Annotated in this window: 45 protein-coding genes and 1 pseudogene (2 of these 46 only partly in view); 29 read left to right on the forward strand and 17 right to left on the reverse strand. The window is 54.2% G+C overall.

Annotated elements, in window-relative coordinates; genetic code table 11:
• From EMQ_RS14310 to EMQ_RS14325, 4 genes are all read left to right on the forward strand, one after another.
• Positions 1-1,527: the 3' portion of a GumC family protein gene (locus EMQ_RS14310; protein ID WP_231367914.1), read on the forward strand. 681 nt of this gene lie to the left of the window's left edge; 1,527 of the gene's 2,208 nt are visible here — the last part of the coding sequence; its start codon lies beyond the left edge, outside the window; the stop codon is at positions 1,525-1,527.
• 13 nt (positions 1,528-1,540) lie between these two features.
• Positions 1,541-2,674, forward strand: a complete 1,134-nt coding sequence (locus EMQ_RS14315; protein ID WP_026199994.1) for a glycosyltransferase family 4 protein — start codon at positions 1,541-1,543, stop codon at positions 2,672-2,674.
• 2 nt (positions 2,675-2,676) lie between these two features.
• The gene (locus tag EMQ_RS14320) at positions 2,677-4,041 is read left to right on the forward strand and encodes an outer membrane beta-barrel protein (protein WP_081617489.1); all 1,365 of its coding nucleotides are present in this window, start codon (positions 2,677-2,679) and stop codon (positions 4,039-4,041) included.
• A gap of 62 nt (positions 4,042-4,103) precedes the next feature.
• Complete coding sequence (locus EMQ_RS14325; protein WP_031941639.1) at positions 4,104-4,679, forward strand: polysaccharide biosynthesis/export family protein; 576 nt, start codon at positions 4,104-4,106, stop codon at positions 4,677-4,679.
• Positions 4,680-5,937: 1,258 nt separating this feature from the next.
• On the opposite strand, the gene EMQ_RS14330 is transcribed toward EMQ_RS14325, so the two are convergent.
• A complete protein-coding gene (locus EMQ_RS14330; protein ID WP_018307807.1) occupies positions 5,938-6,249 on the reverse strand; it encodes a DUF2312 domain-containing protein in 312 nt (103 codons plus the stop codon).
• A gap of 396 nt (positions 6,250-6,645) precedes the next feature.
• On the opposite strand from EMQ_RS14330, the gene zwf reads away from it, so the two are divergent.
• From zwf to EMQ_RS14350, 4 genes are all read left to right on the forward strand, one after another.
• Complete coding sequence (zwf, locus tag EMQ_RS14335; protein ID WP_010669061.1) at positions 6,646-8,154, forward strand: glucose-6-phosphate dehydrogenase; 1,509 nt, start codon at positions 6,646-6,648, stop codon at positions 8,152-8,154.
• Complete coding sequence (locus EMQ_RS14340; RefSeq protein ID WP_018307806.1) at positions 8,154-8,621, forward strand: hypothetical protein; 468 nt, start codon at positions 8,154-8,156, stop codon at positions 8,619-8,621. The genes zwf and EMQ_RS14340 overlap by 1 nt, the downstream gene beginning before the upstream one ends.
• A 317-nt stretch (positions 8,622-8,938) precedes the next feature.
• Positions 8,939-9,340 (forward strand): hypothetical protein, encoded by a 402-nt coding sequence (locus EMQ_RS14345; protein WP_010665791.1) that lies wholly within the window; start codon positions 8,939-8,941, stop codon positions 9,338-9,340.
• A 22-nt stretch (positions 9,341-9,362) separates the two neighbouring features.
• Positions 9,363-9,890, forward strand: coding sequence for a histidine phosphatase family protein (locus EMQ_RS14350; RefSeq protein WP_010665792.1), 528 nt, complete (start codon positions 9,363-9,365; stop codon positions 9,888-9,890).
• 99 nt (positions 9,891-9,989) lie between these two features.
• On the opposite strand, the gene cobS is transcribed toward EMQ_RS14350, so the two are convergent.
• A complete protein-coding gene (gene cobS / locus EMQ_RS14355; RefSeq protein ID WP_010665793.1) occupies positions 9,990-10,775 on the reverse strand; it encodes an adenosylcobinamide-GDP ribazoletransferase in 786 nt (261 codons plus the stop codon).
• The gene (cobT, locus tag EMQ_RS14360; protein WP_010665794.1) at positions 10,765-11,781 is read right to left on the reverse strand and encodes a nicotinate-nucleotide--dimethylbenzimidazole phosphoribosyltransferase; all 1,017 of its coding nucleotides are present in this window, start codon (positions 11,779-11,781) and stop codon (positions 10,765-10,767) included. The genes cobS and cobT overlap by 11 nt, the downstream gene beginning before the upstream one ends.
• A gap of 35 nt (positions 11,782-11,816) precedes the next feature.
• On the opposite strand from cobT, the gene cobU reads away from it, so the two are divergent.
• The 14 genes from cobU (at position 11,817) to glpK (ending at position 29,872) form a co-directional block, all read left to right on the forward strand.
• The gene (gene cobU, locus EMQ_RS14365) at positions 11,817-12,338 is read left to right on the forward strand and encodes a bifunctional adenosylcobinamide kinase/adenosylcobinamide-phosphate guanylyltransferase (RefSeq protein ID WP_010665795.1); all 522 of its coding nucleotides are present in this window, start codon (positions 11,817-11,819) and stop codon (positions 12,336-12,338) included.
• A gap of 201 nt (positions 12,339-12,539) precedes the next feature.
• Entirely contained in the window at positions 12,540-14,153 is a 1,614-nt protein-coding gene (locus EMQ_RS14370; protein ID WP_035347742.1) for an ISL3 family transposase, read from the forward strand.
• A 338-nt stretch (positions 14,154-14,491) separates the two neighbouring features.
• A complete protein-coding gene (locus tag EMQ_RS14375; RefSeq protein WP_010668320.1) occupies positions 14,492-16,054 on the forward strand; it encodes a carbohydrate porin in 1,563 nt (520 codons plus the stop codon).
• Positions 16,055-16,241: 187 nt separating this feature from the next.
• The gene (locus tag EMQ_RS14380; protein ID WP_010668319.1) at positions 16,242-16,832 is read left to right on the forward strand and encodes a sigma-70 family RNA polymerase sigma factor; all 591 of its coding nucleotides are present in this window, start codon (positions 16,242-16,244) and stop codon (positions 16,830-16,832) included.
• Positions 16,833-16,951: 119 nt separating this feature from the next.
• On the forward strand, positions 16,952-17,125 hold the full coding sequence (locus tag EMQ_RS14385) for a NepR family anti-sigma factor (RefSeq protein ID WP_010668318.1): 174 nt from the start codon (positions 16,952-16,954) through the stop codon (positions 17,123-17,125).
• 147 nt (positions 17,126-17,272) lie between these two features.
• Positions 17,273-19,081 carry a sensor histidine kinase gene (locus EMQ_RS14390; protein WP_018307804.1) on the forward strand — a complete coding sequence of 603 codons (1,809 nt, stop codon included), beginning with the start codon at positions 17,273-17,275 and terminating at the stop codon, positions 19,079-19,081.
• Between the two features lie 51 nt (positions 19,082-19,132).
• Positions 19,133-20,869: a thiol reductant ABC exporter subunit CydD gene (gene cydD / locus EMQ_RS14395; RefSeq protein ID WP_018307803.1), complete on the forward strand. Its 1,737-nt coding sequence runs from the start codon at positions 19,133-19,135 to the stop codon at positions 20,867-20,869.
• A gap of 43 nt (positions 20,870-20,912) precedes the next feature.
• Positions 20,913-22,604, forward strand: a complete 1,692-nt coding sequence (cydC, locus tag EMQ_RS14400) for a thiol reductant ABC exporter subunit CydC (RefSeq protein ID WP_010666714.1) — start codon at positions 20,913-20,915, stop codon at positions 22,602-22,604.
• A gap of 139 nt (positions 22,605-22,743) precedes the next feature.
• Positions 22,744-23,121 (forward strand): OmpA family protein, encoded by a 378-nt coding sequence (locus EMQ_RS14405; RefSeq protein ID WP_010666713.1) that lies wholly within the window; start codon positions 22,744-22,746, stop codon positions 23,119-23,121.
• 8 nt (positions 23,122-23,129) lie between these two features.
• Positions 23,130-25,043, forward strand: coding sequence for a DNA helicase RecQ (gene recQ, locus EMQ_RS14410; RefSeq protein ID WP_010666712.1), 1,914 nt, complete (start codon positions 23,130-23,132; stop codon positions 25,041-25,043).
• Positions 25,040-25,870 carry a DeoR family transcriptional regulator gene (locus EMQ_RS14415; RefSeq protein ID WP_010666711.1) on the forward strand — a complete coding sequence of 277 codons (831 nt, stop codon included), beginning with the start codon at positions 25,040-25,042 and terminating at the stop codon, positions 25,868-25,870. Before recQ ends, EMQ_RS14415 begins: the two co-directional genes overlap by 4 nt.
• Before the next feature lie 136 nt (positions 25,871-26,006).
• Positions 26,007-27,524 carry a glycerol-3-phosphate dehydrogenase gene (gene glpD / locus EMQ_RS14420; RefSeq protein ID WP_026199990.1) on the forward strand — a complete coding sequence of 506 codons (1,518 nt, stop codon included), beginning with the start codon at positions 26,007-26,009 and terminating at the stop codon, positions 27,522-27,524.
• Positions 27,525-27,540: 16 nt separating this feature from the next.
• The gene (locus EMQ_RS14425; protein ID WP_010666709.1) at positions 27,541-28,362 is read left to right on the forward strand and encodes an MIP/aquaporin family protein; all 822 of its coding nucleotides are present in this window, start codon (positions 27,541-27,543) and stop codon (positions 28,360-28,362) included.
• Between the two features lie 19 nt (positions 28,363-28,381).
• A complete protein-coding gene (glpK, locus tag EMQ_RS14430; RefSeq protein WP_018307801.1) occupies positions 28,382-29,872 on the forward strand; it encodes a glycerol kinase GlpK in 1,491 nt (496 codons plus the stop codon).
• 404 nt (positions 29,873-30,276) lie between these two features.
• On the opposite strand, the gene EMQ_RS14435 is transcribed toward glpK, so the two are convergent.
• The 3 genes from EMQ_RS14435 to EMQ_RS14445 form a co-directional block, all read right to left on the reverse strand.
• Positions 30,277-31,239 carry a sulfite exporter TauE/SafE family protein gene (locus EMQ_RS14435; RefSeq protein WP_010666286.1) on the reverse strand — a complete coding sequence of 321 codons (963 nt, stop codon included), beginning with the start codon at positions 31,237-31,239 and terminating at the stop codon, positions 30,277-30,279.
• A gap of 257 nt (positions 31,240-31,496) precedes the next feature.
• Positions 31,497-32,663, reverse strand: coding sequence for a glycosyltransferase (locus tag EMQ_RS14440; protein WP_010666285.1), 1,167 nt, complete (start codon positions 32,661-32,663; stop codon positions 31,497-31,499).
• A 2-nt stretch (positions 32,664-32,665) separates the two neighbouring features.
• Positions 32,666-33,889, reverse strand: a complete 1,224-nt coding sequence (locus EMQ_RS14445) for a glycosyltransferase family 4 protein (RefSeq protein WP_018307800.1) — start codon at positions 33,887-33,889, stop codon at positions 32,666-32,668.
• Positions 33,890-34,309: 420 nt separating this feature from the next.
• Between EMQ_RS14445 and EMQ_RS14450 the strand changes: the two genes are divergently transcribed.
• Entirely contained in the window at positions 34,310-35,173 is an 864-nt protein-coding gene (locus tag EMQ_RS14450; protein WP_132012080.1) for a hypothetical protein, read from the forward strand.
• On the opposite strand, the gene EMQ_RS14455 is transcribed toward EMQ_RS14450, so the two are convergent.
• Genes EMQ_RS14455 through EMQ_RS14470 form a run of 4 tightly spaced genes read right to left on the reverse strand, consistent with a single transcriptional unit; the run spans position 35,088 to position 39,594 of the window.
• The gene (locus tag EMQ_RS14455) at positions 35,088-36,200 is read right to left on the reverse strand and encodes a glycosyltransferase family 4 protein (RefSeq protein WP_010666602.1); all 1,113 of its coding nucleotides are present in this window, start codon (positions 36,198-36,200) and stop codon (positions 35,088-35,090) included. The two genes, EMQ_RS14450 and EMQ_RS14455, sit on opposite strands and share 86 nt — an antisense overlap.
• Complete coding sequence (locus tag EMQ_RS14460; protein ID WP_010666601.1) at positions 36,197-37,483, reverse strand: glycosyltransferase; 1,287 nt, start codon at positions 37,481-37,483, stop codon at positions 36,197-36,199. The genes EMQ_RS14455 and EMQ_RS14460 overlap by 4 nt, the downstream gene beginning before the upstream one ends.
• 8 nt (positions 37,484-37,491) lie before the next feature.
• Entirely contained in the window at positions 37,492-38,865 is a 1,374-nt protein-coding gene (locus EMQ_RS14465) for a sensor histidine kinase (RefSeq protein WP_010666600.1), read from the reverse strand.
• A 6-nt stretch (positions 38,866-38,871) separates the two neighbouring features.
• Positions 38,872-39,594, reverse strand: a complete 723-nt coding sequence (locus tag EMQ_RS14470) for a response regulator transcription factor (RefSeq protein WP_231367913.1) — start codon at positions 39,592-39,594, stop codon at positions 38,872-38,874.
• A 177-nt stretch (positions 39,595-39,771) separates the two neighbouring features.
• On the opposite strand from EMQ_RS14470, the gene lptB reads away from it, so the two are divergent.
• The 3 genes from lptB to EMQ_RS14485 are packed head-to-tail and all read left to right on the forward strand — an operon-like array spanning position 39,772 to position 42,825.
• Positions 39,772-40,488 (forward strand): LPS export ABC transporter ATP-binding protein, encoded by a 717-nt coding sequence (gene lptB / locus EMQ_RS14475; RefSeq protein ID WP_010666598.1) that lies wholly within the window; start codon positions 39,772-39,774, stop codon positions 40,486-40,488.
• A gap of 17 nt (positions 40,489-40,505) precedes the next feature.
• The gene (locus EMQ_RS14480; RefSeq protein WP_132012081.1) at positions 40,506-41,666 is read left to right on the forward strand and encodes an LptF/LptG family permease; all 1,161 of its coding nucleotides are present in this window, start codon (positions 40,506-40,508) and stop codon (positions 41,664-41,666) included.
• A 4-nt stretch (positions 41,667-41,670) separates the two neighbouring features.
• Positions 41,671-42,825, forward strand: coding sequence for an LptF/LptG family permease (locus tag EMQ_RS14485; RefSeq protein ID WP_010665698.1), 1,155 nt, complete (start codon positions 41,671-41,673; stop codon positions 42,823-42,825).
• A gap of 490 nt (positions 42,826-43,315) precedes the next feature.
• On the opposite strand, the gene EMQ_RS14490 is transcribed toward EMQ_RS14485, so the two are convergent.
• Together EMQ_RS14490 and tauD are read right to left on the reverse strand one after the other, a co-directional pair.
• Positions 43,316-44,689 (reverse strand): amino acid permease, encoded by a 1,374-nt coding sequence (locus EMQ_RS14490; RefSeq protein WP_231367912.1) that lies wholly within the window; start codon positions 44,687-44,689, stop codon positions 43,316-43,318.
• Positions 44,686-45,663, reverse strand: coding sequence for a taurine dioxygenase (gene tauD / locus EMQ_RS14495; protein ID WP_081470920.1), 978 nt, complete (start codon positions 45,661-45,663; stop codon positions 44,686-44,688). Before tauD ends, EMQ_RS14490 begins: the two co-directional genes overlap by 4 nt.
• A 290-nt stretch (positions 45,664-45,953) precedes the next feature.
• Between tauD and EMQ_RS14500 the strand changes: the two genes are divergently transcribed.
• Positions 45,954-48,392, forward strand: a complete 2,439-nt coding sequence (locus tag EMQ_RS14500) for a TonB-dependent receptor (RefSeq protein ID WP_010667601.1) — start codon at positions 45,954-45,956, stop codon at positions 48,390-48,392.
• Positions 48,393-48,535: 143 nt separating this feature from the next.
• A pseudogene (locus EMQ_RS14505) lies at positions 48,536-49,612 on the forward strand (IS5 family transposase).
• Positions 49,613-49,905: 293 nt separating this feature from the next.
• Here EMQ_RS14505 and EMQ_RS14510 read toward each other — a convergent pair.
• The 5 genes from EMQ_RS14510 to EMQ_RS14530 form a co-directional block, all read right to left on the reverse strand.
• Positions 49,906-50,883, reverse strand: coding sequence for an aliphatic sulfonate ABC transporter substrate-binding protein (locus EMQ_RS14510; RefSeq protein ID WP_081470937.1), 978 nt, complete (start codon positions 50,881-50,883; stop codon positions 49,906-49,908).
• A gap of 35 nt (positions 50,884-50,918) precedes the next feature.
• Positions 50,919-51,296 (reverse strand): 4Fe-4S dicluster domain-containing protein, encoded by a 378-nt coding sequence (locus EMQ_RS14515; protein WP_010666364.1) that lies wholly within the window; start codon positions 51,294-51,296, stop codon positions 50,919-50,921.
• On the reverse strand, positions 51,293-52,876 hold the full coding sequence (locus EMQ_RS14520) for an FAD-dependent oxidoreductase (protein ID WP_010666363.1): 1,584 nt from the start codon (positions 52,874-52,876) through the stop codon (positions 51,293-51,295). The genes EMQ_RS14515 and EMQ_RS14520 overlap by 4 nt, the downstream gene beginning before the upstream one ends.
• Positions 52,877-52,899: 23 nt before the next feature.
• On the reverse strand, positions 52,900-55,104 hold the full coding sequence (locus EMQ_RS14525) for a TonB-dependent siderophore receptor (protein ID WP_018307794.1): 2,205 nt from the start codon (positions 55,102-55,104) through the stop codon (positions 52,900-52,902).
• A 78-nt stretch (positions 55,105-55,182) separates the two neighbouring features.
• On the reverse strand, positions 55,183-56,478 hold the full coding sequence (locus EMQ_RS14530; RefSeq protein WP_018307793.1) for an NtaA/DmoA family FMN-dependent monooxygenase: 1,296 nt from the start codon (positions 56,476-56,478) through the stop codon (positions 55,183-55,185).
• Between the two features lie 205 nt (positions 56,479-56,683).
• On the opposite strand from EMQ_RS14530, the gene EMQ_RS14535 reads away from it, so the two are divergent.
• Positions 56,684-57,671: the 5' portion of an LLM class flavin-dependent oxidoreductase gene (locus tag EMQ_RS14535; RefSeq protein WP_010668510.1), read on the forward strand. 368 nt of this gene lie beyond the right edge of the window; the window shows 988 of its 1,356 coding nt (coding positions 1-988); its start codon is at positions 56,684-56,686; its stop codon lies beyond the right edge, outside the window.

The raw sequence follows: 57,671 nt of genomic DNA on the forward strand, positions 1-57,671 counted from the left end.
TGGCTGGAAGCAGAGGGGGCCGCCAGCGCCTATAATGTCCAGCATGCCCTGGTCAACACTACGGGCGGATCACCGCTTGTCGAACATCAGATCTCCGACATGGCGGTCAGTCTGGGGCAGGCGCAGACGCGTTACGCGGCTGCCCAAGCGCGGGTATCCACCTTGAAAGCTGCCATACAGAGCGGTGATCCGCAGACACTTCTGTCTCTGGGTGAACAGCCTCTTGTGGTGGCGGCGGCGACGGCGCTGATGCAGGAAGAAAGTCAGAGGGCGCAGAAGAGCGCTTCTTTCGGTCCCAACCACCCAGACGTTATCGCTTTTGACAGACAGATTGCCAGCAGTCGTGCGAATCTGGCCGCCGCCACCCATAGGGCTCTCCTTTCGATCAATGGAGAACTTGCTTCTGCGCGGGCCGATGTTGACCAATTGACGTCAGATCTTGATCGTCTTCGCGTCCAGTCAGGCAAGCAGAGTGGCGCGCAGGCGGAATACCGCACCCTCGATCAGGAATCACAAAGCGCACGCAGCATATATGAGGCTTTTCTTGAGCGGGCCAAGCAACTGACGGATCGCGTCGCTCTTCTTCAGCCACCCATCATGTTTGTCTCACATGCAGCGGTTCCGGCAACGGCTACTTTTCCCAATCGCAAGAAGCTGATGATGGGCGTGATTGTCCTTGCTCTTGTTGGTGGCGTGGGTGCGGTCGCGCTGCGGATTTTCTTTTCGTCAGGCTTCACTGATCTGGATGAATTCAGGGGCTTTGGCGGTATGCCTTTGCTGGCTGTTTTTCCTCGGATACAGGCGGGTCGGAAAAAATCTCCCGTCGATCTTATGCGGGACCATCCATTCTCTATGCCCGCGGAAGCTGTGAGGCAGCTGGGAGCTCAGCTTTCCATGGCCAGTGGTGGATCGCGTAGTGGCGATGCGAGGATTGTCGCGATAACCTCGGCACTCCCTGGCGATGGAAAGATGACGCTGGCTTCATGGCTCGCTGCAGCCACAGAGGAAGCTGGCGAAACGGCCTTGGTCATTGATACCGATTTCAGTCGCCGCGTTGGCCTTGATCGAAATAAGGCAGGTGGTTCTCTTGGGCTTTCAGATGTTCTGCAGGGAAAAGTCGCAGCCCGGAACGTCATTGTGCGGGATCAAGGCCGAGGCTGTGATGTCATGTCCGCCGGCACACCGCGTGGCTATATCTTCGACCGGGCCGAGATTTCACAATTGCAGGATCTGTTTCGTGATCTTTCCCGCTCTTATCGTGTAATCGTTCTTGTTACGCCGCCATTGGGTGTGACAGCTGGAGGTCTGTCGATGGCTTCTGTGGCGGATCAGACGCTTTTTGTCTGTCGCTGGGGACGCACGTCTCGAGAAACAACGGCTGCATGTATTGAGCGTCTAAGGCTTTATGGAGCCAGACTGTCAGGGTTTGTTGTGACAGGCACTGACAGTGGATCCTTCAATCTTCTTTGCGGCGCTCAGTTGACCCGACAGGAAACCCGCCTGATCGCCCATCGGCGTCAAGCGTGAAAGACGTTACTGCGTGAAAATTATTCATGTTGTGAGACAATTCAGTCCCTCAGTGGGAGGGCTGGAAGATTCTGTTCTGAGCGTTGCTTTTGAACAAAGGGCTATGGGCATTGACGCTCAGGTCATCACACTGAACACAGTGTTTAACAGGGAGGGGGTACTGCCGCCTCGTGAATCCATACAGGGTATTCCGGTCACGCGGATTCCTTGGTGTGGGTCCTCACGGTATCCGCTGGCTCCCAGCGTGATTGCGCATATCGGTGGGGCTGACCTCATTCATGTGCATGCAATTGATTTTTTCTTTGATTTCTTTGCACTGACAAAGTTTCTGGCCAGAAAGCCTCTTGTTGTTTCGACGCATGGTGGTTTTTTTCATAGTGGCGCTTATGCAAAGCTCAAGAAGCTATGGTTCGCAACGCTGACGCGGGCAAGCATCGCGGCATATGACAAAGTTGTGGCCTGCAGTCAGAATGATGCGGATATTTTTGCCAGCGTGGCAAAAGGTCGTCTGATTACCATTGAGAATGGGATCAATCAGTCGAAATTTTCTGATGCGGCTTCAAAGACACCTGTTCGCACACTGATAAGCTTCGGAAGGTTTTCGCCGCATAAACGTCTTGATCGTTTGTTTGATCTTCTGGCGGAATTGAAAAAACAGAATTCGGAATGGAAGCTGATTATCGCTGGAAGACCTGCGGAACAGTCTGTTTCAGATCTGGGAAAAATTGCGAAACGTGTCGGCGTGCAGGATGCTGTAGAGTTTATCGCAGAGCCTTCCGATGAAGAGTTGCGTGCTGCTCTTGCTTTCGCCAGTTGGTTTGCAAGCTTTTCAGATCATGAAGGATTTGGTCTGGCCGCAGTGGAAGCCATGTCGGCTGGTCTTATTCCGGTTCTCAGTGGGATAGCTCCGTTTCGTCGTCTTGTTGGGAAGACGGGTGCAGGGCTGTTGCTGGAAGAAAATGATATGGCAGGTCTGGCTGCTAAAATGGAAGCTCGGCAAACTGATTTTAAAACCATGGCGGATGCGAGAGCTTTTGCCATTGCAGGCGCTCGAAGCTACGACTGGAAGGATGTGGCTCGGCGGTACGTAGATGTGTATGCTGAGATTTTGCATGTGCCAATGATTTCGTCTGAACGTGTATCCTGAATATGATTTCCAAACTCCGATGCCGAAATGAAAATAAAAGGAAAATAAAGCTTTTATTTAATATACTGTTGTTTTTTATACTGGCATGGACGGTTCTATGTGTCCCGGTTGCACAGGCTCAGCTTGCTCAGCAATATTTTCCAAGTGAATTGCCAGGTTATTCTGCAGATTCGACAGGGAATGTTTCTCTGAGAGAAGTTGTACAGCATAGACACACTGGTATCCCTGTTGGAGCTTATATCCTGAAGCCTACGGCATCTCAACAGTTCGGTTATAGAACGAGTATTCTGGGTGCTCCTCATACTTCTAGTGCTTCGCTCGTTACGTCGGCCGGACTAGGCGTGAATTCGAACTGGTCAAGACATGCTATTGGAGCGTCCATGTCAGTAACGAATCAGGCTTATCCATCAATAAGCGCTGCTAATTACACAGACTGGTCTGCTGCTGCGGGAGGGATGCTTAATCTTCGGCGTGACATGCTGTCTCTAGGGTATACTCATTCTCTGAGACATTTATCCGCAACGGATTTAGGTAACTTCGGAGTTGGTTACCCTGTGCCTTACAGCACAGACGATGTAAGGATGAGCTATCACAAAAATTGGACACGCTTCGCCCTTATTCCAACTGCTTCATACGACAATTATTCTTTTGGGCAGAGTCAGGGGAATTTACCAGCAGCTTCACGAAATCTAGGTTCTTTGAGTCATCAGTTGGAAATGCAAGTGCTTCAAGGACGTTTCGAAATTTCTAAAAGTAATGCACTCGTAGCGGTCTTGCGGGGATCTGAAGCGCAATTCACTCCTCATGCTGGACAATTGTCAAATGATTATGTCAGTGGAGGCGGTTTTGTAGGTATTGATCTTCGTGCTGATCCTGTTTTGCAGTATCGTTTGTTGGCAGGAGGAGAAACGCGTCGTTTTACACGGGGAGGAGGTAACCCTGTTACGACGCCAACAGCAGAAGCGCAGATATTATGGATGCCGGATAAACTGAATACCTTGACATTTTCTGGTCAGAGGGGGTTGTTTGACCCGACTTCTCCTTTTTCACGTAATCAGGTGATGTCAAGTGCTCAAATTATTTGGGATCGTGAGTTGAGAAAGGATGTATTTTTCCATGGAGGCGTGTCGTATGCGCGCACAGATTCTCGGTCATCTACTGCGGGAACTAGATCACGACAACAAAATCAGATCGGCTTCCGAGCTGCGTTGGATTGGCAATTTACACGCGATATTAAATTCACTTTGAATTATAGTCATACTTCCAGTTACACAAAGCATGGCGTGCCGGCTGTGCTAGATAACGGTTTTTCTCATGCCACATTCACAAACAATTCCATAACGTTTGGTGTGGCTTTTGCGCGTTAATCGACTGCTACAGTCGGTTTGATTCTTTCCTTCTTCTCTCTGCAATGGAGTGCGATTACAGAATGTCGACAAGTCTCATACAGCGCTTTGTGTTGGTCGGCATATCTGGCCTGCTTTTGGCCGCATGTTCTCCAACACATGGATTGAAACCGATCCCTCCCGTGACTGGCTCCTATCATCTGGGAGCCGGAGATCAGATCCGGATTCTGACATATAATGACCCTCAATTAAGTAATTCATTTTCTGTCAGTGATGCAGGGACGATAGCGTTTCCTTTATTGGGAACTGTTACAGCAGCCGGCCAGACACCATCGGACTTTGCTACGTTTCTGGGCAATCAACTGGGAACACGTGGTCTATTGCACAAACCAAGTGTTTCAGTGGAGGTGATGCAATACAGGCCGGTATTTGTTCTTGGAGAGGTACAGAAACCCGGTCAATATAACTATCTTCCTGGAATGACCATGGAGACAGTGGTGGCACTTGCTGGGGGATATACCTATCGAGCCATAAAAAATCCGGCGAGTGTGGTTCGAACAGAAGGAACCCCAGATGGTCGTCCGATGAAGGGCAAGATTTCGGAAGAGACTTATCTCGCCCCGGGTGATGTTATTACAATCTATGAACGGTTTTTCTGACTATGAATGTTTTTCTGAAGCATTCATCATGAAATGAAGTTGCCGAATTGATAAACTGATGACTTCGTCTTGTGCGTTCTGCGGGCATACGGATTGATACCACGTTGTCCCTGTTGCCTATCGTCACACGGAGCATTCTGTTGCATGAAAATGAGCACACATGAATTTTGAAAGTGCAGCTTTTCGGGCCAGTAAATTTACTGACTTACCCTACAGTTAGATGCAGTCAGGCAGGTTAGCCTTGGCTATCGCATGTAATATGAAGTTTTGAATTTGGCTCTTCCATGTTCTGTCGACATGTTGGGGAAATGTCTTCTTTGAGAAGAGGCGCTGCGGTTCAGTATGCTTTGAGGTGTTATAAACTGTATAATTTTTATGCATTTATTTGAATTGGGAATGCTGATTTTTTTCTGATCCAGAAATGAAGGAGGTTGTGCTTTTTGTTTTAACCTCTCTTTTGTCACTAACGCTGCCATCCCTCTTATAATAACCTTTGTATATTACATACATATCAAATTGATATGTATGTAAATTTTGTATATATGTGGAATTATACAGTAATTCTTCATATTATGGGAGTTGTTGACCTGAAAAAAATACCAGCAATAGCTTTTTCGTGCTGGTCTTCAAACCGTACAGCGGATATTTAATAGATTGAAGCAATGCTGACATATTGTCACATGCTATAGCAGGCATGAAAAGCTCTATGGCTTTCTCGATTTCGTACCCATCAAGCTGTGACTACCATCTTTTGTCAATGGAACCTACTTACAAACCATACGACACCGACCCAGAATGGCATGGAGAAGGCAGCACCGACAGCGATGCCTTTAAAGGCTGACGCGTGCGAGATTTCTCTCTTTGAAGAGTTTGATTGCGTCAGAAACTCGACAGGTGTGTCCTGCCGACTTTGTGGTCCCCATATTGGTAGCGGGAGCGTGTTTTTGGACGAACTCATGCCTATGTCTCTGCGAAAAAAAGTGTGCTTTTGTCTAAATAACGAAACATTTGTTAATAACGAGTTAAGTGGCAGTCGAATTTAACGACACGTATTTATAGAGCCCCTGATTTCTGGAGAATTTTTTTAGAAATATTATCCTATATTCAGAGAGATTTTTTGTTTCTTTCAAAGTATTTTAAATGAAATACAAGAATATATTTATTGAAAAATGATAATTGTTTTTATATATTTAAATTCCTATGCCTGATATATTTTGAAATTACAAGCATAGGATTGTTTTTTTATTGAAAGGGAATATTACATTCCAAGGGCTCTTTTGTAGATATCAAGCAGTGTTTCCTGCTCTTCAATTTCAGAAGGCTCTTTTTTCCTCAATCGTAAAATCTGTTTGATGGTCGCCACATCAAATCCTGCAGATTTTGCCTCGCTGAAAATATCTTTAATATCCCCGGCCAGAGCTTTGCGCTCTTCTTCAAGACGTTCCACCCGCTCGATGATGCTTCTCAGCCGGTCTGCAGCAATACCACCTACGTTTGATTCCGGATCAGCAGCCTGGCGAGCGCGGCTGGCGGCAGCATCGTCATCAATATCAAAAGGGACGTCAGACATGGTTTCCTCTAGAGTTTCCGTGGATCGAAGCGGCTGAATAGCCGCAGATAGCGGCCCTTATATGGTCAGTCGGCAGGGGACGGTAGTCCGTAATTAGGGTGTTATAAGGGCTGGTATCGCATAACTTTATGTTTTAAAAAGAAAAAATAGTGATAAAGTCTTTCTCGGCGCCTGAAATTCCTCTCCATGAGCACAGGATAATGTTTCTTTAAGAATGATGTACAGGGACTGTTTGGAGCTTTCAGAGGATTGCTTTCGTTGTGATTTGCTGGTCAATCTGAGGCCAATAAACTCTCATGAATGAACCTGGGAGGGGCTGGCCTGTTGTCCTTGTTTGAGTGCGTAGGCGCACATCATGGATGATGGAATGTAATGGAGGTCGCTATGCCGCTACGGATGGATGCTACTGGCTCATCCAGCAAGATTCACGCCGGTGGAAAGCGGGACAATTCGGGTGCTGTTGCCTTCGATTTTGTTATCGTCGGAGCGACCGGCGATCTGACCATGCGTAAGCTCCTTCCCGCTTTTTATGAGTGTTTCCGGCGCAGGCAGATCGAGAAAAGCACAAAAATTATCGGAGTCGCCCGTTCCGGATTGAGCGTCGAAGACTATCGGGCGCGCGCCCATGAGGCTCTGAAGGGTTTCGTTGCGACCTCCTCCTATGATGACGCCACAATCCAGGATTTTCTGGGGCTGGTGGAATATGTCTCGCTCGACATGTCGGATAAGGACGCGGACTGGACCGGGCTGAGAGCCCAGCTTTCCACGGAAAGGGACCGTCCGCGGGTCTTTTATGTAGCGACAGCTCCGAAACTCTATGTTCCGACCGCAGATGCAATTGCTCATAACGAGCTGATCACAGAAAGCAGCCGGATCGTTCTGGAAAAGCCGATCGGTACGGATCAGGCCACGGCAGCTGAGATCAACGATGGTGTTGGTCAGCATTTCACGGAAGAGCAGATCTTTCGCATAGACCATTATCTCGGCAAGCAGACCGTGCAGAATATTCTGGCGCTGCGGTTCGCCAACCCGATCCTTGAACGTGTGTGGAACACAGATTCCATTGCTCATGTGCAGATTACCGCCGCCGAAACGGTGGGCGTGGGTAAGCGCGGACCATATTATGATAGTGCAGGCGCCCTGCGCGACATGGTGCAGAATCATCTGCTGCAGGTGCTGAGCCTTGTTGCCATGGAGCCGCCAACGGCTTTTTCAGCCATGGATCTCAGAGATGAAAAGCTGAAGATCCTGCGGGCCCTGAAGCCGATGTCGGATCATGATATTGCGACTGATACCGTGCGCGCTCAGTATGGCGAGGGCCATGTCAATGGCAAGCTGATTCCTGGATATCTGGATGATCTTGGCGCGCCGACGAGCACGACGGAAACCTATCTTGCCATAAGGGCGGAAATCCGGACTGCCCGCTGGGCCGGTGTGCCGTTCTATATCCGCACCGGCAAGCAGATGGCCCGCAAGGAAACGACGGTTGTCATCCAGTTCCGTCCGCAGCCGTGGGCTATTTTTACCGACAACCCCGAGCCCAGTCAGCTTGTGCTGCGCATCCAGCCGAATGAGGGTGTTTCCCTGTCCCTTGCCAGCAAGGATCCTGCATCGGAGCAATATCGACTCAGGGAAGCCGTGCTGGATGTGGATTATGTGAAGGCTTTCAACACCCGTTACCCGGATTCCTACGAGGATCTGCTGATGGCCGCCGTGCGTGGTGATCAGGTTCTGTTTATCCGACGGGATGAGGTCGAGGCATCTTGGCGCTGGATTGAGCCGATTCTTCATGGCTGGGAAGAGAACATCCGGCCTCTTGAAATCTATCCTGCCGGAACGCAGGGACCGGCCTCGTCAGATGAGTTGCTGGCGCGCGACGGATTTGTCTGGAAAGAAAATACTTGATGACGTCTCCAGTCACACCGGAATCAGGCAAAGGTCCGCGTCGCTTCACGAGTGGTCCTTTCAAGGGACGCTCCCTGAAGCAGCATATCCTGCGTCGCCTGATTCTGGTTCTGCCCCTCAGTCTCCTGATGATTGTTCTGGCCAAATCAGGCTTTATGGACCGCCTTGTCGATCAGTATACTTTCAAACCGGCGAGCTGGTTTGATGATACGGCTTTGGTCAGGCATCTGCGGCAGACCATTACGCACAATGGCATGACGGGGGATCGTCCGGACTGTCTGTTGTTCATTGTGAACGGCAACAGTCCTCCAACCGCCACGATGATCGACGTGATGGAAAAGCATTCCGGAAACTGTCCAAACCCCGATACATCCCTGCCAAAACTGTTCAGCCTGCGTGTGGACAGGGTGGCGGCCCGTGTGGAAACCGACCAGGGCACACCGGGAGAATTTCACCGTCTCCCATAATTTCCGGCGCTCTGAATCCGGGAGATTGCCCAGTTCGATAGGCCCGATGCCCCTCTGTGATGACAGATCACGAATTTTTTTTTTAGAGAACATGAAAAACAGGGCCGTCTGGAAGGATCCCGCGTCTGCGGGTGACTTTTTGTGATGTGGACCTCGTAATCCGCTGCTGTGCGTCTGTCTGGGGGATTGTCTGAACTGGATAGGGTGGACGTGGCGGGGGAGGTAAGGCACATCTCTTGCTGAGAACTGTTTCAGGTCGGGATGTCTGGAGAAACTTGTTTGTTTTTTGATGTCCGGACAAACAAGGATGTAACATCATGCGCTTACGCTTTGCCGCTGCCGGCTCGGTCATTGTCTGTGGTTTGTCTTTCGGGTTAAATGCACCGGCCCAGGCCGCCCCGAAAGCAGAAGCTACCGAAAAAGCTGTTCACTCAGCAGCATTTTTCTCAGGTGACTGGTCTTCCATGGGCACGGTCGTGACAATCGTTGCCAATCGGGCCGCCGGTCCGGCAAGCCGTCTCATTGTGCATCTGCCGCAGAACCTGCAGAAGTCCGGTCAGGATACTTTCTCCCTGTCGCAGAAAAGCGCTGATGAGTGGAGCGGCATTCAGAACAACGTAACGCTCTCCTTCAAGCTCGTGTCAGATAATTTTGGTATTCTGTCGATGGTGGGTGACAAACCAGACCATCACTTCGAAATGCCTTTGTCCCGGATGTAATAAGACCTCCCAGGCAGGTCTTATGGTTATTCGATGCCTTGCCCGGCATCCGCCTGTAGAGGCGCCGCAGGGCATCTGTTATGGTCAGGCAGATGTCGCGCTTGCTGTCGGTTGGGAGGATTTTGCCTCTCAATTGGCTGCTTCCCTGCGAAAAACAGGCATCCGAAAGCTGTTTGCTTCTCCCTTGGCGCGTTGTCGTATTCCCGCTCAATGGGTGGCTGCGCGTACGCAGTGTGAATTGCGTTTGGATGAGCGCCTGAGAGAAATCAGTTTTGGGGAGTGGGAAATGTATCCCTGGGACGCTATTCCGCGCAACGCCCTTGATGAATGGGCTGCGGATTTACTGGAGTTCGCTCCACCCGCAGGTGAAAGCGGTCAGGAACTGATCGCTCGGGTCACGAATTTTTGGAACGAGTGTGAGGCTGGTCCATCGTGCGCAATCCTCTCGCATGGCGGACCTTTGCGCGTTCTGGAGGCTCTTGTTGCCGGAAAGAATGTCGATCTGAGTGTGCCTGCGATGCCCTTGGGTATGGTGAAGTTAATCCCATAGATCGCTTTGTTCAGTTCAGGGTAAGGCCCGCAGAGTAGAATTTTAATAAGAGCTGTATTTTTCGGTTTTTTTGAAAATATTATAAATATTCATGGCGTTTTATCCGGCCTGCGCGGTCAGGGTGACAAGCACAGCAAGCTCCGCAAGCACGGCTTCTGCTCCAAGGATATCGCCGGTAAACCCGCCAATCTTTTGCATACTGAATCGATGCATCAGAAAGGTCGCAAATAGGCTCGCAGCAAATGGAGCAACGATTTTATCAGCAGGGATCAGCATCATCGCAAGCAGCAACGGCGTAAGGAGCGCCGCTGCCAAAGGTCGGGGAGGCAGAGGAAACAGGGCGCTGGCAAGCCCATCCTGTCGCGCGGACTTTCCCCACTTCAGTTCCAGTAGCATGGTCGCACGCGCGAGACTGCCTGCCAGAATCAGTGATGGAAACAGGAGAGTTGCGGGCAGGGAAGCTATACAGGCGCAGCGGAGCGCAACCGCAGTGCCCAACGCCAGAGCTCCATAGGAACCGATACGGCTGTCCCGCATGATATCCAGACGGCGCTCCGGCGTTCTGCCGCCGACCAGTCCGTCGGCACAATCCGCAAGCCCGTCCTCATGCAATCCGCCTGTGATCAGCAGTTGCACCATGACAGCGCAGATAGCCGAGACAGCCGGAGGAAGGTGTGCGGCAGAGCCAAGCCACATGGCGCATGCCGTCAGCCCGCCAATCAGGCCGCCTGTAAGCGGCCAGACCCAGATCGAACGGCGAAGATCGACGTCTGCCGCGTGTTTTTCGAGCCAGTGCAGGGGCAGGCGTGTGAACAGGCCAAGAGCCGCGAGAAGGTCGGCGGCGACACGTCCCGAAATCGATCTGTTGTTGCGATTATCCGGCAATCCCGGCCTCGGCAAAGGTATGCATGCCGGTATGACAGGCAAGCGCCGCCCGAATCAACGGCACGGCAAGCGTGGCGCCGGATGCTTCCCCCAGACGAAGACCAAAATCCAGAAGCGGTTTTTGCCCCAGAAGAGTCGCCAGGCGTATGTGGCCGGGCTCGGCAGAGCAATGCGAGATCCGGCAGTGCGTCAGCCCTTCAGGATGCAGGACATAAAGGGGAGCGACGGCGGCCGTGCAGACGAAACCGTCCAGAAGCATGGGAATACCATGCATTCTTGCGGCAATGACGGCTCCCATGATGGCCGCGAGTTCATGACCGCCCAGTCGCCGTGCGATCTGTAGTGGGTCGGCGAAAGAGCTACGATGGAGTTCCAGCGCACGGTCGATGGCGGAAATCTTGCGGAGCATGGCGTCATCGTCATTGCCTGCACCGCGCCCGGCCCACTCTTTTCCGTCGCCACCGAAGAGTGCAGCCGAAAGAGCCGCGGCAGGTGTTGTGTTGCCGATGCCCATTTCGCCTAGGCACAGCAGATCTGTTTCGGGTGAAACGGCATTGAATCCGCGCGTGAGCGTCCGCAGAAACGTCTCGTCGTCCATGGCGGCGGTCTGCGTGAAATCCGCTGTTGGGCGAAGATCTTCCAGCGTTTCCACAGTCAGGGTTGTCCCGGCATACCGGGAAAGCTGATTGATGGCCGCACCACCATTACGGAAATTCTGAACCATCAGGGCGGTCACATCCGATGGCCATGCCGAGACGCCCTGCGCTGCGACGCCGTGATTGCCTGCGAAGATGATCGTCTGGACGCGTTCAAGTCGCGGAGTGCTGCGCCGTTGCCACGCGCCAAGCCATGAGGTCAGTTCTTCCAGTCGCCCGAGACTGCCGGCCGGTTTGGTGAGTGTGGCCTCACGTTCGGCAATCTGGTTTATGGCGATGGGATCGCTCAATGCGGGTTCGCGACACAGGGCGCGCAGACTGTCTATGTCTGCAAAAGGGGGCGTGCTCATGGATAGAGACATGCCGTTTTCGGAGGGCAAGGGCAATGATTGAACTGGTTCTGGGCGGCGTTCGTTCCGGCAAAAGTCGCTACGCCGAAAGCGTGGTGAAACAGCTTCCCGCACCGTGGATTTATCTGGCCACGGGGCAGGCGTGGGATGCGGAGATGCAGGAGCGCATCGTTCGTCATCAGGCTGATCGGGGCGAGGGCTGGCGCACGGTTGAAGAACCGCTGGAACTGGCGGATGCGCTGGTCGCGGCGGGAGATGCGCCGGTTCTGGTCGATTGCCTGACGCTGTGGCTGACAAATCTTCTGATGGCGGAGCGTGATATTTCTGTTGCGAAAAAGCGGCTGCTCGATGCGCTTTCCGACCGGAAGGCATTGACGGTGCTGGTTGGTAACGAGGTCGGTCTGGGTATTGTGCCAGAGAATGCGCTGGCGCGCCGTTTCAGGGATGAGGCTGGCTGGCTGCATCAGGCTATCGCCGCACAGGCTCGGAAAGTTGTCCTGAGCGTGGCGGGCGTTCCTTGTGTTATCAAAGATACTTCTGGTGCGGCGAAGGATTGAACTTTTGCGTGATCGTATCGTTGAAGGGAGAAGCCGGCCTTTGGATAGGGAAAGAGAATGGTAATTCCCCTGATATCGGTTCATTCGTAGCGTATTAGTATATAAAAAGGGTTCTTCCGCACTTTTCGTGATGGGTATCTTGTACTGAGGTTCCGGAACTGGGAAATCCAGAAAGTCGTTCACTTTCATGGATATTCCCCAGTGTCACGCCTTCGGTCTCTTGATCTTCCCCGTTCCCTCGTCGTTCGTCGTGTTGTTGCACTGGATAACAGAGTGGAGATCGAAGTCGGTCTGCGAAAACGGAGTGCAGTGTGTCCGGACTGTCAGTGCCCGACACAACGCATTCACAGTTTCTATCAGAGAAAACTCGCGGATCTTCCATGGCAGGGCCGTCCAGCCACGCTGATCGTTTCTGTGCCGCGCTTTTTCTGCCAGACGATGCTTTGTCCACGTCGGACGTTTGTCATGCCCCTTGAGGGGATAACCGTGCGTCATGGCAGACAGACCACACGTCTTGCCGATCTTCATTATTATATCGCCCACACCCTGGGCGGTTCCGCTGGAGCACGAATGACCGTGCGCCTGTGTTGCCCCATCAGCGCGGATACTCTTGTCCGCCGTCTTCTCTCACGTGTGCAGAACACCACAAAAGGCACGGCCCTTACACGTGTGGTGGGGGTGGATGACTGGGCATGGCGGCGGGGACATCACTATGGAACGATTGTGGTCGATCTTGAGAAAAATGATGTCATTGACCTCCTGCCAGATCGGGACGCTGATACCCTTGCCCGATGGCTGCAGGTCCACCCCGGTATTGAAATCATTGCCAGAGACCGTGCCGGTACTTATGCAGACGGATGCCGCAGAGGCGCACCATCCGCTCTTCAGGTGACAGACCGCTGGCATCTGCTGAAGAACCTGTCAGACGCTTTTGTCAGCATTCTGGACCGTTTTACGACGACTGTCAGGACCCTGACACGACAGATGAACGTATCAACGGTCGTAAGCAAAATATCTGAAACAATCAGAGCGCATCCAGAAGAGGCGCAGGCGGTCGTCAGGTCAGCCTCTGGGGAACGGCGTGACATTCTTTTCAAGGAAGCTCTTGCCCTGAAAACAGCGGGACACAGCATTCAGGCTATCGCCACAACGATCGGGGTAGAGAGAAAAACCGTGCGGCGCTGGTTTCAGCGGGGCCATGCACCACCATGGAAAAGAACGGTTCCGTCACGCAGCATACTCGTGCCTTACACAGCCCACCTGGAAAAGAGATGGTCCGAAGGATGTCGCAATAGTCGTCAGCTATGGCGGGAACTCCTGGAGCAGGGCTTTGCAGGACAATATGGCACCGTCTGGAAATGGGTGGCGACGCGACAGGGATGTTCCGCGAAACTCGTTCCTTCCGCGCATGTCGTTGCACCTCGGGGACGCAGACTTGCGCGGCTTCTCCTCGCAGAGGATCCGTTATCTGCCGGACAGGAGGGACTGCTGGTTCCTGCCCTTCTGGAAGCTGAACCGCACCTTGCCGTCACACTCTGCTGGCTCAGGAAAATGCAGACCCTGCTCTGTAAAAGGGGTGACACCTGCACGGGAGGCGATCTGAAGGCTCTGCTGGAAGAAGGAAAGACGACGCTGCTGTCACGTCTGATTCCCGCGCTTGAACGGGATGCGGCTGCCATTGAAGCGTCTCTTGTCACACCTTGGACAACCAGCCCGGTTGAAGGACAGATCAGCCGACTGAAAATGATCAAGCGAACCATGTTCGGAAGAGCAGGCTTCGAACTCCTCAGGGCGCGTGTCCTTCAGCCCGCATAATCAAAAAACATCATCACGAAAAGTGCGGAAGAACCATAAAAAGGTCACAATTTTCGGGTTGTATAGTCATCCGATTGGGAACGTTTTTTACCGTCAGGCGGGTTGTTTTATATATTTCGGTCATGCTCCGTGAAATTTGCAGCCTGCATGACTGCTGACGGAAGCCTGAACCTGCGTGACACTTAAGACACAGTGCCAACACTTCTTCACTGAGCACTACACAGATAAAAACAGGCGCTTTATGGACTCTTGCTGAGCCTCCCTACGGAAATATTTTTGTATGGAAATGTTTTGTCATGTTTTGTGACGGAGCAGCTACGCCCCAATAAGGAAAAATTATGTCACGGCAGACCGTCATGTTGAAAACAACCCAAATGCTCCGTTTCGATATCCGCAAGGCTGTCGTAGGTGTGCTTGCGTGCTTTCTGACTGTCGGTTCTGTTGATGAGGCTGCGGCGCGATCGCCCTATACACACCAGACGAATCAGCCCCAGAAAGGCAACGTATTCTACGATCCTTCCCCCGATGTCTCGAATCCTCCCATGTATGGAGAGGGGCAGGAGATCGTTCCCCTCTATCAGTCGATCCCGGGATTTCTTCAGGCTCCCTACGGACCACCATCATTCGGGCCGCCTTACGGCACTTCGCATCTTTTCGGTGACTGGGGTGGCATTCAGCCGTGGCTGCAGAAGCGTGGTGTTTACGTAGCGGTCAATGTCTATGAGAGTCTTTCGGGCAATCCCATCGGCGGCAAGAAGCAGACCGTGACGGATGCCGGACAGGTTGGTGTCACTCTGGATATTGACTGGCAGAAAATTCTGAATGCTGGCCACTGGTCAGACAATTTCTGGTTGCACATGCTGGCGGTCAACGGACACGGCAGAAACCTGAGTGCCGAGTTTGGCGATAATGCCAACCAGGTGCAGCAGATTTACGGTGCGCGTGGTAACGTCGTGGCCCATCTTGTGTGGGCTTATTTTGAAAAATCGATGTACCACAACAAGGTTGATCTGGCGATGGGCTGGATTCCGACTGGGACGTTCTTCAATAACTCTCCTTGGGGCTGCTCATTCATGAACGTGTGGATGTGCGGTAACGTCACGCCGACAAAATATCTGAATGGTGGTCGCGACTGGCCGTCGGGTAACATTGGGACGGTGCTGCGTCTGATGCCGACAAGGCATTTCTACATTATGGGCGGTCTGTTTGCAGTGTCTCCCCACGCCTATAACGGCGGTATCTCTGGCTGGGCATGGGCGCAGCCGGGACTTGGAAAGCTTTCGACGGAAGTGGAACTGGGGTGGATTCCGGAATTCGGAAGAGACCATCTGATCGGCCACTACAAGGTCGGCGCGATGTATGACAATTCAAAATATGACGATCTGTACAGGGATATCTACGGTCATGCCTGGGTGACGTCGGGACAGCCTGCGCGGCGTCAGAGCGGGCAGACCTCCATGTGGGTCATGATCGACCAGATGCTGGTGCGTCATGGTGATGGACCAATGAATGGTTTCATCATCGGCGGTCAGTACAGTTACGCCTCGGGTCAGACCTCGGCGATGAAGAATCACCTTGTCGGGGTGATCATGGATACTGGCCACTGGTGGAACAGGCCGAAGGATATGGTCGGGTTTGCATTCCAGTGGGCAGAGTTCAGCCGTTCGGCCATCAGGCAGCAGGAAGCGTCTCAGGCTGCGGGGCTGCCGTTCCAGGGGACGAATTTCGGTGTGCCGTATGGCATCCAGTCTCATGAAAACATCTATGAGTTTTTCTACACGATCCAGGTCATGCCCGGCATCAGTGTGCAGCCTGATTTCCAGTATATCCAGCGGCCCGGCGGAAGCACGGTCTTCAAGAATGCCGCTGTCTTCAGCTCGGCGTTCAGCTTTACGCTCTGATTTTTTTTGCGAGTGATGGCAGGTTCCGAAAACCTCTCATAATGTGTTGCGTTATTGAAGCAGGGATAACGAGGTCTGCATCCAGATAAGGCAGACCTCTTTTTCTCGTGATCAAAAAAATCTCTGTCTTATGGAACGAATGACTGTCGCCATTCATTGATCCCGTAAGAATAATAGGGGAAAAAAGATGGCTGATACCTTCCAGACCCAGATCGTTGCTATCCTGCCGAAGCTTCGCGTGCAGGCTCTTGCTCTCACCAGAAATCGTGCCCAGGCAGAAGATCTGGTGCAGGATGCTGTATGCAACGCTCTTGGAGCTCGTGACAGCTTTATTCCCGGAACAAATTTCGCGGCATGGATGCATCGGATCCTGCGGAATCGCTTCATCTCGGATCTGCGCAAGCGCAGAGCGACGACGGACATTGATGACCTTCCTGGGGACATGCTTTCCAGCAAGGCCGACCATGAAGATCGTCTGGCTGTAAAGGATCTGAGTTTTGCTCTCGCGCGCCTGCCTGCTGACCAGCGTGAGGCGCTGGTCTTGGTGGTGTTACAGGGTATGAGCTACCAGGAGCTTGCTGAAGCGACTGGTTGTGCGGTAGGAACGGCCAAAAGCCGTGTTTTCCGTGCGCGCCGCCAGCTTGAAGCCTGGATGATGGGAGAGTTGCCTGAGAGTGATCGTCTGCGTCAGCAAGCGATGGCTTTGCGCCATGAGGTTGAAGAGCGCCGTAAACATTTCGATAATCGTCCTGTGGTAACAAATGCCGCAGTCGTGTAAGAAACTGGCGGCGCTCCGAGAAATGAAGTGTTAAACGGGGAAGGTTCTGCTGTATGAATGGCGATAGCTTCCCGACATCATGCCTGGAATCGTCTGAATACCTGCCGGGGTGGTTGTCGATGTCAGCCAGAAACCGAAAATCCAGTTCTTCCGCAAAAAGCGGAAAGAAAGAGGACGACGCGTTCGATATCTGGCTGAAGCGTGGCCTTCATCAGCTTTTCGACGATGTCGCGAATGAGCCTATTCCGGAAGAGCTTCTTCGTCTCCTTGAGGAAGATGAGGATGATCAGTGAGAGAGTGCGGTCTGTTCGTGTCCCCATGTGATGCTGGAGGGATGTGAATGGGTATGTGTGCTTTTATCGTCATGTCCCGTGTCCTCTCCGAGAAGGTCTGTGTGTTGGCTGACGGTTGCCTTCTGATAACACGACACAAAACGTAAAATGACGGGAGATGGTCCTCAGCCCGGCTGGCGATCCTATCGTTTTCTGGTTTCCTTTCTGATCGGTATCGCAGGTCTGTTCGACTCGGTCAGAAGCCGGATGGTTATTGTCATCATGGGCTCTGTGCTGCCTGTCGCCGCGCTTGGAAGTGTGGTCATCTGGCAGGATTATATCCGCCTTAATGAAGCAGGTATCCAACGCGGCAAACTGGCGTTTTCAGAACTCGAAAAGTATCTCGACGGCGAAACATTTCGTACTGTTGCGATGTTGCAGCAGATTGGACAGGCTGCTGATGATAGTTCCCTCCGCAATCTGCTGCTGCTTGCTCAGGCGGCAAGCAAGGGGCGTTACTGTCTCCTTGCTGTTATCGATGGGAAAGGAGGCTTGCAGGATGTTCTGACCGGCTCGGATTCTGCTGACGGCAACTGTCTCGACATTGCCCGCAGTATGACGCCTGCCAAACAATCTGCCCGGCTGTGGGTGTACGGGGGGCACCCCTATCTGAAGATTGTTCAAGAACTTCCGGCAGCCGATAGTGACGACGAAAAACGTTTTCTGGTGGCGATCCAGCCGATCGGCTGGGAACCGGGTTTATCGGATGAGGCGTCCTCATCCCATGATGGGATGGAAAAGGCCTCTTCAAAATCCCTGTCAGCCTGGTTTGTCATGGACGACAAATCGCTGGTGTCGGTTTGCCCGCAATGTGCCTGGATGGCTCCCATTGACATGACGGTCAGTCAAGCGGCGATCGAAGCCCGCCATCGTGCTGAACAAAGGCGTATTGTGGAACGTAGGGCCAGCCGGTCCTATGTTTATGGTCCTGTTGGTCAGGCTGATTTTGCTCTCATTGAAGTTCGGCGGCTCCCGGAAGAAAAACGTGCACTTTTCCTGCTGTTTGGCTGGATTGCGATGGTTGCTGTCCTGCTGCTTACGGGTTTGGTCGGGATTATGGTGGCGGGCCAGAAGCTGGTTATCGAACCCCTGAACCAGTTGACACGGGATGTCGAAAGCTGGCTGAAGAAAGGAAAGTTCGAGAGTGTGGCGGATTCCTCCTGTATGCCGCGGGAGTTTCGCAAACTTTCCGGTGCGTTCGGGACTGCGACGTGGCGGCTGGCCCATCGTGAAGCCGAACTGGAAGCCGCATTGGAACACCAGAAGCGGCTGGTGGCGGAAATCCATCACAGGGTGAAAAACAACCTCCAGATTGTCGGCTCTCTTCTGAGTCTGCAGGCTAACCGGGTGTCAGACAGCGATACCCGTGCGGCGCTACTGGTCGCCCGGAACCGTGTGAGAATTCTCTCGATGCTACAGCGTCATCTCTATGTTGGCGACGAACTGGCTGATTTGAGAATGGCCGAGTTTCTACCCATTCTGATACAACAGATACAGCAGACCACACCGGATGATGTGCGTAGTCGGGTGACGATTGAAGAGGAGGCGGGAAATGTTGTGCTTCCGCCTGATCTGGCGACTCCTGTTGTGCTGATTATCTCCGAAGCGTTGCAGAATGCTCTGCATTATGGATTCCCGACAAGCCGGACTGGAACTGTGCGCGTCTCTCTTGCCCGGAAAGAGAATATTCTGACGCTGATGGTGGAGGATGACAGTGAGAGCACCGCCGCTTTGCAGGCGGGTCTTGATGAAGGCGGGCTTGGTTTGCAACTGGTTCGGGGATTTGCAAGACAGATCGGCGGAACCCTCCGTATCGAGGAACAGGACGGGTTGCGTGTTATCGTGACCTGTCCCGTAAAACAGGCGCGACGGGAGGACGGCGGGAAGGAGCCTCCAATTCCCGGAATGCGACGCTGACACGTCACATGCCCTCTGTTTCCGGAGCCGAGTCTTCGGTATAGGGGCCGCATGAGTGAGAGTAAGGCAGCCATAAAGGCCTGGACCAAGACGCAGGCGCGTCTGGGACTGCGTGCGGTGCGTCCGTCCATTGTTCTGGGCATTGTTTCCAGTCTGACGGGAGCCGCCCAGTTCTGGTGCGTGGCCAATATCCTCGGCCCGGCGCTGACAGATTTCGTGACTCCTTCAGGCCATGGCGCAGGAACACCGGTTCCGGTCTGGCCTCTGCCTGCTTTTGTCTTCCTCGCGCTTCTTCGTATCGCAATCAATTTTCTCAGTGAAAATGCCTCCGCGATGGCAGGACGACGCGCCCGTAGTCGCTTGCGGAACGAAGTGCTCGGCTCAATCGTCGGGGCTGGCCCTGCCGTGCTGCGTCATGCGCATAGTGGTGCTCTGGCGGCGCTGGCGGTCGACCGGATCGAAGCGCTGGATGGCTACTTCACCCGGTGGGCTCCGGCTTCCGTGCTGTGGGTGGCCTCGCCGTTCGTGCTGGCCGTGCTGACCGCGTTCGTGCAGCCTCGTGCAGCCTTGATTCTGGCGCTCTGCGGTCTCTTCGTGCCGTTCGCGCAGGCGCTGTTCGGCATTGGCGCCGCTGTCGCGTCCCGCAAGCAGTTCCTCGCCATGACCCGGCTTCAGGCCCGCTTTCTGGATCGCATGCGCGGCATCGCCACCATCGTTCTGGCGGGCCGTGCGGACGATGAGGCCCAACGTCTCGGGCAGGCTGCCGATGATCTGCGTAAACGGACAATGAAAATCCTGCGGGTGGCGTTTCTGTCTTCCGCTTCCATCGACTGCGCCATGATCGTTGCGCTCATCCTGATTGCACTGATCGACGGACGGCATGTTCAGGCCGCCATTCATACGACCGATGCCGCGACATTCCGCTCAATGGTAACGGCCAGCCTCTTTGCGCTGCTGATTGTTCCGGAATTTTTCGCGCCTCTGCGTGGGTTGGCGCTCGCCTATCAGGATCGTGCGCTCGTGCAGGGAGCCGCCGAAGATATTCTGGCGCTCCCGGCAGAGGTTGCCGCCACGGGCGAGACACATCAGCTTCGCGTGGCGGCCAATGACGGCGTGGCGATCGCGTTTGAAAATGTTTCGTTTGTCTGGGATGAGGCACGCGGGCGGGCGCTGGACGATGTCTCGTTCTCGGTCGCAGCCGGAGAAACCGTGATTCTTTCCGGTCCATCGGGAGCAGGCAAGTCCACGGTGATGGAACTGCTGTTGGGCTTCATCAAACCGACTTCCGGACGCATTACGTTCAACGGCGTCGATATGCAGACGATCGCCCCGACAAGTCTGATGCGCCTGATCTCCTGGATCGGACAGCGACCGATCCTGTTCGCAGGCTCATTGCGGGAAAATATCCTTTTCGCCCGACCGGACGCCACCGAGGAAGAACTGGAACAGGCTGTTCACGCAGCTTCTGTGGACCGCTTCCTCGACAGTCTGCCGGACGGAATTGAAACCATGATCGGCGAGGGCGGGTTTGGTCTGTCCGGTGGGCAGGCGCAACGCATCGCGATTGCCCGTGCCTATCTGAAGAACGCGCCGGTTCTGCTGCTGGATGAGCCAACGGCCTATCTCGATCCAGTGACGGAAGGAGATGTTTTCGAGAGCCTTGAAACATTGGCTCAGCATCGCACCGTAATTCTCGCCAGTCATTCGACGGCGCTTCAGGTGTTTCAGGGACAGAGGATCGAACTGTCAGAGGGCCGGATTGCCGGTGCCGGAGGAGAGGCAGGATGAACTGTTCTCCAGCACATGAAATCGGCATGAGAGGGGACTGTTCATGAGCCGACCATCTTCCCGGGATGTGACTGCGCGCGAGCGGGCCGACCGTGACGCCCTGATCCGTATTGTCGAAGTCTGGCGTCCGCATGCGGCGCGTCTGACCATGGGGCTGGTGCTTTCGCTGCTGGCCGTTCTTGCCGGGCTGGCTCTGATGAGTAGCGCTGGCCTGCGTTTCGCCGGGGCTGCGCTGGGGATGGTGCTTGTCACCGCCACATCGCTCCGTGTGCTGGGTCTGGGGCGCATCGTTCTGCGCTATTCCGAGCGTCTGTATGCCCATGACGCCATGTTCAGGGCGCTTGCCACCTTGCGGGTGTGGTTCTTTCGGTCCTTGGCGCAGGGTGCGGCAGCTGGTCTGGGCTTTCGGCGCGCGGGCGATCTGCTGTCCCGGCTTGTGTCGGATATCGAGACACTGGACGGTCTTTATCTCCGCCTTCTGCTGCCGCTGGCTGGAGCCTGCCTGACATTCCCCGTTCTGGTGCTGGTGATCTGCAATACCAACTCATTGTTGGGTATCCTGATCGGTATTCTCTTTGCCCTGTCGGCTTTCATCATGCCGCTCGCTGCGGCTCGACTGAGTCGCAAGGAAGGGACCGGTCTCAGCCACGCACAGGCGGCGCTTCGCGTTGGTGTGCTGGACCTTGTCAGCGGCATGCGCGAAATCCGGGCTTTCGGCGCTGGACCGCGAATTATTGATCAGGTCAACAGCGCGACCAGCCGTCTACTCACGCGTCAGGCCCAGCTCTCGCGGCGCATGGCGTTTGTCGGCGCGCTGTCCAGTGTCTGCACGCAGACAGCCCTGCTTCTCCTGCTGGCCGCCATTGCGGGTGTCGGGTTCGATCGTATCCCCGCCGTGCAGGGTGTCGGGCTGATGTTCCTGACCTTCGCCTGTTTTGAAGGTGTGTCGGGTCTTACCCGTGCGGGCATGCTGGCCGGAAATATGGGGGCTGCGGCGCACCGGGTGGTGGCGATTGCCGATGAGCATCCGCGTCCTGTGCAGACTGTGCAGCCGGCGACCGTGATGCCTACCCATTTCGACATCGCCTTCGAGCATGTTGCGTTTCACTGGCGGGCTGATCGCCCCGCCGTATTCAGTGATTTCTCCCTGAACATCCCGGCGGGTAGCCGGGTCGCGCTGCTGGGGCCTTCGGGCGCAGGGAAATCCACGTTGGCGGCACTGCTCCTCAAGGCGGCTTTCCCTCAGGAGGGAAAGATCCTGATTGGCGGCGTCGACATCGCTGCTCTGCCAGATGTCTGGCTCCGTCAGCACATCGCATGGCTGTCACAGGCGACGCATCTGTTTGATGACACGATCCGCAATAACCTGCTGCTTGGCAGGCCAGATGCGGATGAGGACGCTCTGTGGAAAGCGCTTGACGAAGCGGCTGTCGGTGACTTCGTACGTACGCTTCCTGACGCGCTCGATACATGGCTCGGCGAAGGCGGCGTCAAGGTGTCGGGCGGGCAGGGGCGTCGCATTGCACTGGCGCGGACCTTGTTGTCTGAAGCGCCGATCCTTGTTCTGGACGAGCCTGCAACGGGTCTCGACGCCCAGACCGAGCAGGACTTCTTCCTTACCCTGAACCGCGTTGCGCAGGGGCGGACTGTGATCCTGATCGCCCATCGCCTGACCGGGGTTGAGCAACTCGATCATGTCTGGCGTATCGCTGGCGGGGAAGCGGTCCCGGTATAAGCCGGGGACGATATCTCCCCGGCGGAGAGCCCGCTTACGCTCTTTTGTTGACCTTCTGCTCTCGCGCAGGCACGAGAAACGAACTCGGCCAGTCTGACGTCAGGACGGCTCCGGCCCATCAAATCGCGAGGAGTGGATCATGCGTCGTCTTTTTTCTGTTGTCAGTCTTTGTGCGCTAGCCGCCTGTGCCGATCAGGGACCGGGACGGCAGTATGTCGTCTTTTTCAGCCAGGGTTCATCGGCGCTCGACGACACTTCGCTTTCGGTCGTGGAAAAGGTTGCTGAAAAAGCGAGACATTATTCCGACAGGGTCGTGGTTGTGGAAGGCTATGCCCGCCAGAATGGCGATCTCTCCACGGAATCGCTTCTTGCTGTCCAGCGGGCCAAGGCCGTGTCGCAACAGCTTATGGCAGACGGCGTTTCTCCAAAGCGCATTCGTGAAACAACCCGGCCTCCTTCCAACGCGCAAGGTGTCGTAGGCTCCCGTCGTGTCGAGATAGAACTGCTCGCTCAGTAAATCCGCCTATGCTGGAAAGGCCCTCCTTGTCGGAAGACGAATACAGAGACAGCGGTTTCCCTTCGAAACCGTCAGGACCCGCAGGAGGGCGTGACCGTTTCGTCGGGCTGTCGCCGCGTGAAGTTCTTCATCGTGTTTTCGGCTTTCCGGCCTTTCGCGGGTTGCAGGAGCAGGCCGTCGACCGGGTGATGGCGGGGGAGGACACGCTCGTCCTCATGCCGACAGGTGGCGGAAAGAGCGTCTGCTATCAGGTCCCCGCGCTTTGTCGCCCCGGTATGGGACTGGTGGTTTCACCGCTGATCGCTCTGATGGACGATCAGGTGGCGGCGCTGCGACAGCTTGGCGTCAACGCGGCGGCTTTGCATTCTGAACTGGATGGAGACGAGGCTTCCCGTATCCGGGGCGACCTCTTCAACGGACAGGTCGATATTCTCTACGTGTCGCCGGAGCGGTTGCTGTCTCCCGGCACGCTGGATCGTCTGTCCCGTCAGCAGATCTCTGTCATCGCGATTGACGAGGCCCACTGTATTTCCGCATGGGGACATGAGTTCCGTCCGGAATATCGGGCGCTCCAGTCCTTGCCGGAGCATTTTCCGGGCGTGCCGCGTATCGCCCTTACGGCGACGGCAGATCCACGAACTCGTAATGATATCCTCACGGCTCTGGCTATGCCGGAAGCGGAGGTTCTGTCTGCCAGCTTCCACCGCCCGAACCTGATGATTGCCGCGCGCCCCAAGGGCGGCGAGATGCGACAGCTTGTCGATGCACTTCAGAAGCACCGCAGCGACGCCTGCATTGTCTATTGCGGATCGCGTGCCCGCACGGAGCGGATCGCGGCCTCCTTACGCGAAAAATCCTATCCCGCCTGCGCTTTCCATGCCGGTCTCTCGCCGCAGGAAAAGCGTGCCGCCCTGCACCGGTTCCGGTCAGGCGAACCGATTGTCATCGTCGCCACCATTGCCTTCGGCATGGGGATTGATCGTCCCGATGTAAGGACGGTGATCCATCTCGACATGCCCGCCTCGCCGGAAGCCTATTATCAGCAGATCGGTCGTGCCGGACGTGACGGATTGCCGTCCGACGTGCTGCTGCTCTACGGCGGTGAGGACATGAGTCGCGCCCGTTACTGGCTGGATCAGTCCAACGCGCCCGACAGTGAAAAACGCATCATGCGGGGACGGCTGGAGGCGATGATCGCCTTCACGGAAAGCACATCCTGTCGAACCCGTGCGCTGCTGGCCTGCTTTGGCGAGAGCATGACCGAGCCGTGCGGACACTGTGACAATTGTCGTACACCGGTGCCGACTTTCGACGGCACGCAGGCAGCGCGGATGTTGCTGTCCGCCATTTATCGCACCGGCCAGCGTTATGGCGCGCTACACGTGATCGCTGTTCTGCGTGGCAAGTCGTCTGACAATATCTCGCGGGCGGGTCATGATCGTCTGTCGGTCTGGAGGATCGGCAAGGACAAAAGCGAGACATTCTGGCGCAGTGTGGTGCGGCAGCTGATTGCTCGCGGCGCTCTGGTGACAGGTGATGAGCATGGCGGCCTGCGTCTGAACGAAGAGGTCGCTCGTCCGATCCTGCGTGGTGAGGAAGAGGTGCGGTTGAGAGAGGATGCTGTCGAGGCCTCTGCCCGAAACAGCCGATCCACAGGGCAGGGTGATTCGATCGCCGATCAACTGACAGAGGATGCGCGGGAACGTTTCAACGCTCTCAAGCGTTGGAGGCTTGCTGAGGCGCGGGAACAGGAAATTCCGCCCTATTACATTTTCTCGGATGCGACCCTTTGCGAGATTTCGCTTGAATGTCCTGGCACACTGGACGAGCTCAGTGATGTCAAAGGCGTCGGAAGCTCCAAGCTCACCCGCTATGGTGAGGCGGTTCTGGAAGTACTTGAAGACCTTGATTCCGGAAGGTGAATATTGTGTCTGAGGCCCGTGGAGATGTCGGTGGAGACGGTTCCCGTACGCAGGCGCGTCATCAGGCGATTATCGCGACGGTGAAACGGCAGGGGTATGCCTCGAACGAGGAGCTTGCTCGTCTGTTCGACGTGGCCGTGCAGACCATCCGGCGGGATATCCGCACGCTTGATGCCGCCGGGGAGGTGCTGCGTCACCACGGGGGCGCCAGTGCGCCATCTTCGGTGGAAAACATAGCGTATCCACAAAGACAGATTCGTAATCGCAGCGAAAAGGATGCCATCGGAGAACTGGCCGCAGCCGCCATTCCTGATGGGGCATCACTCTTTGTGAATATCGGCACAACGACAGAAGCGTTCGCCCGTGCGCTGGCGAGTCACAAGGGTTTGCAGGTCATCACCAACAATCTGCACGTCGCCACCCTGCTGGCAGGCAGCGAAGATTGTCGGGTCGTGGTCACTGGTGGCACGGTGCGTGTGCGGGATGGCGGGATTCTGGGGCCGGATTCCCTGACCATGCTCAGCCGGTATCGCGCTGATTATGGCGTGATCGGCATCAGCGGAATCGACGAGGACGGAACGCTGCTGGACTATGATGCCGAGGAAATTCGCGCATCCGAACTTATCCGCGCCAATTCCCGCAAGATTTTTCTGCTGGCGGATCACACCAAATTTGGACGCCGGCCATTAATGAATGCGGGCAGTATTGACGGTGTGACGGCCTTTTTCACGGATCGGACGCCGCCGGCTCCAATTTGCGAAATGCTCGCCGCTCATGATGTCGCGCTTGTTCTTGTGGGTGATGATGTTCGGAAGCGAACACTTTAGGTGGTGTGCCATTGAGTGATGGAATTGTGGCGATTTTTTGCAGAGTCCTGTCGCGATTTTTCCGTTGCCAAAGAGGTTCGTGTTCGGATACGAAAATACCGATACATTTTTCGAACAACAGACGGGACCGATGAAGATGGCTGCAGCCGACGACTCCTCCACCGTATATGATCTGCTTATTGTAGGCGGCGGTGTTAACGGAACAGGTATCGCGCGCGATGCATCGGGGCGTGGTGCGTCCGTGCTGCTGGTCGAGCAGGATGACCTTGCCAGCTATACCTCTTCCGCCAGCACCAAGCTGATCCACGGCGGCCTGCGCTATCTGGAATATTACGAGTTCCGCCTTGTGCGTGAAGCGCTGATCGAGCGTGACCGACTGCTCTCCATTGCGCCGCACATCATGTGGCCGCTGCGTTTCGTGCTCCCGCACTCCCCGGAGCAGCGCCCGGTCTGGATGATCCGTCTGGGTCTGTTCCTGTACGATCACCTTGCCCCGAAGATGAAGCTGCCCAAGTCACGGGCGCTCAATCTGAATACGCATTCCGCCGGTCAGCCGCTTCAGGATCAGTACAAGAAAGGCTTCGTCTATTCCGACGGCTGGGTGCAGGACAGTCGCCTTGTTGTGCTGAACGCGATGGACGCCGCCAATCGTGGCGCGGACATCCGCACCCGCACGCGTCTGGTTTCCGCACGTCGCGTCAACGGCATCTGGGAAGCCGAGATCGAGGACATGCGTAAGGGCGGCACAAAGACCGTCCGCGCCAAGGGTGTTGTGAACGCTGCCGGTCCGTGGGTCGCACGTCTGCTGGCCAACCAGCTTGACCTGCCGAATTCGAAATCCGTGCGTCTGGTCAAGGGTAGTCACATTGTCGTGCCGCAGATTTTTGACGGTCCGCAGTGCTACATCTTCCAGAACCCGGACAAGCGTATCGTGTTCGCCATTCCGTATGAGCAGCGCTTCACGCTGATCGGCACGACCGATGTGACATGGAATGAAGAGCCGGGCCTGGTTCAGATTTCGCCTGAAGAGGTCAAGTATCTTTGTGAGAGCGTGAACCGCTACTTTAAGGAAGATGTCAAGCCGAGCGATGTGGTCTGGAGCTATGCCGGCCTGCGTCCGCTCTATGACGATGCTGCGGCCAATGCATCGGCCGTGACGCGTGACTATGTGCTGGATCTTGATAACACGGATGGTGCACCGCTGCTTTCCATCTTCGGCGGCAAGATCACAACTTTCCGTAAGCTGGCCGAACACGCGCTTGAAAAGCTTGCGCCGGTTCTGCCTGCCGTGGGAGGCTATTCTTGGACGGCGGATGCGGCTCTGCCCGGCGGTGATCTGGGGACGGGAGGCTTTGAGGCCGCTCTGAACCGTTTCCGTGACGCAGCTCCGTTCCTGTCCCTGCCGCTGGCATGGCGTCTGATGCGGACCTACGGTATGCGGGCTTATGATGTTGTCGGAACAGCCAAGTCGCTTTCCGATATGGGCGAGGATTTCGGTCAGGGTATGACGGCCAACGAAGTCGACTACCTGATCGCAAACGAATGGGCACGCGCGCCAGAGGATGTGCTATGGCGGCGTACCAAAATCGGTCTCCATATGACCGAAGAGCAGCGTCAGCGTGTGGGCGCGTATATAAAAGAAAAAGTCGGTTAACGACTATCGGAGCACCATGACAGCCCGGAAAAAACTGATCGGCGAACTGATCGCCGAATGTGTTGCGGTTTTCATAATCATCCTGTTCGGTGATTCTGTGGCCGCGATGTACACCCTGTACGACCCCAGCCCGTACAAGACGGCATACTGGGGCGTCTGTATTGTGTGGGGCCTCGGCGTCACGATCGCTATTTATGCGACGGGCGCTGTTTCCGGCACACACGCCAATCCGGCGGTGACGGTGGCGCTTGCCATATATCGCGGGTTTTCATGGGCAAAGGTCGCGCCGTATTGCGCCGCTCAGATTCTGGGCGGCTTTCTGGGCGCAGGTGTGGTCTACACGATGTTCTCACCTGTCATCGAGCATTTTGCCATTTCGCATGGTCTCGATCGTCTTCATGACGGTGCGGCGGCGGGCGTGTTTTTCACGCATCCGGGTGAATTCGTCACACCACTTCACTCCTTCGTGGTTGAAACCATTCTGACAGCCATGCTGGTTTTCGGAATTTTCGCAATTACCTACGAACACAACACCATGGCGCCGGAGGCGAATTCCGGTGCGCTGATTATCGGTCTTCTCGTGGCCGCCATCGGCGCTTCCGCCGGATATCTTGATGCGTGGGCCATCAATCCGGCGCGTGATTTTGGCCCACGCCTGTTCTGTTATTTCGCAGGCTGGGGACCGCAGGCGTTGCCATCTCCGGGAAATTACTGGTGGGTGCCCATTTTAGGCCCGATTTCTGGTGGCGTAATCGGAGCCGGATTTTACCGGACGCTTATCCAGCCTTTCATGCCGAGGCCTGCTGTGGCGGCGTCCTCGATCGAAACTTCTGTCTGACCGTTAAGGAGCTGCCATCATGATCAAACAGGATCGTATTCTGGCGATTGACCAGGGAACCACTTCAACCCGTAGCATTGTCTTTGACATGAACGGACAGGAAATTTCCGTCGCACGACAGGAGTTTCCCCAGTATTACCCGCAGTTGGGGTGGGTTGAGCACGATCCTGAAGACATCTGGCGCGATGCGAAAACTACGGCACAGGAAGCCGTGGAACGCTCTGGTGGCGTTGACCGGATTGCAGCCATAGGCATCACCAACCAGCGTGAAACCATCGTCGTATGGGACCGCAAGACTGGCAAGGCGATTCATAACGCCATCGTCTGGCAGGATCGCCGGACGGCGGCCCTGTGCGCCGAACTCAAGAAGCAGGGCAAGGAAGAGCTGGTCGCCAGCCGCACCGGTCTGCTGCTCGATCCGTATTTCACAGCCACGAAGCTCGCCTGGATACTCGACAATGTAGAGGGCGCACGGGCGCGGGCTGAAAAGGGCGAACTGGCCTGCGGCACGATCGACTGTTTCCTGCTGTGGCGTCTGACGGACGGGAAGGTCCATGCGACGGACGTGACCAATGCATCCCGCACCCTGCTGTTCGATATTCATCGGCAGCAGTGGGATGACGAACTCCTTGCGCTCTTCAACATCCCTGCGGCTCTGCTTCCGGAAGTCAAAGACAGCAGCGGCGTTTTTGGTGAAAGCACGCCCGACCTGTTCGGTCGCGCCGTGCCGATCGCCGGTATCGCAGGCGACCAGCAGGCTGCCGTCGTTGGTCAGACGTGCTTCAAGCCGGGTATGGCCAAGGCGACCTACGGCACGGGCTGCTTCGTTCTGCTGAACACCGGCGAAAAGCCGGTGATTTCTCAGAACCGGATGCTCACGACTATCGCCTACCGTGTGAAGGGCAAGACCGCCTACGCGCTGGAAGGCTCCATCTTCGTCGCCGGTGCCGCGATCAAGTGGCTGCGTGACGGTCTTCACCTGATCACGCATGCTTCCCAGACCGACGATATGGCGACGCGCATTCCGCACAGTCACGGCGTTTACATGGTGCCGGGCTTCGTCGGTCTCGGCGCACCGCATTGGGACCCGAATGCGCGTGGTCTGATCTGCGGTCTGACGCTGGACGCTACCGAGGCGCACATTGCCCGTGCGGCTCTGGAATCCGTGGCCTACCAGACGCTGGACCTCGTGGCTGCGATGACGCAGGACGGCGGCGGCACGGCTGACACGCTGCGTATCGACGGTGGCATGGCGGCCAATGACTGGTTCTGCCAGTTCCTGTCTGACATGTTGCAGGCAAAGGTCGAGCGTCCCAAGCAGATCGAGACGACGGCTCTTGGCGCGGCGTTCCTTGCCGGTGTTGGTGTTGGGCTCTGGAACGATCTGGAAGAAGTCGCATCTGAATGGCAGCGCGGTGCGCTGTTCGAACCGCAGATGGAAGCTTCGATCCGCAAGGGCATGATCGACGGCTGGCACGTCGCCGTGCGCCGGACGCTCAGTCAGGTCTGATCTTCTTTTACTTTGAGCCGGAGTCTTGTCCGTTTCCCTTGGGAGGCGGATGAGGCTCCGGCTTTTTGTCGTGCTGATCTGACGGTTATTGTGGTCGGCAGTATATGGGGGCAGGACGAAATCCCGTTATCATGGAACAGCCTGTTCCGATCATGGAATGATATCGTATCGACTTCAGAACCATTATGTTGGCAGGCATGCGACATATCAGTGCATGGAGGTCGCGTGCCCCTGTTGCACTGATAAAAGATGTCAGCGCCACATTTTTATCAAACCTCTAGCGGGATTCGCGGTTCCATACGTGTGGCGCAGTGTCTGGTTGACAGACCTCTTTCCGACATGATCTGCGCACAAGGTGAAAGCGTGGGAGAGAAGGTCTGATCTGGCTGATGGCGTGCTGCATCTCAGGAGTCGAATGTCCGGACAGTCTGTAATCCGGCGTGGAGAGACAGATGCATTATGAAGCCATTGGGTTTACCGTGCTCTTCCGATGCATGCTGCCGGTGACTCAGTTCCAGTTCGTCACCTCTTTCCCATTCCACCGTAAAGACATGCTGTCGCCATGAGAGCGATGCGGAAATTTCTTCAGATGCATGGGTATAATGAATGCTGACATTGTCTTTATGCATAATCTGGCGACCGGATGTGATCATCATTACGATCCCGGCCGCCACCATTGAGATGTATCCAATATGGCGGAAAAGGTGATCATGCAGGTAGCGCAGCAGGTGAGCCATAATGACCGAAGAGAGGATCCCTGCTGTCGCAATGGCAGCACCGACGGTTATAGCTTTGAAGTTTAATAAGTTCAGTATCGCATAGAGAATGATCTTGAGTAGATGCAGCATGATTTCGTTGGCGGCGCGCGTCGCTACGATTTCCTCTTTCCTTAGACCCATTCGGTAATAGAAGCCGTTGAAAATCAGACCGACAGTGCCGGTAAAGCCGGAAATGAAACCGACAGCTCCGCCCAGGATATGTAGCGATACCGGTCGAATTGGTTTCGTAACTGGATCAACAGGGTGTTTTTGGACGATCAAGGGCAGATTGCCGATCAGGAACAGACCGAGAAACAACGATAGATAGATCGGATTCATGCAGCTGAGCGCCCAAGCACCGAGGGCGGCGAACGGTAACGCGGTCGGGGCGAAATGTCGAACGACATCCCATCGGATCGCTTTCCGGAACAAGACGATGCGGGCCGCTGAACTTACGGCAGTGCCAATCGACAGGGCGGCGGGGATCTGGCTGGCCGGCATCACCAGTCCCATGAGTGGTATGAGGATCAGTCCCGCTCCACCACCGGATACGGCACTAAGGCAGAATGCCATCGTGGATACGACGAGGATCAGGCACCAGAGCAGCATTGGTCGTGTAAATTCCGATTTCAGTTCCTGTCCCGAGGGGACCAAGGCGGGCTATCGCGCCGCAAATGCGATTGGCGACGCAGGGCCTTATTCTGGCAGAACGTCATGGTTATGGTCAGCTTACAATCCCCCAACCTTCGTGCACTGTTCTCAAGGTCTGCAACGATCAGACAGATCACTGGTCGGAGAGTTCCATTAAAAACAAACGGTTTTTTAATCCTTCAGATCGGGTGGTTCGCACATTCCTGCCCGGGCCATCAGATTTCCATGGGCCGGGAAAGGTTTTCGTAAAGACCGAACAGGCGTTCAAAATGCTGTTCCATACTGCCGAGGCGCAGGCCCGCAATACGGGCCTCCTTTGAGAGAGCAGAACGGTCCCTCGCCGCCATCCTGAGCACAGCATCGGCCGCATCAGTCGCGGAACCGGGTTTGTAGATTTCTGCCCATTGTGGGGAAGCAAGTTCTCCTGCCCCACCCGCACGCGGCACGATCACAGGGGTGCCAGACGCCAGCGCCTCGGCGACGACGAAGCCGAAGGTTTCCGACGTTGAGCCGTGAAGCAGTGCATCAGCACTCGCTATCATGTCGGCAAACAGCGCCCGATCATCGATGCGACCAGCGATGTGAACATGTTCCGCCAGAGCCGCCTTACGACGGATACGCTCATGTGCAAGCCCGTCGCCAATGATGAAAAGTCCGATTGAACGGCTGGATTGGGCGCGTGTCACAGCCTCAATAAGCATTTCCACCCGCTTTTCCGGATGGTGCCGGCCGGCGATGACCACGAGAAGTCCCTCTGGACCGAGACCGCAAAGCGCCAGCATTTCCTTGCGGAGATAGTCCATGCGATGGGTGGGAGAAAATCTCTGGCTTTCCACACCAAATGGCACGGTATGCAGGTTTTTCAGTCCGTGGTTGGAAAATCGGGCCGCGAGCCAGTGTCCAGCGACGATGCAGCCGTCAAAATGATCGTTCAGGCGGCAGAGATAACGCCAGAACCAGCCGAATAACCTGTCTATCCTGTGTGAAGACAGATGGTTGCCAAGCATTGTCTGCGGATAGACTGCGACCGGATCAGCATGCATGAAAAGCACTCGCCGGGCGGCTCCGGGCCATGTTCCGGCAATCCACCCTCCTCGCCAGGGGGAGGATGCCTCAATGAGGTCGGGTTTCATGGCATCGAGGACACGCCAGACCGGTTCTTTCCGAACGAACATGTGATAATTGGAATCGAAAGGAAGAACGGGACTTTTCAGCCAGATTATGCGTCCATGCCCGCGTCGTTCCACACCGTCTTCAGGGCCGGGAGCGATGACGGTCAGGTCATGGCCGCATTTTTCTGCAGCCCTGAACTTTTCCTCCACATAGGTTCTCACGCCACCGCCCGTCGGCGAATAGAATTCTGAAATATCTACTATTTTCACTGTTATTTCCGGACAATGGCCTCATATCGGGCCAGAAGATCCTTCATGGTTTCGTCCCATGAAAAGGTCAGGGCCCTGATACGGGCAGCTTCACCCATCCGGGCGCGACCGACCGGATCAAGAGCAAGAGTTGCGACATGTCTCGTAAACTCTTCCACATCACGCGGTCTGGCGAGAAACCCGGTAACGCCATCCTTAATGAGGGACTTGCTTCCCGTCGCGTCGGCGCAGACACAGGGCAGTCCGGATGCCATAGCCTCAAGCGTGACATTGCCGAAAGTTTCCGTTTCGCTAGGAAACAGAAAGATATCTGCTGACGCATAGGTTGTGGTGAGGTCGGCACCCTGCTGGAAGCCAAGAAAGATGGCGTCCGGCAACATCTGCTCCAGTTCGGCGCGGGCAGGTCCGTCTCCGGCCACGACCGCACGGACGGGAATATTACGGGCATTAAGCGCCTTTACTACAGATACAAAAATACTGAGCTGCTTTTCACGCACAAGGCGGGAAACAAGAAGAACGACGATATCATCTGGTGCGAGTCCATGCCGGTATCGCCACTCTGCTGAGCGGTTGGCGGGATTGAAGCTTTCCGCGTCAACGCCCCGGGACCATAAAATCAGCTTGCCTTGCTGTTTTTCCGCCACCAGTTCATCAATCATGGACTGGGTTGGCACATAGACTTCACGACATCTGGCGTAATATCTGGAAAGATACCGTTTGAGGGGCGAGATGAAAATCGAGACGCCCGGATAATATTTCAGGTAGGTTTCGTAGCGCGTGTGATAGGACGCAACGAGAGGAATGTTCAGTTTTCGCGCGATTTTCAACGTTGAATAGCCCAGAGGATCTGGCGCGAGAGCAATATGGATCAAATCCGGCTTGAAAGCTTCGATTTCCTCCTGAGGCAGGGAGAAGGCCAGCCTGTATTCACCCCGACCGGGAAGGGCGATCGACGGCACGGGAACAACCGTTCCTTTGTAGTCAAACGCGGGTAGCTTCGAAACAGGCGTGTAGACACGGACTTCCACGCCCTGCCTTTCCAGATAATCGACCAGTCTGTTCATCGTCAGGGCGACACCGTCGCGTATGTAGTTATAGGAACTGGCGATGATCGCCACACGCAGGCATTGGGATTTTTTTTCGGAATAGGGAAAAGCCACGAGTGACTCTGTCTTTTCCGCGAGTGTAGGTTCGGCACGTGGACTGCGTGTCGTCACAAGGTTCATAGAGTCTGGTCACCAGATGAGAGTAAAAATGCAGGAAGGGAGAGAGTATTTGAAAGAAACGACAGTATCCCGTTTCCAGAACCGACATTTATTCCGGAATCTGCACTTTTACTGGGGTAGGGGAGGTATCACTTGTGAAATCTTCTGGCCTCATTATTGCAATAGAGAGCAAGTATTTGAAAGTTAAATTGCCACAACATGCTCCAGTATTTCCAGGAAATGATTAAATGGTTGACCACAGAAGACATGCTGCAATAATGGAATGTTCAACTGACGCGTTATGTGGATTCACCGTCATGACTCCTTTTCCAATCGGTATTTTCGGTTTTTTTTCTATGTCGCTCCACAATGCATAAACGTTGGCTGGCGATACTGCGCTGGCTTTTTCCGGCCATCCTTTTTCTGATGCTTGTCAGAAGCATGTCGAAGATCGGCTGGCTTGAGGTCTGGGAGGCGCGTCCTGAAAATCCGCTTTTCTACCTGCTCCAGATCGTCATCTATGTGCTGTTGCCCGTTTCGGAATGGATCATCTATCGCAGGCTTCTCACGACAGACCGACGACTGACTCCTGCTGTATTTTTTCAAAAACGCTATCTCAACACAATGCTGATCGAATATTCTGGAGAAGCGTATTTTCTTTTCTGGGCGCGAAAAACGCTGGAAATGGATCATAAACGGCTGATGCACGTGATCAGGGATTCGACCCTGCTATCCGGTGCTGCCGGTCTCGTCATGTTATGGATTACTCTGCTGGTTTTCGTTCTTCCGGGCAGTGGTAATCTTCCGGAATTCCTGACGAAATGGCAGCGTCCGATGCTGACAGCGGCGCTTCTACCGGTCATTCCGTGTCTCGTTATTGTCTTTGGCGGAAAGCTGGTCACTCAGATGACGCATCGTGAAATGGCATGGACGTTCTTCATGCATCTTGCGCGGAGTATCATCAATTTTCTGCTGGAAGTATTAGGCTGGTGGCTGTCTGGTGCCCTGCAGGAACTGACACAATGCTTCGATTTCGTCGCCATGCGTTTCGTTCTGTCCCGCCTGCCAGTCGTTCCAGGAAAGGATCTGATTTTCTTGGGCGCAGGTCTGGAGATGTCGGGAGTGATGGATCTGTCGCGCCCCCGTGTGGCGGCAGTCCTGATCATCATGACCATCTTCCCGCAGACCGTAGACTTTCTACTGGTCATGATGACACGGCTCAGGAGCGCATTGATGAATTCAGGGCGGCGTAGGCGCGGGCATAGCCCTGACACATTGTTTCAACCCGACCCTGATCTTCGATAAAGGCCCTGGCGTTGCGTCCCATGCATGCAATCGTATTTCTGCTGCTGACAAGCAGGGATATCTGGATCGCGATTTCCTGAACGGTGCGATGTTCCAGAAGCCAGCCCGTCCTGCCGTGCTGCACGATTTCGGGGATGCCGCCGCCCCTGAAGGCGAGAACGGGTCGTCCCATCGAAAGAGCCTCCATGACAGATAGTCCAAGCGGTTCATCGAGCGATGTGTTGACGGCCAGATGACATGACGCGAGGACAGGCCGTGGATCAGGCTGATAGCCCAGAAAAATGACCCGGTCCCGCACGTTGAGGGAGGTTGCAAGTTTTTCGAGCGCTGGCCGCGCGCTGCCGTCTCCCGCGATTTTAAGATAGACGCCTGGCACGCGTGCCACGGCCTGAATCAGCAGGTGAGCGCCCTTCCAGGGTTCCAGACGGCAGACAAGGGCAAGTGTCAGAGGAGCCTTGGCGGAAAGCGGAGGTACCGGCGTGAAATACCGGGTATCGACGCCGTTGCGGATGACATGCAGATGTTTGCGCATAACCGGTAAGCGTGTAGCTACAAAGCGCCTTACATAATCGCTGACGGCGACAACACTGTCCGTATGACGCAAGGCCCAGTTTCTGTAGAGCGCGCAACTGGCATCAGTATAGTGCTGGACGCCATGCTCCGTTCTCAGCACCGGAAGCCCCAACCGTCGCGCCGCTCTGACGCCGATGATATGGGAGGCGTAGGTATGCACATGTACGATGTCGGCCTTTTCTTCATGCAGAACATTTTCCAGCCACTTGACGTCGCGTGGACCAAACGCGCGCCACAGATAGGATAACGGATCGGCACGGATGACGCCTTTATCCCTGATCCTTATCCCATGCCCTGCGAGCATAGCCCGCAATGCCGGATTGGGCGTCATCAGGGCTACAGCATGCGTTGCTTCGCTCTCGGCAGGACGGGTCGCCAGATCCACCAGCAGGCGCTCTGCTCCTCCAATCGCGCCGGCGACAACGACATGGACGATTTTGCGGGAAGAGGTCACAATATTTCCTTTCCTGCCAGATGGAGCAGAATGGACTGTATGGCGGCAGCATGGGGACGCGCGTCGAAATGACGTTCGACCCGCAGCCGCGCAGCCAGACCACGGCCACGCCATTTTTCACGGTTGGTCAGAGCATCATGACAGGCGCGTGCCATGCCGTCAGTGTCCGGAGGAGTGCCACGAAGAAGCACTCCCTCCCGAACGTTTCTCACCATCTCTCCAATACCTCCCATATCAAAGGCGATGACCGGCTTTTTCATGGCCATTGATTCCAGAACCGACAGGGGAAGAGGGTCCGGATAAATGCTCGGCACCACCGCGACATCGATATCGGCTAGGCAGGGGCGCACATCAGACCGAAAGCCCACGAAATGCATGAAACCCTCCAATCCGAGAGACCGGACTTTTTCACGGCATAGGGCAAGATGATCAACGGGAGAGTCCTGCGGCGTATCGCCGATCACGACAAACCTGCATTGCGATGCGGCGTCCGCTCCAAGAGTCACGAACAGGGATCGCGCCACCTCGATTAGTTCGTAAAAACCTTTATGCGGAACGATGCGGCCATGCGCGCCGAACAGGATGATATTGTCGGAAATGCCCAGTTCCTCGCGCAGGGAGCCGGTACCGACATTGTTCGCAGCAATCGCCCTGTCGAAAACTTCAAGATCTATCGCGTCATGCAGGATCTCGACCTTTCCAGCACAGGAACTGAATTGCGGTGAGACGGCCTGAGAGACGCAAAGTATCGTCTTTACGCGGGCGGCGAGCCAGCGATGGATCGGGCGAAGAGGGCGGGGCACGGCAGGATAAAAGACATGCCAGACAACTGGGGGCATTCCCGGCAGGGCAGCGAGGAGACCTCCGATAAAACCGGCTGTCGTACCATTACAGAAAATCACATCATAGCGCTGTTTCCTGACATGGGCGACAAGCCGGACCATGCCCAGAAAAGCGCGTCCGATATTGCTTGCCGCACGCACACAAAGCAGAGGCAGTGGAGCCTCGAAATCCTGACGTGTCATGGCGCGTGAGAGGGGCTGGACAAGGTTCTCGAGTATGGCTGGCTCGATGATCTGGGTTTCCGCTGCGTTCCATTCCCTGATCCGATGACTGACAAGGTCTTCGCGGGGCAGCATGACGCTGCGTCTTATTCTGTCCGGATCAAGATATTTCAGAATATTCAGAAGCGTCTGCCCAGGCCCTCCATTGCGTGACGTATCGTTGATGAACAGCACATGCGCCCGGGAGGATTTTTCCGGGAAAGGGGAATTCCTGGTCATCGTCTCTGTCAGCTTCGGCCTGTGATGCGTCCGTCGGACAGCGGGAATGAGACCAGAACGCGCAGGCCGGGCGCGTTGTCTTCCAGAAGGAGAGAGCCTCCAAAGCGTTCAGCGATGGCTCGGGCCAGACTGATGCCAAGTCCGGTTCCGGGTGTTGTGCGGCTGCGATCAAGCCGGAAGAACCGTTCCGGCAGTTTGTGCAACAGGGCGGCGGGAACCCCCGGCCCGTTATCGGCGACACAGAGTAAGGCCCGCCCAGCAGTCTTCCTCACCGAGACAGTAATGGACGTCCCCGCAGGGGTGTGAAGCAGGGCATTATCGAGAATATTACTCACGAGCTGCCTCAGCAGCACGACATCCACGTGGATCATAATGTGCCGGACAAGCTCTGCGTCGATATGGTGTTCGCTGTCTTCCGGAGCAGAGCCGAAGATTTCGAGACATTTATTCACTTCCTCCGAAAGATCGACCGCTTCCTGCCGGGTGACGTTGCCGGCGGCCTCTATTTCTGCAAGTTGCAGTAATGATGAGAACATTTCCAGTGAGGCGTCGAGATCTTCGATGGCAAGATTCGCTTCGGATTTTACTTCCATCTGCGGGCCCGAAACGAGCTGTTGCAGCCGGTGTCTGAGGCGTGTCAGGGGGGTGCGCATGTCATGCGCGATATCGTTGCTGACTTGACGGAGGCTCTCCACAAGCCGTTCATTCTGGTCAAGAACTGCGTTGAACATACTGCAAAGATCGTCAAGTTCATCCTGCCCCGCCGCGACGGGCAGGCGTGCGGTGAGGTCGCCTTTCTGTATGGTCTGGACCGCCTGCCCGATCAGCAGCAGACGGCGGCGGACCAGTATGCCCATAAGTAGCCCTCCACCAACACCGCAGAAAACAAACGCGGCGAAGCCCAGAAGGATTGTTTCCAGAACACTTTCATTCAGCGTATCGATTGGAGACGTATCGTGCGCGACAAAATAATAGCCACCATCATCAAGTTTTTCACCGAGCCCATAATAGCGCTGTCCTTTTTCGAGCCCGGGCGTAGTGTCGTCGATCCATCGGAAGCCTGAAACGGGAGGAAGGGTAGGAAGATTGCCTGCCACCACGTGTCCCCTCCTATCCTGAAGCAGATAGCGATAATCCTGATCGGTCACGATAAAGGTTCTGACATTGGGTTCGAGATGAAGAACGTCATGAGGCTCCTGTCTGGCGCCAAAGGCTTCAGATACCTCACTCGTCAGGTCCTGATCGATATTGTGCATAAAAAGGGAGCGCATCGCGCTTCCGAGCCAGAACGTAACGCTGGTGCCAAGGAGCAGAAAAAGCAGGGTGAAGATACAGGCAAGCCGTACGGCTGACAGGCCGGTAACTTTCATCGACTTCACCATGATTTCTCAGGCACCAGGTATTTCGTCTGTCCGGTAGGTGCCAAGCACATATCCTTCGCCTTTGAGCGTATGGATCAGCGGTCCAGACGGATTTCCTGTCTTCTGTCTCAGTCTGGAAATATGGCTTTCAAGAAAATTGCTGCGCACGGGAAATTCTATACCCCAGACAGAGGCGAAGATCATCTCGCGCGTAAGAATTCTTTCAGGATGTTTCATGAAAAATTCGAGGAGTTTGAATTCCTGGGGCTGCAGATGTACGCGACGACCGTCTTTACTGAGCTTTCTGCCCACGACATCAAGCTCCAGATCCTCGAATGTCAGTTTCGTAGCACTGCACAACCTGTTTCCACCTGGCCGGAGCAGGATTCCCGCACGTGCGACCAACTCCCGCAGATCGAAAGGTTTGGCGAGATACCCGTCGGCCCCCAGATTGAAACCGCGAACTTTTTCAAGAGTGCTATCGATTGCCGTCAGCAGAAGCACAGGATCCGACCGTCCGATCCTGCGAAGCTCGCATAGGAGGGAGAGACCATCGAAACCCGGTAACATGCGGTCGAGAACAATAAGATCCCACGGATGCGCCTTCAGCATCTCCAAAGCCTTCACACCGTCGGACACGGAGGTCAGGGAAGCACCGCCGTTTTCAAGGCTGCGGCATATCTGGCTTGCCGTCTGAGGATCGTCTTCAACGACCAGAATCTGGGTTTTCCGCAAAGAGGATTCTGTCATGGGAACCCCAATAGAGAACGATGAGGAGGGTTATAGGTAGGCGGCTGGAGAGCCTCAAGGAAAACACACCGAGATTGTGGTTATTTAACAAACACATCACGCGTTGGAGACTACTTTCGACGTACCATTGCCTGCGTCGAATCGTGGGTCTCAATAGTGCACGGATTGTCTGGACTCATGCTGTCGGCTCTCGGCCTCTCAAAAGATATCGATAACCGGACCATCATACGGCAGGTGGATCTGGGATTGGAAAGAGGGGAAATCGTTGGTCTGCTTGGGCCCAATGGAGCCGGGAAATCCACAACCTTCCGGATGCTGTCGGGTCTGTTGCGGCCTGATCTGGGGTCCATAACGCTCGATGGTTCCGATATAACCGGACTCCCTGTTTATGAGCGGGTGCGGCGCGGTCTGCTGCTTCTGCCGCAGGCCAGCTTCCTGCCTGCGAATCTGTCTGTCAGACAGGCCATGATGATCGTGATGGAAACCCGCATTGGGAGCAGAACCGGATGCCATGATGAAATTTCCCGCGTCCTGTGGCAGTTCGGACTGTCCACGCTGACTGATGAGCGGGTCGCCACTCTGTCGGGGGGGCAGAAGCGACGATGTGAAATTGCAGTCACAATGGCTTGCAGCCCGTCATTTACGTTGCTCGATGAACCTTTCGCTGGCGTCGATCCAGTGAATCTTCTTGAAATGGCTGAGATGATCCGGGATATGGCGGAAACCGGAACAGGGGTTCTGATCACGGACCATAGTGCAGTCGAGCTTCTGAGGCTGGTCGACCGTGCTTATGTTATTCATGGCGGGTGTGTGCTGGCTCAGGGCACCGTAGCCGAGCTTGTCGAGAATGCCGTCGTTCGCAGCACCTATCTGGGTGAGACGTTTCGTCTGTGACGGACGGTGCCAACTGGATGCGGAAGCTGTTTCCGGTGCGGATACGGCTCTTCATGCTGGACGTGACACGCTTCACAGGACTGATCATGCTTCTGATCGAAGCGCTGTTCCTGTCGGAACGTTTTCCAATGGTGTTCCGCGATGTCCTGCGAAATCACGCCGGTCTGCGCGAAGCATGCCTCATTTTTTTTCTGACGGCACCACAAATTTTTGATCTTGCCCTCCCTATCGCCTGTCTCGTCGCCGTTTACAGGGCCGTTCTCCAGATGCGTGAAGGGAGAGAGTTTCTTGTCATGGGAGCAGCGGGCATGGGGCCGTCAGGTCTTCTGGCACCCTGCGCCAGCCTCGCCTTTGCTGCTGCCATCATGTCTTTCCTTGTAGCTGGCATCGTCAATCCTTTGGCGCTTTACGCGCAGCGCGTCGTTTTGTTCAACGCGGAGAGCCTGGCGCTGACTGGAGGCGCCGCGACGGGACAGTTCTATATTCTGAAAAAGGGTGTGGTTTTTGCCCCCGCTGCTCATGAAAAGACGGTTTTTCCAGGACAGAAGAGGCATCTTTTCATTTATGAGCCGAGAGGGGACAGTTGCGTCAAGATTGTCCTCGCTGGGAGCGCCAGATCGACCGGTCGTGAGACAGGGGGTATTCTTCCACTGTTTTTCGACAATGTATCATGGCGTATTTTCGATATCGAACGGAATGCTGTCACTTCCGCCTTCTGTCCTGCCGAGGCCGAGTCATTCATCACGGCGGACAGGCGGATACGGCTGGCAGACCTTCTCTCTTTTGAGCCGCGGGGTTTCGATGGCAGCGAACTGACATCGCCGGAGCTGCTTTACGCGTCGGCCGGATCAGAGCCGCCTGATCTCACCGGGCAAAACCGGATACTGGCGGGACGATTGGGGCGGATGCTGCTGTGTATGATCGCTCCCGCCCTTGCCTGCGCCGCCGTCTGCCTTTCATCCCGACATATGCAGTATGTGGCACTGCCGCTCGCCTGTGGCGGACTCATGCTGCTTGACCTCAGCTCCGAATGGCTCATACACGCCGGCGTCTCCCTTCATGAAGGCGAGGTGATGGGAGCGCTTCTTCTGGTGACGGGGCTAGGATGCGGCTTTCTCATTTTCCTGACGTGGCGCTTGCAGAACGCCCTGTTCCGTCCGCAATTCGGCAGGGCCTGAGGAGATGCGACTGGCGCCTTTCGGTTCCTATACGCGCTATCTGCTGCGGGCCTATCTCCAGCAGGTCGGATCGATCCTTGCTGTTCTCTGGCTTGTGGCCCTGACGATAGACATTCTCCCTCAGATAGGACCCCTGCTGGACAACGCGTCAGATCACCCTGTGCGTGTCGTTCTTTGGTTCTGTGTTTTGAGGAGCCCATGGCTCATTGTCCCGCTGATTCCTTTCGCGACCTTCCTTGGCGTTCTGGCAACGGAATATCTTCAGACACGTTCCGGAACCCGCATACTCATTTGGAATAGTGGCCGTTCCCCGCTGGAGTGTCTTGTGCCGGTTCTTCTGCTGGGGCTTATGCTCGGAGCGACGGACACGATGCTGGATGCCTGGGCAGGACCGGCTTCGATGGCGATACAGACACGGGACAAGCTGGGTCGTGACGGCCAACGGCTGGACCGTTCACAGGCCAGTGATTTTCAATGGATTTCAGTAACCGATGGTCTGTTGCGCACAAAAGTTGTTCAGGTTGATGGCGTTGTCCTGTTGAGAGAACTATCATTTTTCCATTTTGAGGGACCGGAAAAGCTCGTTGAACTGCTGCACGCGAAAGAAGCCCGACAGGAGACAGGCAGTTTTCTCTGGCATGCGACCGATGGCCTGTTCTGGGGCACGGCGGAAGACGATCGAAGTAACGCGCTCATAACCGGCAATATTTTAACTGAAGGGGGTTTTTCAAAGGCGTTTTCAGAAATTGATCTTCATCTGCCAGTAGACACTCTCTGGCTCAGTGTCATCGGGATGGAACCGCAATATGTGCCGTTTGCGATTGTTCGGGCATTAGCGTCTGGGTCTGCGCATGGTTACGATCCTGCCGTCTACCGGACTCGCGAACAGGCTGTTTTCGCGGATACTCTTCTCGTGATAGCGATGGCGGTGACAGCAAGCGTCCTATCGACCGTTCTGTTGACCGGCATCAACACGCTGACCAATGTGACGAAAATTCTTCTCATAGGTTATGCGGCGCATTCGACTGAACGTGCCTTCGTTCTTTTCGGGGAGAATGGAGCGCTATCCGCCTTTCTGGCCGCGTGGTCGGTGCCTGTCCTGCTTGTTGCTGGAACGGTCCTTTTTCTAAGAACCTACAGAGGCGCAGAGTGGGCATGATAACGGTTGGCTGCTGATCAGGGGTTTGACGGTTTTGCCCGATGAGTCGCGTATAATCTGGACGGGATTCCCGCTCTCATGCTTTCACGACACCAATATGCCAAGTTGGGGCAGGCCGGACTTTACCTTCTCCGGCTTCGATCTGAAGGCCGCGGATGTCGCTGAGCGCACGATAAGCCGTACTATTCCGGGACGTATCCACCACCTTGTGCCGAGGCAGTTTCTCACGCTCACTGGGACCGGAACGACATGAGGGGACGTTACGCGGGAGGTTGGATGCCGTCACATCGTCGTTCGACTGGTCCAGCGGCTACACACAGAGCGTCCACACTGCGGACGTGGGACACTTCGGATCAGGAGAGCGGTGAGAATGACTGAACTGGTTGATGCGGAAAAGAATGACGACTTCATGTGAATGGGATAGGCTAATATTGCGAGAAATTTGAGACTGTATTTCTCATGCACGCCCTCAGTATCGTAATGGCTTCTTTTAGCAGAGATCAGAGCGGATGATACTACCTGGAAGCCGTGTCCTGATCAGTGTGCTGACGCAAAGAGCGAGAGCAATGAAACCAAAGGCGAAGGCACCGTCGACCCGCGTGTCCGGAAAGCACGGAATGACAAGGAAAAGAGCGAGCATCACGACGGAAGACAACATGGCCAGCAGGGATATCCGACGTTTCTTTGAAGGAGTTTCCAGCCGCAGGCAGGAAATGGACGCCATCAGGTAAGCGAACAGGATGAGCGTACCGGAAGCACCCAAAAGGATTGTATAGACAGAAGATGGTGACCACGCCGCCGTCAGGATGATGAGAATCTCAAGACCGGCCGTCAGAGCCACGGCGGCTACCGGAACACCGAAACGGCTGGAGCGCGCCAGAGTGGGCGGGGCGCAGCCGAGGTCGGACAGTTCGCGCAGGACGCGGGAGACGACATATTTCGATGAGTTGAGGCAGGACAGCACCGCCAGAAGCGTCATCATGATTGTCGCCATTTCGGCGAAAGGAATGTTCAGATACCGCATCACCAGAAGAAAAGGTGAATGTCCGGGCACAACTTCTGTCCACGGACGCAGGCAGAGCACAACCAGCACTGAACCCAGATAAAATAACAGCACGAGAAAAGGAAGGCGCGTGACGATTTCCCGAATGTTTCGCTCAGGATTTTCACTCTCCACTGACGCCACGAAGGCGATTTCACAACCCGTGAAGGTTTGGACGATCATCGGAATGACAGCGGGAACGGCCCACATACCACGTGGAAACATCCCGCCATGACCAAAGAGGTTGCTGTGCACGCGTTCGAGCGCAGCAGGAGATTCAAACATCCACAGAGCACCAAGCCCGATGAACAGCGTCAGCGTGGCCAGCTTGAGAAGGGAAAGAGCTGCCTCGCTTTCTCCATAAACACGGACAGGCAGGGCGTTCATCAACAGGGCGAAAGCCACCAGTCCGATAGAACCTGTCAAAGGCGGGATGGAAAACAGCTCATCCAGAATCATGCCGCCTGCGACCGCCTGCGCTGCGCCGGTAACGATCCAGAGAAAAGCATAGCTCCAGCCGGTAACAAACCCGCTCCGCCACCCAAGGACCGAGGCGACATGCGTCACAAAGGAGCCTCGTCCTTTATGCTGGATCGCCAGTTCGCCGAGAAGCAGCATGACCATCCAGACGATGGTGCCCGCGCCTAGGTAGGCAAGCAATACTGCCGGACCGGCAGCGGCGATGGTCGCGGAGGTACCGACAAAAAGACCTGCCCCGATCACGCCGCCCACGGAGATCATCGAAACGTGCCATCGTGCCAGCTTGCGTACTGACACAGGCGGCGTGACGACGGAGGGGGTGACTGACGGGGATGGCATCATGAACGTATTATATGTGTCGGACCGACGGGTTTGTCGCCCATGATTGTCACACGATGCATGATGCGCCGATGCGGACGGTAATCATCGACGGCGTAATGCTGGGTAATCCGGTTATCCCAGAACGCGACATCGCCTTCCCGCCATGTCCAGCGGATCTGAAACTCAGGCCGTGCCAGATGACGGAACAGAAATGACAGAAGGGCAGCGCTCTCGTCCTGCTCGATGCCGCAGATTTCCGTGGTGAAGCCCTCATTGACGAAGATGGCACGACGTCCTGTTTCCGGATGAATCCGGATTACAGGATGCTCCACGGGCAGGTTGCGGTTGCGAACATCCGCCCAATGATTGCGTTCGTCAGCCGTTCGTCCGAAGCGGGAAAGGGGAAATGATCGCGTAAAATCATGGAGTGCGGTCAATCCTTCCAGATGGGCTTTCATCTGGGATGAAAGGGCGTCGTAAGCCGCTGTGGCACTGGCCCATAATGTATCGCCGCCGATTTCCGGCAAATGGCGCGCTACCAGAATGGCTCCGAGGGGCGGTGTCTCTGAAAACGTCACATCCGTATGCCACAATGCATTGTCCTTGAGATCGTTCTTGTCAGTATCAAGGACAATGGCTTCCGGCACATCAGGAACCGTTGGGTAGACCGGGTGAACATGCAGCGAGCCGAATGCCTTTGCGAAGTCACGGTGCTGGTGGGGCGTCAGGGTCTGGTTGCGAAAGAAGATGACCTGATAACGGAGAAGTAGATCACGAATGGTGCGGATCGTGTCGGAGGAAAGTGATGTGTTCAGATCCACGCCCTGCACGACCGCACCGATATGTGGTGAGAGTGCGTGTGCTGATACGCGCGCTGTGTTGCTGTGCTGAGAGATATCTGAATAACTATATATGTTAGTTAAATTGTCGTTCTTCTGGAAATTAAGCGATTTTAGTGAAACTTCGTTCACAGCCTGAAAGCTTGAATGGGTCATAGCTAGGAATTCTCCAGATTGAATCAGCCCTCTTTCTCCTGTGGTATCGCGGATATTAGGCCGTCTGTCAAATTAATATAACTATTATATTTAGTTTAATTATTCGTGCAATAACAATATGTTGTCATATTTTTTCATGCTGAAAGGCAGGATGATCTGCCTAAAAATATGATTTCACGAAAAAATATGGATTGAATATGTAGGGTATTCCCTATATTACACGAATGCAATGTGTTTATGTTAAATTAAACTATTTTGTATAGTTTAATGTGACTCTGGTCAGGTACAGCATGTCAATAAAAATTCCCTATTCGTCTCTGGGACTCTGGATTGTTCCTTTTCTGGCCGCTTCACAGGCGCACGCACTGCCACCTTCCATGGCTGGCGGTCATGCTGAGGGGGGGAGACAGAAAAACAGCAAGATTATCCGCCCGATTCAGGCTGGAAAAGGAGAGGATGTTGCCGTGCGTGCTCGTCATATCCTGCGCGCCACGCATGTTGAGCTTGGTAAAAAGGTTATGGAGCAGCAAGTTCCCGGCACAAACCCGTTGAAGGTGCTGGCCCAGTTGCCCGGAGTGCAGTTTCAGTCTGACGATCCGCAGGGTCTCGATACCTATTCAGTCCAGTTATATATGCACGGCTTCGTGCAGAATGAGATTGGTATGAGTCTGGACGGCATCCCGCTCGGTGAGCCGACATTCCGAAATTACAATGGTCTTAATCCACTTCAGGCTATTTCAGCAGAGAATGTGGAGCGTCTGGATGTGACGCAAAGTGCCGGTGCGGAATCTACGCCAAGCACCAATAACCTCGGTGGCTCCATCAATTACATCTCGACGGATCCACGGGACAAAGCTGGCGGACAGGTTGCACAAACCTTTGGTAGCAACGCGATGTACCACTCGTTTTTTCGGATCGATTCGGGGAAACTCAATGACAGTGGAACAAAGTTTTTTGCTTCTTATATGCGTAACGACACAGACAAGTGGAAAGGCGGCGGCGACCAGTTCATGCAACAGGTCAATGCCAAGCTAGTGCAGCCGATCGGGACGCAAAGCCAGGTCAGCGCATTTTTCGACTGGGATCAGCTCCAGATGGTCAACTACCAGGATTACAGCCCGAACTGGCTGAAAAACAACGGATACAATCTCGATAATTTCTATGGCCTGCCCAATGCGTGGAGCAATGCCTATGCCGCATCGCAGGGAAACTATCCGTCCTCTTACAAGAATGTCGCGGACCCGAAGGACGCATCCTATTACGACAGCACGGCGACATCAGGCGACTATTTCGGTGGTGTGACGGCTGATCTGGCGCTCACTGACCGTCTCCGCTGGAAAACGACAGTGTATGGTCATGAGGAAACCGGTCATGGCACGTATGCCAACCCGTATGCCTGCACGGATGCCACGGCTAGTCCATGCCCGGAGGCAGATGACACTATTCGCCTGAATGGCGGCCGGATTTTCGAGCAGGTCCGCAAACCGTTTGTTGAACGCTTTGGTGGCATATCTTCCCTCAGCTACAACATCGCCCATCACGCGCTGTCCGCCGGCGTCTGGTATGAGAACAATCATTACTCCACCGATGCTTATGCGTATCAGGAGCCTCTGCCGGGTGAGGGGGCGCCGCTCAATCCATTCGGTAGTTTCAAGGGGGTGCCGCGACGCACTCTGTGGGCGCAGCAATATAATACGAACACATTCACGGCTTTCGTGCAGGATACGTGGCATCCGGTCAGATCACTGGCCGTGCATTTCGGCTTCAAATCAATATTGAATACGACGCGCGTGGGGGATGGCCAGAACTGGTCCCTGCGTTTTCCCACCATGGCGAGCAGCGAGAGTCTGACGACGGCCAAAGCCTTTCTCCCTCATATCAGCGCGGACTGGATTTTTCTGAAAAACCACCAGATTTTCTTCGATATATCTGAAAATGCACATGCCTATTCCCAGTCAGGATATAATTCCAGCAATGCACCGATGGCCGTATCGCAGGCAGCGTATGATGCTGTGAAGAGCACATTGCGCCCTGAAACTGCGTGGACATTTGCTGCGGGCTATCGATATACAGATCGACTGGTTCAGGGAAGTCTCTATCTCTACCGAACGAATTTCAACAATCGTCTTCAGCAGATTTTATCAAATACAGGGTCTGGTTCTCTGCTTACCAACACAACAGCTACAGTCCAGAACGTCGGAAGTGTGACGATGAACGGCATCGACGGCGGTGTGACGATCACGCCGTTGCCAGGGCTCGCTCTGTTCAACAGCGTCAGTTACAACCACTCCGTTTACGACCAGAATATCACCAGCGGTGGCGCAACCTACAATACTAAAGGCCATCAGGTCGTCGCATACCCGAAGTTTATGTATAAAACGCGGCTTTCCTATGAATGGCACAATGTTCTGGCCTACGTTGACGCGCAATATTATAGCCGACGCAGTTTTGATTATGTTGGTGACTACAAGATCGCTCCTTACTGGATGAGTGACCTGGGTCTGTCTTACACGCTCCACGATGTCGGAGCCGGCGCAGGTCGAGGATTTTCCGTGCATCGACTGATCTTTTCTTTCAACATATACAATCTTGCCAATACGCATTATGTCTCCACCATGGGACAGAATGGTTATACGATGGACAATACCGACGGAAATGCCTTCAATAACCAGTCTATCCTGCTGGGTGCTCCACGTCAGTTCTTCGGATCGATCAGAGCTGAATTTTAAAAATAATTAGATATCGGATAATGATAACGTATCTCAATGAAACCCTGACTTTGGATATGTTACGTGGAGGGTTCTAAAACTTCTTGGTTTTGATGCTGTCTCTATGATTCCATTATTCCGGTTCTGGTCGGAAGAATGGCGATATGAAACAGCTTGGTTTCTTTGATGTTGAAGAGCGTCTGTCTCGACTGAGTGGTCTTGGCGATCAGCTTGAAGACTTTTCCCGGACCGTAGATTTTGAGGCGTTTCGACCTGATCTGGACAAGGCTCTGGCCTATGCAGATGGAAGCAAAGGCGGTCGTCTGCCCTTTTATGCGGTTCTGATGTTCAAAATCCTGGTGATTCAGACGCTGAACAACCTCTCCGACGAACGGACGGAATACCTGATCAATGACCTCCCGTCTTTTGTGAGTTTCCCTGGTCTGGGCCTGTCAGATCGGGTGCCCGATGCCAAAACGATCTGGCTGTTTCGTGAACGTCTGACGCAGGGTAGTGCGATTGAAAGACTGTTTGAGCGCTTTAATGCCACACTGTGGAACGCTGGCTACCTGCCAATGTCAGGCCAGATGCTGGACGCAACACTGGTGCCGGTACCAAAACAACGCAATACCAGCGAAGAGAAGGCGGATCTCCCGGCAGGGCGTATCCCCGAAGACTGGAAAGACAGGCCGGCAAAACTGTCGCACAAGGACAGACATGCCCGATAGACGCTAAAGTTCACTAAAGCGAAGCGGCAGGATGATGGAACGACCCCGTCAATGGATATCGCTATTCCATTCTTTGGCTATAAATCGCATATTTCCATCGATCGGAAAGTTCAGGTTGATCCGAAAATGGAAAGCGACAGATGCGCCTCCAGCGACGGCGCGCTTGAGAGAAGGATTGCTCGACCGCAGCAATACCGCGTCTGATATCTGGGCCGACACGGCCTATCGGTCAAAAGCCAATGAAGACTTCATGGAAAAGCACAGCTTTGTTCCGAAAGTTCACAGAAAAAAGTCTCACCTCAAGCTTATGTCCTGCCACGTCCAGAGATCAAATGCTGGAAAATCCGTCGTCCGATCCCGTGGCGAGCATGTCTTTGCTGATCAGAAATCGCAGACGGGACTGTTTCCCGGACAGTGGGCATTGCCCGTGTCACCATGAGGATCGGGCTGGCCCATATCGTCTACAACATGCGCCGCTTTCTGCTCCTGGAGCGAATCAGCGTCCCAACTTAGAAAACAAGGCTATCACGCTCCCTGCTCTGTCCCAGACGCAGAGCTAAGGTCATTACTCAGAACCATTATGACACGCCCATTGAGCCCAAAATCAGGACATAATCCCTTCAATCAACGGTTCTTCTATCCTTCCGGGTCATTGGGAGAAAAACTTCGAAGGGATCATAACTGTAAGAAACCCTTGAAGGTCGTCCTTTATTGTTTTTGGCTACGCAGAAGCAATCAGCAGAGCAGCAGGCTGGCGTAAGACTGCCAAGAGTAAAATGAATAATCCTGAAAAGTTTTATGCAAAATCAAGCAGGAATCAAAAAAGATCGGTCGTAAAAATCGATGACATTAAGCCGGGATGGAATGACACCGGCAGTTTGGTAGAGATCGGCTACTTTCTGATGAATGGCAATGACTTCATCCGTGACGGAGGGCAGGGCTGTCATCACCATGCGTGAGGAAGACACACGGGCTATGTCCAGTGGCGTGCCGGTATCCCGGGAGAAAGCGAGGGCGCGCTCTTCCTGATGGTTCGCGCCCCATGTAAGGGCCTTTCCAACACGTGACATGAAATCCGTCAGTTCAGCCCGTTTTTTGATAATGGCAGCCTCGCTGGCGATGCCACATTCGACTTCATCAACCAGACCGTGGGCCGTCAGCAGAATACGGGCATGATCTTCAAGTTCAGCCGTTGCGGCATAGGGATCCCAGATCGCCCATGCATCCACTGACCCACTGGAAAGCGCCATTCTTGCATTCGCAGCAGCCAGGGGCACTTGCACAATCTGACCCACATCAAGACCTTCCTGTCGCAGGGCTGCGAGGACCAGAAGATGGCCGGGTGAGCCTTTGACAAATGCGACACGGCGGCCAATCAGATCCCGCATGATGCGGGCCTTGCTGTTTCCGGGCACCAGCAAGGCGTTGGATTTTCCATCCACATGCCATGCCGAAATTGCCTTGAGCGGGCTGCCTGCCGCAAAAGTGAATGTCGCTGTTGCATCACCCACATAACCAAAATCAAGTGCGTCTGACGCAATGGCGGAGATCAAAGGGGCTCCCACGGGGAAGGATGCCCACTGGATACGATACGGTAACTGCTCAAGCTGTCCGGCAGCTCTTAGAAGAGAGCGTATACCTCCCTTCTGATCACCGATGAACAGTGTGGGTCCGACGCTCCCATCTACGGGTCCAGACAATCCGGGTGCTGCCTGTAGTGGCAATGGCAGCAATGAGAGAAAAGATGCACCGAGCACTGTACGGCGGGGGAGAAAAGTCTTCATATTGACGGTCCCACTCAAAAGCTGCGTAGATTGTTTCAGATTTTCTTTTCAGGTTCCTTGTCATCGGATTGCTGAAGTGCGTAGCGAGTGGAAGAAATCATCACCCCCTCTCGCAAAAGACCACCCAGTTGCCAGAAGTTTTTCAGAGGCTCTTCTTTATGGCTATCCCAGCCATAATCTCTACGGATATTTCCCAGAGGATTATTTTTCAACTCTGAACGAGGAACTTCTACACCAACGTAAATGGCGTCTTCCGGACAATACAGTTCACACAGAAAACAGGTCTGACACTGATCCGGTCGTGCGATTGCTGGGGGTTGATCGTTCTTCGCTAGGTCGAGAACATGATCAGGACAGACTACGACACATGCATTGCAATTGTTGCAACGCTCAGAAAGAATTTCTGTAATCACGAAACAACCTCTGCAACGCGAGGTTTTTCCAGATATGGAGTGATCTGGTCCAGACCTCCTGTGATGATGCGGCGCTGGTATTCGGGACTTTGTTGAAAATAGTCTTCCCTTACATGCATGCCACGGCTCTCTTTTCGAACCAGTGCGGAGGCATTGCACCATCTTGCCGTTGCGACCATGGCAGCAGTCTCTCTTGCTGAAACAGCATCCAGATTCCTGCCTTGCAGATTATTCCGTATTTCAGACCATGCTGCATCCAGCAGGGAAGCCGAAGATCTCAGTTTGGTTTCATTTCGCCAAAGCGCCTTGTCCAGATCGAGTATTTCGTTTTGTGCGGTCTGTATTGCGGCTTTATTATCAACAGTTTTTATGGTGTCGGATGGACGCAATCCCGGACCTCCAAGAGGGTTCAGTTTTTCGCTCTGATCGAGTGTCTTGCAACGTTTTTTTGCTTCCCGAGCAGCTCCCGTCCCTGAAAGCACGCCCGAAGAGAGTGCCCATGCGGCGTTCTGAGCTCCACCGCCGCTTGTAGCTCCGGCGATATGTTCGCGTGTTGCGGCATCGCCCGCTGCGAACAGTCCAGGTACGGCCGTGGCACACACGTCATCGATAATCCTGAGACCACCGATTCCCCGGATTGTACCCTCTCCGAACAGTTTGACTTCAAACCGATCCTGAAACATGTCGAGACCACGTCGCTCAAAGGCTGCAACGGTTGCCGGCTGGATCTCCCTGATAACGGCGGGTAGTCCTACCGGTGCTTCGTGAAGATCGGCATAAACCGGGCCAGTTCGAAAGGCATCGGCCAATTTGCAGAGATATTCACGAGGCTTGTCCCAGCCGGGGATGAACAGGAGCTGTCCTTCTGCGTTGAAGTATCGTGCTCCCGTATAAGGCAGCGTGCGTGTGCTCAGCCAGGCAGGAGAAATGGAATAGGAAACACAGAATTCCATTCCAGAAAGTTCTGCACCAGCCTCCACGCCCATGAGGTAGCCGTCCCCTGTGTTGTTATAACTCCCCAGCAAGCCGGACCGAAAGGCGCAGCCACCTGTCGCCAGTATGACGGCACCCGTCCGGGCATTCCATGGTCTGTCATTCAGCCGGTCATATCCTGATACGCCCCCGATTGAGCCATCCTGCCGTGCCAGAAGTTCCAGAACAGGATGTTGATCCAGAATGATGACACCAAGTTTTGTTGCGTATTGCCGTAAGGCGCGAAGATATTCAGGGCCACGCAGGCCTGAGTGAAACGTGCCCCCTTTGCCATCTCCGGCAAAAGGATACCATGGGGCTATTTCCGGAATGGAGCGCCATGTTATATCAATGATACGTTCCATCCAGACCGAGTCTGCCAGTCCAAAAGCAGTCTCCAGCCGGCGTTCTACCGCTGATCTGCGTAAGTCCTGTTCCGGTGGCACCCACCAGTGATTTGGACCGGCTGGTGCGGTGACGCCGCTGGTTCCCATGAAGCCCTTATCCGCGATGACAACACGGGCACCTGTTTTTGCGGCGGAAATGGCAGCCCAGCCCGCAGCCATTCCTCCGCCGATAACCAGAACATCTGCAATGATCGCGTTCATGATGCTTTCCTGTTCGGCAAAATTCAGAAATCTATCCGCGCACTGAGGGAGACCGTTCTTGGATCTCCGGGGAGTGCAGCCATGTTGCCGTATGTTGTCCAGTATCGCTGGTCACCCAGATTTCGCACCATTCCCCTGAAGGTCATATGATGTTTACCGACCGGCATGACGTAATTGGCGCCGATGTCCCATATCCGGTAGGAAGGAAGCGCCAGTGTGTTGGCTGCTCCATCATACATCGAGTCTACGTAACGAAAGTAAGCGTCCAGACTTAGGCCTTCGACATGGGGGACACGGTAATGAAGCTGGGCAGACGCCTGTAAAGGAGCTGTCCCTTCAACATGATTTCCTGTTATCGATACAGAGGCTTTCTGATAAAGAGCAGAAAGGTAGGTAATGCCGCCGGAGAGTGTCAGACGTGGCGTTATGGCGAACGCTCCGTTTATTTCCACACCCTGATAACGCGCCAGCCCGTCCTGCATGTAATAATTCTGTGCATTCGTATAACCAGTGCCGCTATCGAGACGAAATAAAGCTCCCGTCAGGGACCAACGTTTACGCGCAATTTTCACCCCAAGTTCGTAATTTCTGCTCTCCATGGGCGCAAAGACTTCATTCCTGTTGACGTTACTGCTTCCGGCCTGTCCACCGCTCTGCATTGCGCGGACATAGCTGAAATAGACATTCAGTCCTGGATCTATTTTGTAGGTCAGGGCAAAGACCGGTGTCACGGGCGTATTACTATGACTGGCTGTCTTTGTACCATCTGGAGAAAAATCATTTTCATTATACCAAGTATAACGGAATCCAGCGAGGAGGGACCAGTTTCGCCAGGTAACGGTATCACTCAGGAATGGAGCGATCTGCTGGTAGTCAATATAGTGATACAAACGGGAATGATAGAAATCTGCTGGCGTATGACCGGATAATGAGGGAATATCATTGAAGATATTTCCAGTGGAAATGACTGTATTTGTTGTTGCGTTGGCGTCTGTGTCATACAATTGACGTTCCCACGATATGCCAGCAACTATGTCGTGTCTGAATGGGCCTGTATCGACATGACCCTCCGTCACTTCCTGAATCTGATTATACCACCACTGCCTTTGAATGAAGAAGGCATTATCGTGGTAACTTCCCTTGTTGTCCGTCAATGTCATGATTGTGCCTGGAAAATCTTCATCCAGAACGGAATAGCGATATGACAGACGGGAGTGCCAGTCAGGATTGATATCCCAGGTCAGTCCGGCTGTGACCACTTTCATGTCATTCGTTTTCCAGCTTCCTCGAGCGCCCAACTGTGTCCGTCCACTGATGGATGGTAATGAGGTGACATTCGACGCAATGGAAAGCGTATTAATCATGTCTTCCTGAAGAGTTTTCATGAAAAACATGCTGGCGTCCCATTTAAGGGAGTTGGTTATCTTTCCATCAAATGCCAACGTCACACCGTCACGTCGCATTGTGCCGCCATTGAAAAGATTTCCGATTTCATTGACAAAAGAAAAACGATAGCGCAGGCGACCCTGATCTACGAGTGTTCCTCCAGCATCAATCATCTGTCGAAAGACAGCATCGGATCGATAACCTGCTTCCAGCGATACTGTTGTGGCGTCATGGGGCTTCTTGATTTCGAAATTGACCACCCCGCCTGGAGCCCCAAAACCATACATGAAGGCCGAGGCACCCTTGATCATCTGAATGCTTTCGAAATTTTCGACTGGCAGATCGATTGACCAGTATGGAATGGCCAGCCCGTCCACTTTGTAACCATTCAGTGAATCGACAGCCAGTCCTCGAATCTTGAAACTTGCTCCTGATGCCGCGCCATTACCACTGTTGGCAATCGTGACCGAGGAATCCTGAGCAAAAACAGCATTGATGTCAGTAGCCTGACGTGCCTGAATTGTCGCTGCATTGACTGAAGACACGGCAAAAGGGGTATCGAATGCGGAACGGCTCCCTAGAGCGCCACTATTGACGGTATTGCGTAAAGGTCGGCTTACACCACCGGTATGGACAGTAATATTTTCTGATGAAGAGCTTATAATTGACGAAAATTTTCGTTTAATTTTTGATTTATCATCATTTTTGTGATCTTCCTCTTTGGCTTTCGGATAGGCGTGTACTGAAGCGGCAATAAGAGATTCTTCAGGGAAAGCTATTGCAAATCCGGCGAAAACGAAGAACCCAAGAGAGCGCGAGAGAAGAAAATCTTTCTGCAGCATGATGCTTTCCTATAAAAAACCGGGCTGCTCCGGTGAATGTTGTCTGACAGAGACGAGAGGAACGTTTATTCTTCTACATCAGAGTCCCAGATGATGTCGGAGAGTGTTTCCATCGTAATTTCGACGAAATGCACCTCGACGCTGAAGTTCTGGTATCAAAGAGTCGAAAAACAGATCGTCTGAAGCGGGGCAGATGGGAGGAATGATCGTAAAGCCATCCACACCAGTTTCATCCACCCACGATATCATCTGATCGGCTACGGTCGTCGGGGAGCCAACAAAAGAAGGAAACGATAGATCCCGTGCATAGGAGCGTGCTGTTTGTTCCAGTGTCAGCCCGCGTGCTCTTGCCTCAGCAACCAGAGGTACGAACCGGCCACGACTTCCCCGGATTTCGGAATCCAGATCTGGTATCAGTTCATTCTGAGGATACTGTGAGAGATCATGATTCATGCTCCCGGACATGAAGGTCAGACCCGCAAGGGGATGGATGAGAGCATCCAGTTCCGCCTGAAATTCTTTGGCCCGACAGTCAGTTTCTGCAACTATCGGGACACATCCGGGAAGTATCCGCACCTTGCTGGGATCACGGTCTGCTGATGCTATTTTCTGACGGAAATCAGAGACAAAATTGCGTGCTCTGGCAGGTGTTGTCAGAACGGGAAAAATGACCTCTGCATATCGGGATGCGACATCCGAAAAGCGTTCTGAAACGCCTGCCTGAATAAGAACGGGAGGAGCTTCTGCATAGGGAGGGAAAGTGAGAGGGCCCTTTACCTGAAAATGTTGCCCTTCATGATAAATCGGATTGATATGATCCTTGAGTGCATAAACACCTTGTTCCCGGTTACGCACAACGGCATCGGGTTGCCAGCTTCTCCAGAGCGATTGCACCACTTCTATGAATTCTTCTGCCCGTGCATAGCGTTCTGCGTGCTCAAGGTGGTTTTGGCGACTGAAATTACGTGCCTCACTATCACTGACTGATGTGACGGCATTCCAGCCCACTCGTCCATGACTGTAATGGTTGATGGCACCCAGCATGCGAGCAACGTGATAGGGCTCGGTGTAGGTCGTGGAAATCGTTCCTGCGAGGCCAATTCTATCCGTCAGGACGGACAGCGCTGAGAGCAATGTCAGAGGTTCCGGTGATCCGACTGCACGGCTGGTAACCGTTGCTTCAATGGACCCTCCATAATTGCTGTCAATCGCCAGTTTGTCGGCAACAAAAACCATATCAAGCGCTGCACGCTCAGCTTTGCGGGCAAGAGAAGCATAGGCTCTGATGTCCATAGGGTCAGCATGAGAGGATGTGGCATGTCGCCAGCCTCCAAGATGCAGACCAGAAAGAGTCAGAAACAGGGCCAAATGCATTAGAACGCCTCAAAAGAGAATTGACCGCTAATTTCTAATAAAGATAACGCATGTATTAATAACAAGTTTTTCTTTTTTGTGACTCAATATCCTGCAAACTATGATGATTGTTTTCAAAGCAGAATTCTTCAATTTAATATTTCTTGTTATCGGAAGATAAAATCGGCCGCCAATGTCATGTCCCTATCGTTCAGGAGAGAGTGTCATGGGCTCTATCAGACAGCGTCAGATTAAGTTGGGTGCGATTCTTGCTGGTGTTGGAACCGATTTCAGCCAATGGAGAGATCCGGAATTGCCGCCGAATGCCAGCATTGATATTGATTGGTACATCCGGAATGCACGGCTGGCGGAAGAGGCCAAATTCGACCTGGTCTTCATTGTCGATAGTCCATTTATTACACCAGATACCGCGCCACACTTCCTCAATCGTCTGGAACCGCTCACTTTGTTGTCGGCTCTGGCAGTTTCCACGTCGCGTATTGGTCTGGTGGGCACACTGACCACGACTTATTGGGAGCCTTACAATGTCGCGCGGCTGTTTGGCTCACTTGACCATATCAGCAAGGGGCGCGCTGGCTGGAATGTGGTGACTACCGGACTTGAAGGTGCGTCACGTAACTATGGCAAGGACAAACACCTTGATCATGCCCTGCGCTACCAGCGGGCAGAAGAATTTGTCGATGTTGTGAAAGGTCTCTGGGATAGCTATGAGGATGATGCTTTCCCCTATGACAAGGAAAACGATGTTTTTCTTGATAAGTCAAAGCAGCATGCGCTCAACCACAAAGGTGAATTCCTGTCCGTTGCAGGGCCGCTGGCTCTGAGTCGTTCGCCACAGGGGTATCCCGTTATTTTTCAGGCTGGGGACAGTAATGCAGGTCGGCAGCTGGGTGCGCAGATTGCAGATGGTACGTTTGCGGCAGTAGAAGATTTTGAATCAGCTCTTGAATATTATAAGGATCTCAAGGCGAGAGCGAAAGCACTCGGCCGTGATCCTGACGCCATCCATGTTCTTCCCGGTATTGCTCCGATCATTGCCGAAACAGATGAAAAAGCCCGTGAGATAGCAATTGAACGGGAAGGATCTCTGGATATAGAGAAAAAGCTTGTCGCTCTCGGGCGAGCCTTCAATTATCATGATTTCCGACAGTATCCGCTTGATGAGCCGTTTCCCGATATCAGTAATCTGACCT

The sequence above is a fragment of the Acetobacter aceti NBRC 14818 genome, assembly GCF_000193495.2.
Lineage (GTDB): Bacteria > Pseudomonadota > Alphaproteobacteria > Acetobacterales > Acetobacteraceae > Acetobacter > Acetobacter aceti.

What these genes read in the sequence shown, in the direction of transcription:
- EMQ_RS14320 (WP_081617489.1), top strand. Translation starts at nt 2,677, where the DNA reads ATGATTTCCAAACTCCGATGCCGAAATGAAAATAAAAGGAAAATAAAG.
- EMQ_RS14325 (WP_031941639.1), top strand. Translation starts at nt 4,104, where the DNA reads ATGTCGACAAGTCTCATACAGCGCTTTGTGTTGGTCGGCATATCTGGC.
- EMQ_RS14330 (WP_018307807.1), bottom strand. Translation starts at nt 6,249, where the DNA reads ATGTCTGACGTCCCTTTTGATATTGATGACGATGCTGCCGCCAGCCGC.
- zwf (WP_010669061.1), top strand. Translation starts at nt 6,646, where the DNA reads ATGGATGCTACTGGCTCATCCAGCAAGATTCACGCCGGTGGAAAGCGG.
- EMQ_RS14340 (WP_018307806.1), top strand. Translation starts at nt 8,154, where the DNA reads ATGACGTCTCCAGTCACACCGGAATCAGGCAAAGGTCCGCGTCGCTTC.
- EMQ_RS14345 (WP_010665791.1), top strand. Translation starts at nt 8,939, where the DNA reads ATGCGCTTACGCTTTGCCGCTGCCGGCTCGGTCATTGTCTGTGGTTTG.
- EMQ_RS14350 (WP_010665792.1), top strand. Translation starts at nt 9,363, where the DNA reads ATGGTTATTCGATGCCTTGCCCGGCATCCGCCTGTAGAGGCGCCGCAG.
- cobT (WP_010665794.1), bottom strand. Translation starts at nt 11,781, where the DNA reads ATGAGCACGCCCCCTTTTGCAGACATAGACAGTCTGCGCGCCCTGTGT.
- cobU (WP_010665795.1), top strand. Translation starts at nt 11,817, where the DNA reads ATGATTGAACTGGTTCTGGGCGGCGTTCGTTCCGGCAAAAGTCGCTAC.
- EMQ_RS14375 (WP_010668320.1), top strand. Translation starts at nt 14,492, where the DNA reads ATGTCACGGCAGACCGTCATGTTGAAAACAACCCAAATGCTCCGTTTC.
- EMQ_RS14380 (WP_010668319.1), top strand. Translation starts at nt 16,242, where the DNA reads ATGGCTGATACCTTCCAGACCCAGATCGTTGCTATCCTGCCGAAGCTT.
- EMQ_RS14385 (WP_010668318.1), top strand. Translation starts at nt 16,952, where the DNA reads ATGTCAGCCAGAAACCGAAAATCCAGTTCTTCCGCAAAAAGCGGAAAG.
- EMQ_RS14390 (WP_018307804.1), top strand. Translation starts at nt 17,273, where the DNA reads ATGACGGGAGATGGTCCTCAGCCCGGCTGGCGATCCTATCGTTTTCTG.
- cydD (WP_018307803.1), top strand. Translation starts at nt 19,133, where the DNA reads ATGAGTGAGAGTAAGGCAGCCATAAAGGCCTGGACCAAGACGCAGGCG.
- cydC (WP_010666714.1), top strand. Translation starts at nt 20,913, where the DNA reads ATGAGCCGACCATCTTCCCGGGATGTGACTGCGCGCGAGCGGGCCGAC.
- EMQ_RS14405 (WP_010666713.1), top strand. Translation starts at nt 22,744, where the DNA reads ATGCGTCGTCTTTTTTCTGTTGTCAGTCTTTGTGCGCTAGCCGCCTGT.
- recQ (WP_010666712.1), top strand. Translation starts at nt 23,130, where the DNA reads ATGCTGGAAAGGCCCTCCTTGTCGGAAGACGAATACAGAGACAGCGGT.
- glpD (WP_026199990.1), top strand. Translation starts at nt 26,007, where the DNA reads ATGGCTGCAGCCGACGACTCCTCCACCGTATATGATCTGCTTATTGTA.
- EMQ_RS14425 (WP_010666709.1), top strand. Translation starts at nt 27,541, where the DNA reads ATGACAGCCCGGAAAAAACTGATCGGCGAACTGATCGCCGAATGTGTT.
- glpK (WP_018307801.1), top strand. Translation starts at nt 28,382, where the DNA reads ATGATCAAACAGGATCGTATTCTGGCGATTGACCAGGGAACCACTTCA.
- EMQ_RS14435 (WP_010666286.1), bottom strand. Translation starts at nt 31,239, where the DNA reads ATGCTGCTCTGGTGCCTGATCCTCGTCGTATCCACGATGGCATTCTGC.
- EMQ_RS14445 (WP_018307800.1), bottom strand. Translation starts at nt 33,889, where the DNA reads ATGAACCTTGTGACGACACGCAGTCCACGTGCCGAACCTACACTCGCG.
- EMQ_RS14450 (WP_132012080.1), top strand. Translation starts at nt 34,310, where the DNA reads ATGTCGAAGATCGGCTGGCTTGAGGTCTGGGAGGCGCGTCCTGAAAAT.
- EMQ_RS14460 (WP_010666601.1), bottom strand. Translation starts at nt 37,483, where the DNA reads ATGACCAGGAATTCCCCTTTCCCGGAAAAATCCTCCCGGGCGCATGTG.
- EMQ_RS14465 (WP_010666600.1), bottom strand. Translation starts at nt 38,865, where the DNA reads ATGGTGAAGTCGATGAAAGTTACCGGCCTGTCAGCCGTACGGCTTGCC.
- EMQ_RS14470 (WP_231367913.1), bottom strand. Translation starts at nt 39,594, where the DNA reads ATGACAGAATCCTCTTTGCGGAAAACCCAGATTCTGGTCGTTGAAGAC.
- lptB (WP_010666598.1), top strand. Translation starts at nt 39,772, where the DNA reads ATGCTGTCGGCTCTCGGCCTCTCAAAAGATATCGATAACCGGACCATC.
- EMQ_RS14480 (WP_132012081.1), top strand. Translation starts at nt 40,506, where the DNA reads ATGCGGAAGCTGTTTCCGGTGCGGATACGGCTCTTCATGCTGGACGTG.
- EMQ_RS14485 (WP_010665698.1), top strand. Translation starts at nt 41,671, where the DNA reads ATGCGACTGGCGCCTTTCGGTTCCTATACGCGCTATCTGCTGCGGGCC.
- EMQ_RS14490 (WP_231367912.1), bottom strand. Translation starts at nt 44,689, where the DNA reads ATGATGCCATCCCCGTCAGTCACCCCCTCCGTCGTCACGCCGCCTGTG.
- tauD (WP_081470920.1), bottom strand. Translation starts at nt 45,663, where the DNA reads ATGACCCATTCAAGCTTTCAGGCTGTGAACGAAGTTTCACTAAAATCG.
- EMQ_RS14500 (WP_010667601.1), top strand. Translation starts at nt 45,954, where the DNA reads ATGTCAATAAAAATTCCCTATTCGTCTCTGGGACTCTGGATTGTTCCT.
- EMQ_RS14510 (WP_081470937.1), bottom strand. Translation starts at nt 50,883, where the DNA reads ATGAAGACTTTTCTCCCCCGCCGTACAGTGCTCGGTGCATCTTTTCTC.
- EMQ_RS14520 (WP_010666363.1), bottom strand. Translation starts at nt 52,876, where the DNA reads ATGAACGCGATCATTGCAGATGTTCTGGTTATCGGCGGAGGAATGGCT.
- EMQ_RS14525 (WP_018307794.1), bottom strand. Translation starts at nt 55,104, where the DNA reads ATGCTGCAGAAAGATTTTCTTCTCTCGCGCTCTCTTGGGTTCTTCGTT.
- EMQ_RS14530 (WP_018307793.1), bottom strand. Translation starts at nt 56,478, where the DNA reads ATGCATTTGGCCCTGTTTCTGACTCTTTCTGGTCTGCATCTTGGAGGC.